Origin of the sequence: Desulfitobacterium sp. PCE1 (assembly GCF_000384015.1) — a bacterium.
GTDB classification, from domain to species: domain Bacteria; phylum Bacillota; class Desulfitobacteriia; order Desulfitobacteriales; family Desulfitobacteriaceae; genus Desulfitobacterium; species Desulfitobacterium dehalogenans.
Genome location: NZ_KB913023.1, coordinates 4,007,952 through 4,065,622, shown reverse-complemented (window position 1 = coordinate 4,065,622; position 57,671 = coordinate 4,007,952). Strand labels below are relative to the sequence as shown.

Sequence of the window (57,671 nt, the reverse complement as noted above, 5' to 3'; positions counted from 1 at the left end):
GCAGGCTTCGCAAAAAATGGGACTTGAGCTGAGTACCTATACCCTAACCAACGCAGAGGGGATTCAAGATGTCTTTCGCAGAATCCAAGAGGCTGAGGAAGAGGGCATCGTTCTTTTGCCGGGGTTCTTCCTGGAAAGCTATACCGAGGAAATCGTCCAATACGCTATGGCTTTTAAGATTCCCGTCTTTGGGGTCTATCCTCAGGATACCATAGATGGCTGTCTGGCTTCTTACGGTACCTCCAATTGGAGTCAGGGTGCCCAATCCGCCAATATGGTCTATAAAGTTCTCCAAGGGCAAAATCCCCGGGTGATTCCGGTGGAGACACCGGACCGGATTGTTTTCTCCGTCAACCTCAAAACCGCCGATAAGCTGGGAATAACTCCTTCCCAGGCAGTATTGAGCCTTGCCGATGAGGTGGTTTATGATGAGTGAGAGAAGATCCCCTTGGTGGATGCGGATTAAAGTCCGGGTTTTGGTTTTTGGAGTGCTCATGTCGGCAGTGCCCTTGATCGTTTTCGGGTTGGCAAGCTTTATTGCGGCTCAGGCTTATCTGGAAAAAAGCATCCAGGAACAAAACTATGAACGGGCTACCCTTTTAGCCGGGCAGATCCAAGACTTTATTCAGAATAACGCCGATAGCCTAATCCTAGTGACCTCCACCAACGCCCCGGAATTGGCGGGGCCGGACCCACTGGCCAGAGAAACCGTGCTGGGGACCATGCTCCGTGAGACACCCTACCTGGAGAGTTTGCTGGTGGCAGACACTCAGGCTCAGGTTCTTGGGAAGGTTTCCCGGCGAGAAGTGGACTATCCGGTGCAGGAGGGGGAAACTTTCCCCCACCCGGGATTCTTTGCCCCGGAGAGCTATTCGATCAGCGAAGTATTCTTCTCAGTGGACGGCCGGCCTCAGGTGTATTTGACAGTGAATATCATTGATCCTCAGACCCGCAAGAATCTGGGCTATCTCCAGGCCAAGACGGATCTGAAGGCTCTCTTCAATAAATTTACCAGCACTCCAATCGGTCAGGGTGGGATCATTTATCTTACCGATGGGAAAGGAAAGCTGATTGGTCATCCGGATTTTAGTCGGGTACTAAGCCGGGAAGATGTGACCCAAAATCCCAGCGTCCGCAATTTCTTGACCGGGAAACGCCCTGACCTGGCCGGGAATGAGTATCGCAACGCCGACGGTGTTCCTGTCCTCGGGTTGTATGCTTCTGTAGGCAATCCCTCATGGGGGGTATTTATTGAGCAGCCGGTGCATGAAGCCTATGAACCGATTGCCCAGTTTGCCTTTCGGGTCATGGGGATCATGTTTGTCATTATCTTGGGTGTGACCCTGATCAGTATTTATTTTGGTTTGAAGCTGACGAAGCCCATTGAGAATTTGGAAGCGGGAGTACGGCGGATTATTTCTACGGAGGACCTGCAGGCCGAAGTGACTCAGGAAAGTGATGATGAAATTGGCCGGCTGGTTCAAGCCTTTAATAATCTTTTGCGCCGGCTCTCCGATAAGACGGCCAATCTGCAGGCGGAGCAGGAGCTTTTGGAAACGGTGGTCCATGGGATTGGGGCAGGGATGGCCCTTTTGGATCAGGAAAAACGACTTATCTGGTGGAATTCCATTTTCTCCGATTGGTTTGGTTTAGAAGATAGAAACCTTAAAGAACTGCCTTATGAAGCCCTTCTGCGAGGAGAGGGACCAGAATCTGTCTATGGAGAAAATGGCAAAGTGCTGGCTTTGGAAGTACAGGGGGACAAGCGTTATCTTCGCCATTCTTATTACCGGCTTAGCTCTGGAAATCCGGAAAATGCCGCTTATTTGCTCCTTCTGGAAGATGTGACCCAGCAGGTAGAGATGGAAGCCCGGGTCATTCAGACGGAGAAAATGGCGACGGTTGGACTGTTAGCCTCCGGAGTGGCTCATGAGATTAACAATCCCTTGGCCATTGTTTCCGCCCATAATGAGGATTTACTGGATCGGCTTCAAGAGGAAAGCGAGCTGCCCAGTAAGGCTGAGATTCAAGGAATACTGGGTATCATTGCCAAGCAGATTGACCGCTGCAAACAGGTGACCAGCAGGCTTCTGCGCTTTGCCCGACCAGGCAGGCATAATCTGGATGTGATGGATGCCAATAAGGCCATCGAGCAGACCGTGGATTTACTGGCATACCGCCTCAAACAAAAAAGAATGGTGTTTATCAAAGAAAGTGAACCCGGTCTCTGGGTGGATGGTGATGAAAACGAATGGCAGCAGGTGGTGCTCAATATCTTAACCAATGCCATCGATGCCTCCGGGGAGGGAAGCCAGATCCTGGTACGGGCTCAACGCGTCAAAGGCCACTCTGCCTCGGAAGGGGCATTGTTCATAAGCAGAGGTGATGAGATACAGGTTGAGGTAGTGGATCAAGGCCATGGGATTCCGCCTCAGTACCTTAAGAAGGTGTTTGATCCCTTCTTTACCACCAAACCCCCGGGTCAGGGTACGGGTCTGGGGCTTTTTGTCAGCTATGGTATAGTGCAAAAAATGAGGGGAAAGCTTTTCGTTGAGAGTACCGAAGGGAAAGGGACAACGGTTCGCATTAATCTTCCCTATCAGGAAATGGGGGATAGGCCATGAATAGTCATCAAAGCATCTTGATTTTAGATGATGAAGAGGATTTGCGTTCGATTCTCGCCCAGCGTTTAGGGCGGCGGGGATATGAGATTTCGGAGGCGGGAACGGCTCAGGAAGGCATGGCTTTGCTCCAAGAGAACATTTTTGAGGCAGTCCTTTTGGATATTCGCCTGCCCGATGGGGATGGGCTTCAGCTCTTACAGGAAATGAAAAAACGTCAGCCGGACCTTCAGGTGATTATGCTCACCGGCCATGGCACCCTGGAATCAGCCATTGAAGCCATGAAAGCGGGAGCCTATGATTACTTGACTAAGCCCTGCAATCTCTCAGAGCTGGAGATTACTCTGCAGAAGGCTTTAGAGCAGAGAAAGCTTATGCTAGAGAATACGGGACTGCGGCAGGTGGTTCACCGGCAAAATGCCGAACCCTTGATTGTTGGTGATAGTGAAATAATGCAATCCCTTAAGGAAATGACTCGGAAGATCGCTCAGACGGATACTCCTGTTCTTATACAAGGGGAGAGCGGGACGGGAAAGGAGTTGTTTGCGAGGGCTCTCCATGTCTGGGGCCCCCGCAGGGCTCAAGCCTATATTCCCTTGAACGCGGGAGCAGTCCATGAAACCTTGATGGAAAGTGAGCTTTTTGGTCATGAAAAGGGAGCCTTTACAGGAGCCAATGCGGTTAAGCTGGGGTTGGTGGAGATGGCTGACCAAGGCACCCTTTTCTTGGATGAGATCGGGGAGATGCCCTTGAATCTACAGGTTAAACTTCTGCGCTTTATGGAGACCGGGGAGTTTCGGCGGGTGGGGGATAACCGCTTAAGGCGGGTCAATGTCCGCATTGTCACCGCCACCAACCGCAATCTTCTGGAGGAGGTGGAGGCCGGGCGCTTTCGCAAGGACCTCTACTACCGCTTAAGCGGCATGGTCTTGCATATTCCGCCGTTAAGAGAGCGGAAAGGGGACATCCTCCAGTTGGCAGAACATTTCCTCAGGGTAAGGCTTAAGGGACAACTTCATTTGGCCCTGGGGACACAGGAAGCTTTGTTGGCCTATGATTTTCCAGGCAATGTTCGGGAATTGGCTCATCTCATTGAGCGGGGGATGATTTTGGCTGAAGGTGATGTCATCCACCCCGGAGATCTTTGGCCGGACCATGGGGAAGGAGGAGGCAGTGTTCAGGCAGCCATTCCGGTGCCGGATGAAGGAACAGTAATGGACGAAAAAGACCTCAAAACAAGAAATGAGGAGAATCAAAGTGAGAGCTTAGAAGGATACGCCACTCTCGCAGAGATAGAGAAGAACTATATCCTTGCCACTCTGAAAAAGGTGGATGGGAATAAAGTACGGGCAGCCAGACTTCTCAGCATCAGTGTCCGGAATCTCTATCGGAAGCTGGAGAAGTATAGCTGATCAGGATATAAAATGAGACAGGGAATAGTTCCCTTGTCTCATTTTTTTAATTATCCATAGGTCTTTATAGTAAATTCTACAAAAAGGTGAGAACAACCCCTTTTTCTCTTAACGGTGTGATTTGACTCACGCTGAGCAAGAGGGATTTTCAGTACGATTGCCTTATGTTGCATTACCTGCACTTTATTCGCTCCATTCAATGCTTCACTATGAAAGGAGGGAATTGAGTTGGATCTTATGGATAGTGCCCAAATCCTTGAAAATGGTCAAAAGAAAAGTAAACTCATTAACTATCTGGTTAAATTTAAAGGGCATAAAAGAATCACGCCTCTTGTCTCCCCTGCTCCCTTAGACATTCTCATTACCTTATTTGGCACTATGTTAGGCATCTCATTCTTAAGCATCTTACTGTTTATCTACGACATGCCGATGTTAGCTGCTTCCCTGGGAGCTTCAGCGGTATTAGTCTATGGAGTTCCTGATGCCCCGCTGTCTCAACCACGTAATGTCATTTTAGGGCATACATTTTCGGCAAGTATAGGCGTATTAATCTATCAAATTTTTGGAATGACATGGTGGTCGGTTGCCTTAGGTACCACTCTTGCTTTACTGGTCATGTTGTTAACGAAAACGACTCATCCGCCGGGTGGAGCAACGGCAATGCTTGCCGTCCTTAATGGTGCTGGCCCGACGTTTATTGTCGCCCCAATGATCTCGGGTAGTATAGTATTGGTTTTGATTGCAGTAGTAGTAAATAATTTATCACCTAATCGAAATTACCCGCGCTATTGGTACTAAGTTAGAGGTGGGGTGTTATTGTGTTTACAAAGATTCTTGTCCCAACGGATGGATCGGAATATTCCCGTAGGGCATTGTTAGTAGCCTTAGAGATAGGCAAAAAGTTTAATGCGGAGGTTATACTGCTCAATGTGCTGATGACCCCTGAGGCACTCGGGTATCTCCTCACCGAGGATGCAACCGTAGTGCAACAGCAATATAATCCTAATGGCGAGGCCACATTAGCTGCTACAACTAAAGATGTGGATCTTGAAGGAGTAAGGCTGACTTGCAGACTAAAACCTGGCTATCCTGCCTTAGTGATATTAGAGGAGATTGTAAGTGAAGATATCGATCTGGTTGTAATGGGTTATCGTGGGTATACTTCGCTGGCCGGAACATTCATGGGGAGCGTAAGCCAAAAGGTTCTAGCCAAAACATCACGGCCAGTGCTGCTTATTAAGTAAGGTTTCGTCTACAATGAGAGAAAATAGAGAACTATTTTATATTTGGTCTAAATTCTTTCGCTCCGGGTAAGTATATCCTTAGAGGTGAACGTTATGAGGAGATGGAAGGGTTTAACTGCAATTTTTATTATTGGGATAACTTTCTTCGGGATCAGGGCCTTAATGCTCAATGCTCAAGAAGAGAGTAAAAATACCTATGCCCAAGAAGAATTAAGCAGTAAGACCATTGAAGATTTCCCCAGTCCTATTAAGGGGAAACCCTTGCGTGTAGCTGGGGAATATTATTCTGAAGAATTAGGGACCACCCTTTTTCATTCGGGAACAGATTATGCTCAAGCTGAGGGAGCTGTTATTCGGGTTAAGCATGCCGGGAGAGTAACTTATGCTGGACCTGATCCATTCCTTGGTCATAAAGTTGAAGTGGATTGCGGTGAGGATTGGGGTGTCATCTATGGCGGGTTAAAAAATCTGCGTGTTAAAGAAGGGGATTGGGTGGAGGTCGATCAGGCTATCGGGCAGATTGGCTATTATCCGGATATCTTCGGGGATATAGAGCAGACTCATCTTCACTACGAGGTCTGGCATGGGGATCTGGTGCAGGTTCCCTAAAAACACAGATACAGGACAACCGGACTTAGCGGCGAATGCGTTTAATTTAAAAAAAAGGGGGACAGTTGCTGGTTCCAAATGGAGCCGCGACTGTCCCCCTTTTTTTTATGATAGGGAGTTGGTATCCACCCAATCTTTAGCCTCGGATACGGAATCTTCTGTGGGAATGGCTACCTTGGATTCGGACTTCAACTCTTTGATATCAGCCCGCCAGGCGGCAGTATCATGCCGTTCAACAGGATTAGCCATGAACTTCTCTTTGGATTTATTTTCAGTCATTAGTAAAGCCTCCTTGATTTAGTACTGCATTTCAGCCATGCGCTTAAGGGTCTGATATTTATCCTGAGCATGTTCTTCCGCCACTTTGAACATTTCGTCGGCAATTTCGGGAAAGACGGTTTTAAGTGATGAGTAGCGGATTTCTCCGTTAATGAACTCCTGGAAGGAGCCTTTGGGTTCTTTGGAATCCAGAATAAAGGGGTTCTTTCCTTGCTCCTTGAGACGGGGGTCATGACGCCACAAGTGCCAGTAACCGGCATCTACGGCTTTCTTCATTTGTGCCATACTGGTACCCATACCTGTCTTAATTCCGTGGTTGATACAGGAAGCGTAGGCAATGATGATGGAAGGTCCTTTATAACTTTCAGCCTCGGCAATGGCTTTCAAGGTGTGATTCATATTGGCGCCCATGGCGATTTGCGCTACATAGATATAGCCATAGGTGGTGGAGATCAGGCCCAGGTCCTTTTTGCGAACTTTCTTTCCGCCAGCGGCGAACTTGGCAATGGCCGCAGTTTGGGTTGCCTTGGAGGACTGACCTCCTGTATTGGAGTAGACCTCTGTATCAAAGACGAAGATATTAATGTCATCGCCGCTGGCCAGGACATGATCCACCCCATTGTAACCGATATCATAGGCAAAACCGTCGCCGCCGAAGATCCATACGGAGGGTTTAACCAGATAATCTTTTCTGGAAATAATTTCCTGCAGTAGTGGATTGCCCGAAATATCCTCTTTTTTGAGGACTTCCAGAACCCGTGCGCTGGCCTTCTTGGACCCTTCACCCTCATTGAAGTTATCCAGCCAGTCCTGGAAAGCCTCCTTCATTTCTCCACCGATCCCGTTTTCGATTAACTGGTTCATCAGCTGAGCCAGTTTCTCCCGTATTTGTTTGGAGCCGAGATAAATACCATAACCGAATTGAGCATTGTCCTCGAAGAGAGGATTCATCCAAGCCGGTCCTTTGCCATCTGCATTGACGGTATAAGGTACCGACGGGGCACTGCCACCCCAGATAGAGGAACAACCGGTGGCATTGGCTATAATCATGCGGTCCCCATAAAGTTGGGTAATGAGGCGGGCATAAGGCGTTTCACCGCAGCCGGGGCATGCACCGTTGAATTCCAGAAGAGGTCTTGCCAACTGGCTGCCAAAGAGAGTCTTTACATCCAGAAGATCCCGCTTTTCGGTGACGGTCATAGCAAATTCCCAATTTTCGGCTTCCATTTCGATTTCATGATCCGCGGGTTCCATCACCAGTGCTTTACCCGGTGCAGGGCAGATATCGGCGCAGTTGCCGCAGCCGGTACAATCCAGTGGAGAGACTTGAATCCGGTAATGATAGCCTTCCAGTTTTTTGCTATTAGGTTTCTTTGTTTTAAAGGTATCCGGTGCTTTGGCTGATTCCTGGTCGTCCAGCAGGAAGGCACGTATGGTGGCATGGGGGCAGACATAGGCACATTGATTACATTGGATACATTTATCAATCTGCCACTCAGGCACATAAACCGCAATTCCCCGCTTTTCATATTTGGTGGTTCCTAAGGGGAAGGTGCCGTCTTCCATGCCCACAAAAGCGCTGGTGGGCAGCTCGTCACCTTCATGGCGAGCCATACGGCGTTGAATATTTTTAACGAAATCCGGCTCCTCTTTGATAGGCATAGTCTCATCGGGAACATCGGCCCAGGCTGAGGGGACATTAACCTTAATAAGGGATTCAATTCCCTTGTCCACGGCTTTTTCGTTCATGTCTACAATCTTGGCGCCTTTTTTGCCGTAGACCTTATGGATGGAGTCTTTTAAGTAGCGAATGGCATCGTCAATGGGGATGACATTAGCCAGTTTAAAGAAGGCAGCCTGCATGACCATGTTGATTCGTCCGCCCAGGCCAATTTCACCGGCGATGGATATAGCGTCAATGAGGTAGAATTTAATATCGTTTTTAGCAATAAAGCGTTTTAGATAAGCAGGCAGGTGATCTTCCACTTCCTCGGGGGTCCAGGGGCAGTTCAAGACAAAGGTGCCGCCTTTTTTCAGACCTTTAAGGATGTCGTAGTTATAAATGAAGGATTTATTGTGACAAGCAACATAGTCAGCATCAAAAACCAGGTAAGAGGATTTTATAGGCTGCTTACCGAAGCGCAAGTGAGAAATGGTGGTGCCGCCGGATTTTTTGCTGTCATATTCAAAGTAACCTTGCACATTCAGATCCGTATTGTCTCCAATAATTTTAATGGCGCTCTTATTAGCTCCGACCGTCCCATCGGAGCCCAATCCCCAGAACTTGCAGCGGATGGTTCCTTCTGGAGAAGCATCAATTATTTCTTCTTCAGGTAAAGAGGTGTTGCTTACATCATCGATGATTCCGATGGTAAAGCGGTCTTTGGGTTGGGCTTGATTGAGGTTTTTAAAGACGGCTAAGATCTGGGAGGGAGTCGTGTCCTTGGAACCTAAGCCATAGCGGCCGCCAACGATAACGGGGCGAGTCGCTTCATGGTTAAACATTTGAATAATATCCAGATAGAGAGGCTCGCCGGTAGAGCCGGGTTCCTTGGTACGGTCCAGGACAGCAATTTTTTTCACGGATTTGGGCAGGACATTGAAGAAGTACTTGGAGCAGAAGGGGCGGTAGAGATGGACTTTAATCAGTCCCAATTTTTCTCCTCTTTGGGTCAGGAAGTCGATGGTCTCTTCGATGGTATTGCATACGGAGCCCATAGCCACGATAATGTTTTCCGCATTAGGATCACCATAATATTGGAAAGGATGGTATTCCCGTCCGGTAATTTTCTTGAATTCTTTAAAATAGTCTTCAATGATATCGGGAACTGCTGCATAGAACGGATTGGATACTTCCCGTCCTTGGAAATAAATATCCGGGTTTTGTGCTGTACCTCTCAAGACCGGATGATTAGGATTAAGAGCATTATCCCGGAATTGCTGAATCTTTTCGTAATCCACCAATTGTGCAATTTCTTCATAGGGAGTCACTTCGATCTTTTGCACTTCGTGGGAGGTTCTAAATCCATCAAAGAAGTGAAGATGAGGAATCCGTGATTTGATCGCTGAGAGATGAGCTATGTAAGCCATATCCATGGCTTCTTGTACATCATTGGAACAAAGCAGAGCAAAGCCTGTTTGGCGGCAGGCATTAATATCGGAGTGGTCGCCAAAGATAGACAGAGCATGGGTGGCTAACCCCCGGGCACTGACATGAAAGACAGCGGGCACCAGGTTTCCGGCCATTTTATACATTTCGGGGATCATCAGGAGCAGGCCCTGAGAAGCTGTATAGGTTGTGGTTAGGGCTCCTGCTTGAAGAGAACCATGCACCGCTGCTGCGGCTCCCGCCTCGGATTCCATCTCAACCACTTTGACAGGCTGATCAAAGATATTTTTGTTATTGTGGGCAGACCATTCATCCACCGCTTCAGCCATGGGAGAGGAAGGTGTAATGGGGAAGATGGTCGCCACCTCAGTCAAAGCATAGGACGCTTCGGCTGCAGCTTGATTTGCATCCATCGTTTTCATTTTCTTTGCCACGTGAGAACCTCCTTTAAAACAATGAGCATTTGGATATAGGTTTAGTATTCGTTATTGGGAGACTCTCATACATTCTTTCTGCAATTTTGCTTGAATTGATCAATACCGAGTTTCCAGACCATAAAAAACAAAACCGTTTCAAGCCTGACGGCATAGAAACGGTTTTGGTCTACAGCCCGGATTAAATTGAACATCATTTAGGAGTCCGAAATTCGGGAGGTTACTCTATAAATAGTCTTAGCAAGAGGGCTGAATTTTTTAACGCACGAACAGACGATTAGAAAGGCCGAAGCCCTCGTTACCGAAACCGAAGGCACCAGTATTAACGAAACCACGATCAACAACAACGTTACGTGTTATCGGCTGAACAAAATGTTGAGGAACATCAATAATATTCTGGCGATTGATAGTTACGACCGGATGAATAACAGGGACTGCTCTAGGGGTACAAAAATCCCTTACGCAGAATTGTGGTGGGCAACAAATTGGTTTAACGCAGCCATGCATTGCGAAACACCTCCTTTTTATATTACAGTGTATGATATGAAAACGAATTTGGTAATGTTTTACAGTATTTTTGAAAAAAATCTTATTTTGACTTATACAGCATTTACCAATCGAAAGACATCTCTCGAGGATGTCTTTTTTGATTTTAAGTGCATATAAATGTATAAAATTTCGGTGCAAAAAGGAGGGGCTCAGAGTGCAAGAATATATCCGCAAACGGGTACTCGATATCGGGAATTATATAATGGAATCGAGCGCCACGGTGAGACAGACAGCTGATATCTTCGGAGTGAGTAAATCCACTGTCCATAAGGATGTCACGGAGAGGCTACCCCTGATCAATGAGAAGCTGGCCATGGAGGTTAAGCAAATACTTGAAAGCAATAAAGCTGAACGGCATATTCGAGGGGGCGAAGCCACTCGGAAAAAATATCAGGAGAACTAAAGGGTTAGGTTTATTTGTATAAATGTTCGGGAACGATAAAGGAAGAATTTTTTTCTAGATAAACAGGGGAAATAATAAAGGAATTAGTATAGTTTCATCGAATAAAAGAACGTGGTATATTATGTATAATCTCCCGCAGGGGAGATTGTACTTTTCGTTTTGAGGATATATTAGGAAGGATATTCAAATTAAGCATGGAATAGAAAGCTAGTGCAGTGAATGATGAACGAAATGGACAAGCCAGAAGTGTAAGAAAGGGGTACCACTACGAATGTTTGGTATTGACTTAGGTATTGACTTAGGAACGGCCAGTGTTTTGGTCTTCGCAAAAGGAAAAGGAATTGTTCTTCATGAGCCTTCGGTTCTTGCAATCGATAAGAATACCAACAAAAAAATCGCCGTTGGGGAAGAGGCAAGGATGATGCTGGGAAGAACACCAGGAAATATTGTAGCTGTTCGGCCTATGCGGGATGGTGTCATCGCCGATTATCAAACGACAGAAATCATGCTCAAATACTTTTTGGAAAAAGCAGGGGCCCGGCGTTGGCCTTTATTTAAGACCCGGGTGGTGGTCTGTATCCCTTCTGGGGTTACCGATGTTGAAGAGCGGGCAGTAAAGCAAGCCGCCTACCAAGCCGGAGCTAAACAGGTCAAGGTCATTGAAGAACCCTATGCTGCAGCCTTGGGAGCAGGATTGGACATTTCCGGACCCACGGGTAATATGATCGTGGATATCGGTGGAGGAACATCAGATGTGGCAGTTCTTTCTCTTGAAGGGATCGTCACCAAGCGTAGCTTACGAGTAGGTGGGGATAAATTTGATGAAGCCATTATCCGCCATATTCGGCGTGAATATAACCTAATGATTGGGGAGCGGACGGCGGAAGAGGTTAAGATTGCTGTGGGTGCAGCTATTCCTGAAGGTCGCCCCGATCATGCTGAAATCGATGTGCGGGGGAGAGATTTGGTCACAGGTCTTCCTAAAACCATTAATGTCAATTCCAAAGAGTGCTACCTCGCTCTTGAAGAAAATGTGGAAGCCATTGTGGGAGCAGTGAAGGAAGTATTAGAACGGACTCCTCCCGAGCTTTCTGCTGATATCTTAAGCAAAGGGATCGTTATGACAGGAGGAGGGGCTCTGGTCTATGGGTTTGATACCCGGATTTCAAGGGAGACCGGTCTACCGGTAACTTTGGCCGATGATCCTATCTCATGTGTTGCTTTAGGAACGGGTAAGGTCTTGGATCAAAGCTTCTAGGTCGCTGACATCATTGTAGTGTAGTGAATACATAGAATTCGATTGTAGACAAGCTTTAAAGCCGAGGAAAGGGGCTATATCCGGTGCAGACCGGAAGAAGCTATTTCTCGGTTTTTTCTATAGAAATGTGAATGTTTTAGTATTCGGAGGGTTTACTTTGAGAACAGATATACTTGGAGTAAAAGTTGATCGGGACTCTATGGAGGACACCGTCCAGAAAATCCAAAAAGCAGTAGAGGCCCAGAAGACCATTCAAGTGGTTACGGCTAATCCGGAGCTGATCTATGCCACGGGAAGAGATGTTCGCCTTAAGCAACTGATTAATGGGGCTGAGATTGTTACCCCAGATGGAGTCGGTGTGGTCTGGGCGGCCAAGCGCCTGGGTCATCCGGTGGTTGAGCGGGTAACAGGGATTGACTTAGTTGAAGCCCTCTTCCCCATAGCAGCCGAGCAAGCCTGGCGGGTCTTTTTTCTGGGCAGTCGGCCCGGTGTGGCTGAAAAAGCGGCTCAAAGAGTAGCGGAAAAACATCCCGGCTTCCAGTGGCAAGCTGCTCACGGCTATTTTAGCAGTGAAGAAGAGCCGGCCCTATTGATGCAAATTCGTGAATTTAAACCGGATATTCTTCTTATCGGTTTAGGAGCACCTCGTCAGGAATTTTGGATGTTTTCCCATCTCGATTTAAGCACGGTCAGCATCGGCGTAGGCGGCAGCTTTGACGCCCTGGCTGGAATCAATAAAAGAGCTCCACGATGGATTCGAAATATCCATCTGGAATGGCTCTATCGCCTGATTAAGCAGCCCACCCGCCTGAAACGTCAACTGGTTCTCCCTCGCTTTGTTTGGAAGGTATTGCGCTCCGGTAAAGAGCAGAGGAGAACCAGAAAAGTAAGGTAGTATTCCAGAGTTTTTATTTTCCCTCACCGACTAAAAAATTGCTCCATCAGACGTACTATTGAATGGGAGGTTGAAAAATGCCTGAATGGGAATTCAAATGGTCCTGGGAGAAGATAACACTCGATCCACAGGCCAGAGAGGACTTTTTACAGGAATCTCAGCCTTTTATTCGTCATGTTTCTATTCAGACGTGTCACCGCACCTTAGAATGGGGTAGAGATGAAGAATTATCCGAGGCTTTAATCGCTTTTAATGAAGCCATAGATCATTATGAAGAAGAACGAGGCGTGCCTTTTTTAGCCTATGCTCGACTCCTGGTCAAACGTCGGCTTATTGATTATTATCGAAAGCAGCGTTTACGTGAAGCCTTGCCTATGGATCAAGATGATGTAGGGCAGGCTGTCGAAATCCATGTGGGGATTCAGGAGTTTCGTAAGCACCAACAAGATCAAGAGAGGGCGGCTGAGATTCAAGAATTTTCTTTAGCCCTGAAAAAATATGGGCTATCCTTTCAAGTCCTGGCTGAAGTGTGTCCCAAACATCGGGATAGTCGAAAAACCCTCCTCGGGGTAGCTCGAACCCTTGCACTGTCCCCGGAATTATGGCACCAAGTGGAGAGAACAGGAAAGCTCCCTATGCAAGCCCTAACGTTAAAGACACAAGTTCACCCCAAAGTGTTGGAGCGGGGGAGAAAGTATATCTTGGCAGTAGCCTTATTAATTGCTAATCAACATGACTATATCTACTTAAGGGAATATGTACTCCCGGATGAAAGGAGGGCTGAAGGATGAGTAAAAATAGGGCCGTTATACTGGAGAAAAACAAAAATTCCATTACCGTATTAACGGGAGATGGGGTTTTTCAAACCATGAAGTACAAAGGGGCTGTGGAGATCGGGCAGGAGATTCAGCTGCCGGTTCCAAGCAGAGCCCCCCTCTGGCGAATAGGTGCAAGTATTGCTGCGGTATTTCTGCTGACATTTATGGGGATTTTCGGGTGGAATGCTTTTCAGCCAAGGACTGCAGTGGCCATGATTTCTCTGGATATTAACCCTAGCCTTCAGCTCACCGTGGATCAGAAGGGAGAGGTTCTGGATCTGGAATCCCTGAATTCCGACGCAGAACAGATGATCGCCGGACTGTCCCTTAAGGGCAAGACATGGGGAGAAGCATTGAATGAAATCATTAAAAGATCGGTGGATTTGAATTATTTGAACGAAGAGGAAAGCTGGGTTGTGGTGGGATACTCATCCGTTACACCGAACAAAAAAGAGCTTTCTGCTAAACCTATTAATACTGAAGCAATAAGCAAACAGGTTCAAGAGGCCGTTCATGAGCATGGTCTTAAGCCTAGTGTAGCAGTCTATGAATTGACTTCGGAGCAAAAAAAACAAGCTCAAGAGACGGGGCTTTCCTTAGGAGAGTACGCCTTAGCGGATACTGCTCAGAAGGCTGGTATAGAGGTAGAGCCTAAGGCTTTAAAAGAAAAGGAAGAACGCACCCGTTTATTGGAAATACCGGAAATTCAAGAGCAGATGCGTAAGGATAAGCGGATTATTGAAACCATGAGCTTCTTCCTTGGTCAAGATGCCTCCCAAGGTAATATGAAGAACAGTAAGAATAAAAAGGATAAGGGGGAGGACAAGGATCGGACCGGAAAAACCAGTAAAAGTAATGGGAACAACCAGGATAGAGAGAATAACAAAAAAGAACAGTCCGGAAATGGCATAGGCAATCAAAATAGGGATAATAATTCTGGTTCCAGCTCTAAGTGGAATGGAGCGGGCAAGGCAAATGACCAAGGAGAGGACAAAGACAACAAGTTCAATAAAACCAACAGCCGAGGGACCAATGACCGGGAAAATAACAAGGATACCGACAAAGGAAAGAGTGGGGAGAAGGAAAGGGAACGCAGCTCTAATAAGAGCGAAAGCAACAGGCAGTATAAACCGGCAGATAAAGCCAATGAGAGCAATAATCAAGACATCAAGAAAAACATCAACCACAAAATGGACCAGAACTCTAAAAATAATTCCCCAAATTACTGGGGTTTTCAGAATATCTTAAGAATGACCTATGGCCAACGTACTTAAATATTAAGCTCCCTTAAGGTAGAGTTCATAAGAACTTTCCTTGGGGAGCTTTTTGCACTGTCAGGCTTCTGTGGTGTTTAAATGGTATCACTGCAGAATGGAATTTTATTGTCTGAGGTCAACCGGCTGCTTTACGTCTAACACTTCCATATAATAGTCTTGAGTTTGTCTAAGCATTTCCTGGACGCTGAAGTCCTGCCAACGCTTCGTGCCGGAGTCTATACAAGACTGGGTGAGATCAGGATTCTGGAGAAGCGAACAGCAGGACTTAGCAAGTTCTTCCGGCTGTCCCGGAGGAACCAAAAGGCCATCCTGAGAATGGCGAATCACTTCCGGTATTCCTCCTACAGCAGTGGCAATAAGGGGAAGATGAGCTTGCATGGCCTCAAGAAGAACAAGGCCCATACCTTCGTTCACAGAAGGAAGAATGAAAATATCCATGGCGGGAAGGGCCCTATAGGCCTCTGGAAGATAACCTGTAAAAGTGTGGGGCAGTTCCAACGCTTCAGCCTTCTCAATAAGTGCCCCGCGAAGAGGCCCATCCCCAATGATCAAAGTATGGATATGAGGAAACTGAGGGCGTAGAATTTGAGCAGCATCCAGAAGAGTATGAAGGCCCTTGGTTGGGTGCAGTCGGGCAATGCTGCCAAGAACCAGAGCATCCTGGGGTATTTCCCATATCCGACGAAAGTTTTCTCGCAGTTCTGCCCGTTGCTCATCGGAAGCTAATTGAGGAAGGGGAGGGATACCATTATAAATAGTGCGAATCCTTTGCGCTCCGCGACGGGCAACTTCTTCAGCCAGGGCTTCAGAAACGGTAATAACCCCGGAGGTAAAAGGAAGAGTCAGCCGATCCAAAGCTAAGGCTAAGAAAGCCGCCCTAGGCGAAAGGTAATCTTGCTTTAGGGAGCTATGGACTGTGCTTACCACAGGTATGTTCAACCGCCTTCCGGCCAGTCTTCCCAAAAGATTGGCTCGGGAACCGTGAGTGTGGATAAGAGAAAACCCTCCCCGACGTATTTGGGCTATAAGTCTTGGTAAAGGTGAGAAATCCAGGGCATGCTTCATGGGAAAACGCAAGGTTGGAATGTTTTTCTCTTCGGTGTATTGGGCGAAGGGGCCATCGATTAAGCAGCCTGAGGTTAAAGAAAAGGTACTCCTATCCATCCCTTGCAGTAAGGTCAAGACATGCTGCTCGGCGCCACCGATTTCTCCACCACCGATTAACTGTAAAATTTTATAGGTTGGCACGGGGATTCTTCCCTTCTTTTAAAAACTCGGTTATACTAATGTAAGAGCAAATTGTGACTAGGTAATAAAATAACTTTGGCAAAAAACGAAAAAGTATAAAGCAACGGCTGAGGATCTTTCCGGTTAAATTTCGTTATTGGAAAAAGTTAAAAATCAGGAGGTCGTTTTAATGCTAGATAGTCAAGAAATTCAAAAGATTATTCCGCATCGTTATCCCTTTTTGCTGGTGGATAGGATCCTGGAGTTGGAAGATGGCAAACGGGGGGTGGGTTTAAAGAATGTTTCCGGTAACGAGCCTTTCTTCCAAGGCCATTTTCCCGGTTATCCGGTGATGCCCGGAGTGCTGATTATGGAAGCTTTAGCTCAAGTGGGTGCTGTGATCCTTTTGAAGATGCCGGAATACGCAGGGCATATTGCCCTTTTTGCTGCGCTGGAAGATGTACGGTTCCGCCGGCAAGTTATCCCTGGAGACCAACTTCGTCTGGAAGTTGAGTTATTAAAGCTCAAGCGGGGGATTGGTGTAGCTCAAGGAAAAGCCTATGTAGGAGAAGACTTAGCGGCTGAAGGCACATTAAAATTTGCTGTCGGTCCTAAATTAGAGGGATAAAGGATTTCAACTAATTGTAGTATAACATAAACATAAAATGATAGAGTCAGCGGATTAATGACGGTGGATAGCCAGGGCAGTTTCCCTGGCTTACTTATTTGGGCAGATCATCATTTTAGAAAAGACAAATTACCCTTCCTGAGCTCTTGCATAGTTTAGGATAGGGGGGAGTTTGATGGGTGCACAGCTTACCGGCTTAGGAGCCCTTGTGGCTTTGTTATGGATTCTGACGGATTATTGGGAGTGGACGGTTCCGGAGGGGATCGGCCATAAAATCACCGATTGGAAGAAAAAATGTTATAAGACCCAAATCACAGTAAAATTTACTAATCAAGAATCCATTTATAGACAGGAGCAATTTGCCTTTTCCTTAAAGCGCTTTCTGCGGGATATGGAGCAGGAAATGGGGATGCCCGTCCATTGTGAGATTGAGCTGTGGGGGGAGAAGGATGAGTTTTCTGAGGAAGAGCTTCTTTACATTAAATGTTTAAATCAATCTTTCACCGGCTTTACTTGGTCCATACAAGAAACAATCCCCCAACCAAAGTTGGGGGATCAGGGTTCCAGTTAAAAAGTGTCATCTAGGCAAAGTAAGGCGTATGCTCGATGAAGATTTTGCGTCGGGTGTTTCTTTTGAATCGCCTTTGGGTTTCTTATCGCAATCTTTATGATGCTTCTTCCCAAAATCAACCTTTCCGTTGGCTAGGTCCTCTTCTACTTTCTTTTGCCGCTCTTTAATCGCTTCTTTGATTTTTTCAGCCTTTTCTTTTTCCAGGATTCCGGCTTCCACTTTCTTATCGATCATTTGCACCTTAAGCTCAACCATTTGTTGATGGAGAGCTTTGATTTCTGCTAACTTGGCAGGATCCGGCGCAGTGGTGGTTGCCCCAAAGGCTGTACCGGCACCAAAGGTGAGGAAGGCGAGGGTCAATAAACTTACCGCGAGCTTCTTCAACAATTTACACTCCTCCTTTGTATGGATAGGTCAAGTGACATGCTTTTAACTGGAACATTTCATAGAATACCCAGAAAAAGAAAGAAACATAGTGGTAATCCTTGGATGGAATTATTTTGAAAAACAGGAAGGACAAAGACCTCTCGGGAGGGAATAGTACCTAAGATGATAGGGATAGATTATACCTTTCTTAACGGGATGCAAGGAGAATGTTATGATGTTCTACCTTTTTGTTGCAGATTCGGGGGAACTGACACTTTCCCCTCTGTTAGATGATAGACATTTCACAGAGGAGTTTGAGGTGTTGCGGCCTGGATTTCCCTTAAGCTTTGCCCAATTTCTTCTCGAAGAAATCCACTTTAAGAGGATGGGATCCATAAAAGCTAAGGTGCTTTCTCTATGGGAAGTTTATGCAAAGGAAAAAGGGCGGGATAAAAATAGGGATGGGGCATGGGTTAAAAGAGAGATTCTCAAGATCTTGCGGAAGCAGCCCGGGTTAAAGGGCTGCAATTGGCGTTGGGAGAAAAAGACAGGTTTGCCTGAGAGCCTGTTGAGGAGCAATCTAAAGAACATAACAGAGAAAGAAAGAGTTCAGGATTTCTTGGATAGAACTACGGGCAGATTATTAGCTAAGGCCGACCTCCAGCGGCTGGGGCAGGAATGTCGCCTATCCTATACTGAAATCCTGACCCTTTGCCATGAGCAGGTTATGAAAGGGTATGCCCAATGGATTCCGGCAGTAAAAAGGGAAGGGAAGGGCTGGAGATGCGAACGCTGCGGGGATGCTTTGGTTGAAGAATGGACAAGCATCTATGGAGTGGCCGCTACTTGTCCTGCCTGCACTTCCTTAGGGGCAGTAAGCTCACTTCATGAACTCTACCGGAGTATGGCTCCCTCCCCAATGAGTTCCCTCTCCTCTACGGAGACTGTTCATTCGGCTTCCTCCCCTTTTCCCGGCCGTAGTAACATTTCTTGGGTATTTTCCCCTCGTTGGGAACTTAGCCAGGCCCAAAAGCTTGCGGCCCAACAGGTTTTAGATTTTGTAAAAGAGGGCGCTATAGACTATAACATGATTCAAGGAGAAGACTTCAGGAAGGAAATGCTGCTCTGGGCGGCGTGTGGAGCTGGGAAGACCGAAGTCTGCTTTCCTGCTGCGGCATGGGCACTTGAACAAGGGAAAAAGGTATTATTTGCTGCACCTCGTCAAGATGTGGTTCTGGATGTAGCCCCTCGTCTCCAACAGGATTTTCCCGGCTTAAAGCTGAGTATTCTCACGGGAACAAGTCAGGAACGTTTTACACCGGCTCCCTTTGTCCTGGCCACTACCCATCAAATCCTGCGTTTTTCACAGGCTTTTAACCTAATCTTTCTTGATGAGATGGATGCCTTTCCCTACTATGGCAATACAGCCTTAACTTGGGGAATGGAGCGGGCATTGGGTCCGAGAGGAAAGATAGTCTATCTGACAGCTACTCCCTCGCCGGAAAGCTTGGAGAAGGTTAAAGCAGGAAGAGTGGGGCTCATCCGCCTTCCTGCCCGTCATCATGGCAAGGCGGTTCCCGTCCCTCAGTGGCAAAAGGTTTCGGGGAGCCTGGATCCTGAGTGTTTATACCATAAGGGACAGGGACAAAAGGTCTTTGATTGGCTTAAGGAGTTGGCTCTATTGGGTCCTGTTCTTCTCTTTGTTCCGAAAATATCCTGGGTCAACCCTTGGGTCGAAATCCTAAGAAAGGAGTTTCCTCAATGGGCAATCTCTGGAAGCTATAGTGCCGATCCCCATCGCGGTGAAAAAATCGAAGCTCTGCGGAACAAAATGTTTCGAGTCTTTGTCTGCACTTCGGTTCTAGAACGGGGGGTCACCATACCTAATGTTCAAATCATCGTCCTTGAAGCGGATCACGGAATTTTTGACGAGAGAGCCTTGGTCCAAATGGCCGGGCGAGTGGGTAGGACTCAAGAGAATCCCACTGGAAATGCACTTTTCCTATCCTCCAAAAGAACGCCTTCTATAGAAAAGGCGATTTATTGGATTAAAGAACAAAATGAGATAGCGTTTGCACAGGGTTTGATTGATAATTAAGAAGTCGAAGTCTTAGTGCGGTTAGTCATGGATAATCAGCTTAAGAGAGGGGATATAAATAAGGGGGTTCCTTATGTCCGGCTATACCTTATCTCTATGGCAAGATATGAAAGATCTTGCCCGGGCTCTGTTCTATGAAAAAAGTTCAACCTGCCTCCTCTGTGAAACCTACGTGTCAGGGGGTCAGGTTTTTTGTGATGATTGTAAGCAAGCTTATTTTTACCCGGATTTGAATCGGTGTACCCATTGCGGCAAGCTTCTTGAATCCCCTCATAAAAAATGTGAGGACTGCACTGAGGGCAGAGGGCCTAAAGGTATGGATCAAGTTGTGGCCTGGGGACATTATACGGGGGCTTGGCGGGAGTTCATTCAGGATGTAAAGTTTAAGTTTCAGCCTTATCTGCTGAAACGGCTTGGTCAACCTCTAGGAGAATTTGCTCTCTGCCATCTGCCGCCACCTAATATTCTTGTTCCTGTCCCCATGCACGATGAGCGATTAGGGGAAAGGGGCTTTAATCAGGCAGCGGTCATCGCCTCTCTTCTCCATTGGGAGCTGGGGATCCCTTTATGGGAGGGTCTGGCTCGGGTCCAGCCCACCACTCCGCAAGTAGGATTAAGTAGGAAAGAAAGGCTTCATAATCTGGAGTCGGCTTTTCAAATGCCTTCTTCAGCGCAAAGTCAAATCCATGGAGCTAAGGTTTGGCTTATTGATGATGTGACCACCACAGGTGCGACCTTGGAGCACTGTTCCAAGGTCCTCAAAAGAGGTGGGGCAGCTCATGTATATGGACTCGTTTTAGCGGCAGGTTTGGAGAAAAGGAGATAAAAGGGACTATTCAGTCTCAGAATTCGGTGTTATAATAGGGGCGGATAGGCGTGAGTCTGTTACTATTTTTTAAGGTAAGGGGATTTTCTTCATGGCGTTTCAAGACAAAGAACTAGTCTGCAAAGACTGCGGAACCACTTTCATTTTCACTGTGGGTGAACAAGAATTCTATGCAGAAAAAGGCTTCGAAAACGAGCCACAACGTTGCAGAGACTGCCGCAACGCACGTAAAACCAACCGCAACAGCGGTGAAACTCGTCAACGCGAAATGCACACTGTAGTTTGTGCTGAGTGTGGCGTTGAAACACAAGTTCCATTCCAACCTACTTCTGATCGTCCCGTTTACTGCCGTGATTGCTACCAAAATCATCGCGTAAGTCGCTAATCAGAGTAAACGAGAATATATGAGAGCATTGGAGTTTATCCAATGCTTTTTTTAAATGGTTCTTTTTATTCATTTTAAGGAAAAGCTGTTGAATAAATTTGCATCCTTATGTATAATAATCAATATCCATAAGACGAATATAAAACTTTATCAAAAAAGTAGCATGTTTTGCCCGTTGGATAAGTAAAGTAAAAAGGAAGAGTAAAAGGAGAGGGATAAAAATGAAAAAGAATGTACGTCATGGGATCATTGCGGTGGTCATGATGGGCTTGCTCGCTCTTACAGGCTGCGGCGGTAACCAAAGCCAGCCTCCTGCTAACAATGGAGCGAATAATGGAGCGAATGCGGGAGAAGAAAAAGTACTGAAGATCGGTTCCGCTATTGAGTATGCACCTTTTGAATTTATGGACAAAAAACAAAATCCCACAGGCTTTGATATCGATTTAATGAACGAGATCGGTAAGGACATGGGATACACTGTTAAATTTGAGTCATCTTCCTTTGATGGCTTAGTCACAGCCGTCGGTCAAGGGAAATATGATGCAGCTATTTCTGCTATGACGATCACCGACGAACGCGCTAAGTCGGTGCTTTTCAGTGATCCCTATTTTGAATCCGCTCAAATTATCGCTGTAAAGAAAGGTTCCGCTATTAAATCTGAGCAGGATTTAATAGGTAAAAAGGTGGGTGTTCAGCAAGGAACTACGGGTCAGGATGTAGTTATTGAATTTGGAATTGATCCTAAGAAGTTCGAAACCATCGGTGATGCCATCAACGATATGATGATCGGTGGTTCGGATGCTGTAGTGGCTGATTTTCCAATCTTCCAATATTTCATTGAACAGAATCCGAACATGGATATTGAAGTGTTACCCAGTAACTTCCCCAAAGAGTATTTTGGCATCGCCTTTAAGCTTGATAACAAAGAATTAGCCGATCAGGTAAATGCTTCTTTAAAGAAACTCATGGACAGTGGAAGATACAACGAGATCTATAAGAGCTGGTTTAATGAGGATGCTCCTAAGTTCTAAGCCCGGCTCAGAATGATGACTCAAAACGCCTAGCAATGCTGGGCGTTTTGTTTGACTATGATGCTCATTTTACAGGATGCCGGACAGACCGTTGGAGAAAAATGCCTGAACAATAATTCTTGAATAAACTTGCGATGAAATGTATAATTACCAAAGAATCAAAGAAGGACTTAAAAATGTGCACTATATAAGGAGGATGAGGGTGTGGAACTCCGTTGGGAATTGATGATTGATAGCCTTAGGCCTTTACTGAAAGGGACAGTGATTACCCTAGAGCTTACGGCTGGGGCTGTAGCTATGGGGATTGTCATCGGCCTGTTTATGGCTTTAATGCGCTTGTCCAATAGCCGGATTTTACGTGGCTTTGCTATAGCCTATATTGATTTTTTTAGAGGGACACCCCTTTTAGTACAAATCCTCATGGTGTACTTTGCGGTTCCTCAACTCCTAAATTTTCAGATCCCCAATAATTACCAGTTTATCGCGGGCATATTGGCTATGGGCCTTAACTCGGGAGCCTATATTGCGGAGATTTTCCGGGCCGGGATTCAGTCCATTGATAAGGGGCAAGGGGAAGCGGCAAGGTCTTTGGGAATGAGTCATGGTCAAGCCATGAGGTATGTCATTCTGCCGCAGGCATTTAAACGGGTTATCCCTCCTTTGGGCAATGAATTTATTGCCTTGCTTAAGGACTCGTCCTTGGTGTCCATCATTGCGCTTCAGGATCTTATGTATACCGGAAAACTCATTGTAAGTCGGACCTATCAACCCTTTGTTATTTATTTAGAAGTGGCCTTATTCTATCTGGTCATGACCCTGATCCTTTCTCGGTTCGTGAATTATACAGAGAGGAGGCTCGGTAAAAGTGATAACCGTTAAGAATCTGCATAAGCATTTTGGCAAACTTGAAGTCTTGCGCGGAATTGATTGTCATATTAAAGAGAAAGAAGTTGTGGTGGTTATCGGCCCCAGCGGCTCGGGGAAAAGTACTTTCTTGCGTTGCCTCAACAAGCTGGAGGAGGCCACTGCCGGAGAAATTGTCGTGGATGGTATTCCTTTGAATTCGGAAACCAATGTGAATGCTATACGGCGGGAAGTGGGGATGGTTTTTCAAAGGTTTAATCTGTTTCCCCATAAGACGGCTTTGGAGAACATTACCTTAGCTCCGGAAACTGTTCGCAAGACCAACAAGCAGGAAACAGAATGGCTCGCCATGGAGCTATTGAAAAAAGTGGGCTTGGTAGATAAGGCCCATGAGTATCCGGATCGACTCTCCGGGGGACAGCAGCAGCGGGTCGCTATTGCAAGGGCTCTCGCCATGCGTCCTAAAGTCATGCTCTTTGATGAACCCACTTCGGCCCTTGATCCCGAGATGGTGGGAGAAGTTTTGGCCGTCATGAAGGATCTGGCTCGGGAAGGCATGACCATGGTTGTGGTCACTCATGAAATGGGCTTTGCCCGAGAAGTGGGAGATCGAGTGATCTTCATGGATGAGGGGAAAATCATGGAGGAAGGATCCCCTGAAGACCTCTTTGGTAACCCTCAGAATCCTCGCACTCAATCCTTCTTGAGTAAGATCCTTTAGATTATAAATAGTGCAGATTTTGTTTGCAATATCTCTTCAGAAAAGCTGATGCTGTGGTCCATAGAGTCCTGCATCAGCTTTTGTGTTACGAAAAGATCTCTTATAAAGCAAAGGGAGCATGAAAAAATTTGCCAAAAAAAGGTTTAGATTAGCGTCCTCCTGGGCATCCTTCATAAGAGACTAGCTTTTGGCAGATGGCCGGAGCTGTCAAGGAATCAAGGAGGTTTTTTTCTGTGCTGGGTAAAGTAAAGTGGTTTAGCAAACAAAAAGGGTATGGATTTATCGAAGGAGATCATGGACAGGATATTTTCGTTCATTTCTCTTCTATCATGGGTGACGGCTTCCGTACTTTAGAAGAAGGTCAAGGTGTGGAATTCGACATTATCCAAGGTCCGAGGGGAGAACAGGCTTCTAATGTGCAAGCGAGATAAGTGATAGCGAAAAGGAAGAGCTGCTTCATTGAGTTTTGAGAAAGTTACTATCACATGAATAAAAAGAAGGATTGTTGGAATAATTTACAACGATTCTTCTTTTTTATAATGGAAATTTAGTTAAAAGAGAAGAAAGTTTTGGAAGGATTTTTTGCGGGAAGAGGGAATAATATAGTAAGCAGATATTAAGGGGGGTTTTACTATGAACATCAGCGTTCGCGGCAAACAAATGGAAGTTACCGATGCCCTGAAAGAGTACGTTTTGAAAAGGGTAGGCAAATTGGAAAAATACTCTGACGAGTTTATGGATGTTAAAGTAACCCTGCTAGTAGAGGAAGGCCGGCATCGTGTTGAGGTCACTGCACCCCTTCATGGCATGATTCTTCGAGGTGAGGAAGAAAGCGGAGATATGTATGCCTCCATCGACCTGGTAGTGGAAAAACTGGAGCGTCAAATTGATAAGTACCGCACTCGGATTAACAAACGGATGCGCACTAAAGTTCTCAAAGATCATGAAATTGAGCATCCTGCTCTCCATGAGGACGAAACTGAAGAAGTTGTCCGTCATAAAAAGTTTGGTACCAAACCTATGTCCGTGGAAGAAGCCATTATGCAGATGAATTTGGTAGGACATAATTTCTACGCCTTTACTAACATGGATACGAATGCCATCAATGTGGTTTATCGCCGGAGATTAGGCGATTATGGTCTCTTAGAGCCCGAAGATTGATTTTAATCGGCGAGCTGCAGAAATTGGGAGCCTAGGATAAAGTTAAATAAGCGTATTCAAAACGAATGGTCTACAAGCGTAGACCATTCTTGCGTGCATATGGTTGTTTTAGGACATTCCTACAGAATTTAGCAAGAGATTTAAGCCGGGCTATGATGCTATTAGCTTGCACCCTGTAGATGAGAATGATAAAATGAGTTGATACCCTTGGACAGATGGAAAGGTGGTCAATAATGGGTTTCTTAAATAAACTTTTTGATGACAATGCTCGTGAGATTAAAAAGTATCAGAAAAAGGTTGCTGCGATTAATGACTTAGAGCCGGAAATCAAGGCGCTGTCGGATGAACAGCTACGTGCCAAGACCGATGAATTTAAACAACGGCTGGAGAATGGAGAGAGTCTTGACAGCCTTTTGCCTGAGGCATTTGCAGTGGTTCGAGAGGCTTCCTGGCGTGTCAATGGACAACGGCACTACGATGTGCAGCTGATCGGCGGCATGGTCCTTCATGATGGCCGGATTGCAGAGATGCGTACTGGGGAAGGAAAAACCTTGGTTGCAACCCTTCCATCCTATTTGAATGCATTGACTGGTCGTGGCGTGCATATTGTTACCGTCAACGACTATCTTGCCCGTCGTGACAGCGAAATGATGGGCCGCATTCACCAGTTCTTAGGGCTATCTGTGGGTCTCATTGTCCATGGATTAAATTATGTTCAGCGGCGGGAAAGCTATGCTGCAGATATAACCTATGGTACCAATAATGAATTTGGCTTTGATTACTTACGTGATAATATGGTGACCCGACCCGATGGATTGGTTCAGCGGGAACTTCATTATGCCATTGTGGACGAAGTGGACTCCATTTTGATTGACGAAGCTCGTACCCCTTTGATTATTTCCGGGGAGGCGGACAAGCCTACAGAGCTCTATGACCGAATCGCGATGATTATCCCTCGCTTAAAGCCGGAAGAAGACTATAATGTTAACGAAAAAGACCGGGTTGTTACCCTGACTGAACAAGGAGTTAGCAGGGTTGAAACTATGCTCTCAGTGGAGAATCTCTTTGATGATCTGCACACAGAGTTGGCTCATCATGTGAACCAGGGATTAAAAGCCCATGCCCTCTTTAAAAGGGACCGGGATTACGTGGTTAAGGATGGACAGGTCATCATTGTTGATGAATTTACCGGACGTCTTATGTTTGGGCGCCGTTATTCCGAAGGCTTACACCAGGCGATTGAAGCTAAGGAAAAAGTAAAGATCGAAAAAGAATCCCAAACCTTGGCGACCATTACCTTCCAGAACTATTTCCGGATGTTTGAAAAGCTTGCCGGTATGACCGGTACCGCTATGACGGAAGAGCCGGAATTCAAGAAGATTTATAAATTAGATGTAGTTGAGATCCCCACCAATAAGCCCATGATTCGCGCGGATATATCCGATGTGGTCTATCGGACTGAGGACGGTAAGTTCAAAGCGGTGGTTGAGGAGATCATCGAACGCCACAAAAAAGGACAACCGGTTCTTGTGGGAACCGTATCGGTGGAAAAGTCCGAGCGCTTAAGCAGCATGTTGGAGCGCCGCGGTATACCTCATCAGGTCTTGAATGCAAAGTTTCATGAGAAAGAAGCCGAGATTATTGCCGGAGCCGGCTTGAAGGGCATGGTCACCATCGCCACCAACATGGCAGGTCGTGGTACGGATATTATCCTTGGGGAAGAAGTAGCCGAATTGGGTGGTCTGCATATCATAGGTACAGAGCGCCACGAATCCCGCCGGATTGATAATCAGCTCCGTGGTCGTGCCGGGCGTCAAGGAGACCCGGGCTCTTCCCAATTTTTCCTTTCCTTGGAAGACGATTTGATGCGCCTCTTTGGTGCGGATAATATCACGGGTATGATGGATAAATTAGGAATGGATGACTCCATCCCCATTACGTCCAAGATGATCAGCCGTTCCGTAGAGACAGCTCAACGCCGAGTGGAAAATAGAAACTTTGAAATCCGGAAGCATGTTCTTGATTATGATGATGTGATGAATCTTCAGCGGGAAGTCATCTACGCCCAACGCCGTCAAGTTCTTATGGGTGGCAACATTCAGGAGAGCATTGCGGATATGCTGGAAAAAGTGGTTCGGGAAACGGTGGATATGTTTGGGGCACAGAGTCCCTATCCAGAAGAATGGGATCTCAACAGCTTCCTGGAGTATGTAGAAAACCTCTTCTTGCCCAATCACGATATCACCGCGGAACAAGTCGGGAGCATGGAAAAAGAAGAAATCGTGGAAATGCTTCTGGAAAGCGCTCAAGCTCATTACAAAACCCGTGAAACAGCCTTTGGTGAAGAGCTCATGAGGGAAATCGAGCGGGCCGTTATGCTGCAAGTAGTGGATAAGAAGTGGATGGATCACTTGGATGCCATGGATATGCTCAGAGAAGGTATTGGTCTGAGAGCTTATGGCCAAAAGAATCCCTTGGTGGAATATCGTCGTGAAGCTTACGATATGTTCCAGGGCATGATCAGTTCAATTCAAGAAGACACGATCCGCTATATTATGAGGGTGACACCTCAAGTGACGGAGCAAACGCCGGAAGAGCCTCAGCATGTCCGCACCAACCGGGATGAGGAACAGCCGGCACGCCCGGTCCATAATGAGGGGCCTCAAATAGGCCGCAACGATCCCTGTCCCTGCGGCAGCGGCAAGAAATACAAAAAATGCTGCGGATCAGAAAATTAGAGCACTTTTTATAAAGGAAAACTCGTAAGGCATAATGAGGCCCTGGGCTGCAATATGCCTTACTTTTCGAAAACGATAAGGTGGTGAACGTTAAGTGATATTTGAATGGAAAAAAGAGCTGGAAAGTTTAGAAATGCGCTTAGCTGATTTGAGGGTTTCACTTTGACGTCCCTCAGCGTGAGGATAAAATCAGTATCTTAGAGATCGAACTACAAAGGCCGGACTTTTGGGATAACCCCGAAGCGGCTCAAAAAGTCATGCAGGAACTTTCTTATCAGCAGGAGAAAGTCAAAACCTATTACACCTTAAAGCAGCAATTGGATGATATGCTAACCCTCTATCAAATGGCAGTGGAAGAAAAGGATGAATCCCTTGAGCCTGAACTTGAGGAAGGAATTTTAGCCCTTCAACAAAGCCTGGACGGGTTAGAACTGGAGATCCTTTTGAGCGGCCCTTATGATCGCAATAACGCCATTCTGACTCTTCATGCGGGAGCCGGTGGTACGGAAGCTCAGGATTGGGTATCCATGCTGTATCGAATGTATATCCGCTATGGAGAACGCCATGGTTATAAAGTAGAAATCATGGATTTTCTGCCCGGCGATGAAGCAGGAGTAAAGAGTGCAACCCTATCCTTTGCAGGAGAAAATGCCTATGGCTATTTGAAAGCAGAGAAAGGAGTTCACCGCTTGGTGCGGATATCTCCTTTTGACGCTTCAGGACGACGTCATACCTCCTTTGCATCTGTGGATGTTATACCTGAGGTGATGGAGGATAATGCAGAGATTCAAATTCCGACCGAGGATCTCAAAGTGGATACCTACCGTGCCAGCGGTGCGGGTGGACAGCATGTGAATAAGACAAGCTCCGCAGTTCGGATCACTCACTTACCCACGGGGATTGTGGTTCAGTCCCAAAGCGAGCGTTCTCAGATTCAAAACAGAGCCTATTGCTTGCGTATCCTGCAAGCCAAGCTCTTGGAGCTGAAACGCAAGCAGCAGGAAGATGAGATTTCCGAGATTCGTGGAGAACAACAAGATATTGCTTGGGGAAGCCAGATTCGTTCCTATGTGTTCCATCCTTATAATATGGTCAAGGATCACCGGACCAACGAGGAAACAGCGAATACCGGAGCTGTTATGGACGGAGAGATTGACCAGTTTATCGCTGCTTACCTGCAAAAGACAAAAGCCGCTCAGTAAGCTGAGATCAGATGTAGTATGCAAAGTAAAATATAAGCTGAAGCAAGATGTGTAAAGATGAGGCTTGGCCATGAGCCAAGCCTTTTAAACTCATAGAATATAAATGTTGGCGATTTTTTAGATATTCTATGAGTTTTCGACTTTAAAATGAGATACTATAGAAAACTGGTTTTAATAGGATGCTTTGTCAACCACATAAATGGAGGGATTATGGTGAGTGTGATTGAACTCAAACGAATGGCCAATCAAATACGCCAGGATATTATTACCATGCTTGTGCCGGCCAAATCAGGTCATCCTGGAGGCAGCCTATCTGCTGCGGACATACTAGCGGTTCTGTATTTTCATGAGATGAACGTTAATCCGGAGGATCCCCATTGGGTTGATCGGGATCGCTTTGTATTAGCTAAGGGACATGCTGCACCGGTGCTTTATGCAGCCCTTGTTGAAAAGGGCTTCTTTCCCAAAGAGGAAATCCTGGGACTGCGCCAAACCGGTCGGATTCTGCAAGGTCATCCGGATATGAAGAAAGTCCCCGGTGTGGATATGTCCACGGGCTCTTTGGGCCAAGGGCTTTCTGCAGCCAATGGGATGGCTCTTGCCGGAAAATTGGACAAGAAGGATTTCCGGGTCTATGTCGTCTTAGGAGACGGTGAAATGGCGGAAGGCCAAGTGTGGGAGGCAGCTATGGCTGCAGCTCACTATAAGCTGGATAATGTCATTGCCGTTCTCGACTACAACGGTCTGCAAATTGACGGAACAACGGACAAAATTATGTCCTCCGATCCTTTGAACGACAAATGGAAGGCTTTTGGCTGGCATGTCATCGAGGTGGATGGACATGATATAGAAGATCTACTGGCTGCCTTTGCCGAAGCTAAAAGTATAAAAGGAAAACCCACCATTCTTATTGCCCGGACCGTCAAGGGTAAAGGGGTGTCCTTTATGGAAAACCAAGTGGGCTGGCATGGGAACGCACCTAATGCCGAACAAGCAGAGCAAGCCTTGAAGGAATTAGGAGAGGAGGCGGCACGCCTTGGCTAAACAAGCAACACGGGATGCCTATGGTAAGGCCTTAGTGACCTTAGGGGCAGAAAATAAAGATATCGTTGTTTTGGATGCGGACCTGTCTAAATCCACGAAGACTGCTGATTTTGCAAAGCATTATCCGGAACGGTTTTTTAATATGGGAATCGCGGAAGCCAACCTTATGGGCACAGCGGCAGGTTTGGCAGCGGCGGGGAAGATTCCCTTTGCCAGCACGTTTGCCATTTTTGCCACAGGACGGGCCTTTGAGCAGATTCGCAACTCTATCGCCTATCCGAAATTAAATGTTAAAATCGCCGCCACCCATGCCGGTGTTACTGTTGGTGAGGACGGAGGATCTCACCAGGCGGTGGAGGATGTGGCCATTATGAGGGCTGTACCCAATATGACCGTATTAGTGCCTGCAGATGGGGAAGAAACCCGGCAAGTCATCCGCGCAGCTGCAGACTATGAAGGCCCTGTCTATATCCGTATGGGCCGGCTAGATGTTCCTCTGCTCTTTGATGATAACTATAAGTTTGAGATCGGCAAAGCCAATGTCCTTCGGGAAGGCTCGGACTGTGTCGTTTTTGCTAACGGAGTCATGGTGGCAGCAGCTTTGGAAGCTGCTCAGGACCTTGAAGAAGAAGGACTTGATGTTGCGGTGGTTAATGTGGCTTCCGTAAAGCCTCTCGATGTGGAGACCATCGTCGCTTGTGCCGAAAAGACCGGTGCGGCAGTCACTGCCGAAGAGCATAATATTATTGGCGGTTTGGGAAGCGCAGTGGCCGAAGTCTTAAGTGAATATAGACCTACTCCTTTAGTACGGGTTGGGATGAAGGATACTTTTGGTGAATCTGGCCGTCCTTTGGAGTTGTTGGAGAAATACGGCTTGACCAAAAAGGAAGTTGTGGAAGCAGTGAAAGCGGTTATTGCCAGGAAATAGAGATTCCCAAAAGGTAGGAGCGGGGAGGGATAGGTTTTGAGTAATCCCTGTGGTATGACTAAAGCTAATATTCTTCGACAAACCGAAGTGAATGGGATTCTTATTTATTTGGGTACGGGTGTCAATCCCGTGAATTCTCCAACACAATTTTTTGTGGCATGGGGCAATACAATAAAAAATGGCCTGATTCACACCTTCAATCGCGAAGAGCCTAATGATGGTTGCCTTTGGTTCATTGATGAGGATGAAGCGGAGACAAAATTTTCAGCATTGGAGAAAGCTTTAAAAGAGAATCTGTAACCCATAGTGTTATAAACCCGATTTTTCGAATCGGGTTTTTTCTTTTACCCCCAACTTCTTCTTTGAAATAAGTTTTTGGCATTTTGATAACAGGAAATCCATACCTCATGTCGAATTACCTTATAGGTTTGGATAAAATGGGAGCTCAAGGAGAATTCAAGGAGGCCTAGGAAAAAATGATCCAAATGACGAATGTATCGAAGATCTATCCGAACGGCGCCAAGGCCCTTGTCGATATTAGTCTAAAAATAGACAAAGGGGAGTTTATTTTTCTGGTGGGACCCAGTGGTGCGGGGAAATCCACCCTGATCCGCTTGCTCTACCGTGAGGAATTGCCCACCCGCGGTCAAGTGACCATGAATGGTAAAAGTATGATTCGTATGCGGGAACGGGAGGTTCCCCATCTGCGTAGAAATATTGGCGTTATATTCCAGGACTTTCGTCTTTTACCCAATAAAACGGCCTTTGAAAATGTGGCCTTTGCCTTGGAGGTTATCGGTGTTGGCAATCGGGAGGTCAAGAGCCGGACGAAGAAAGTTCTGGAGCTTGTGGGCTTAGCCAATAAAGAGAAAGCCTTTCCTCATGAGTTATCCGGAGGGGAGCAGCAGAGGGTTTCGGTAGCCAGAGCTATTGTCAACAATCCCTCCCTTTTAGTGGCGGATGAACCTACGGGTAATCTGGACCCGGAGACTGCCTGGGAGATTATGGAGCTGCTCTATAATATTAATCGCAGAGGAACGACCATTGTGATGGCCACTCATGCCCGGGATATCGTCGATCAAATGCAGAAGCGTGTCATAGCGATTGAAGATGGAAAAGTTGCACGTGATCAGAAGCAGGGGGCTTATGGATATGGCGTTTAATTCTCTCGAGTACATATTTCGCGAAGTAACTCACTCTATTCGCAGAAATTTATGGTTAAGTATTGCTTCAGTGCTGACGGTGATGATCTCTATGGTCATTTTAGGAGCATCGGTGTTCTTCTTGCTCAATGCCTCGAATCTGGCTTCGGACTTTGAATCCGAACTGCAGATTGCCGTGTTTGCTCAGGATGATTTGAATTCTCAAGAGGTCGGGGCTTTGGGTGAGAAGCTCAAAGGCTTGGCGGGGGTGGACACTATTGAGTTTGTTCCGAAAGAGCAGGCTTTGAAGAATTTTTCCGGTTCGATGAGTTCCACGACCATTGTCTCGGATTTAGGGGGCACGAACCCTTTCCCGGATAAATATACCGTCCATGTAGTGGACCCGCAGCAAGTTGAAAGTGTGGCCGACCGGATTACTAAGCTGACCGGTGTGGATAATGTAGTCTATGGGAAAAACCTGGTAGAGCCCTTGCTGAAGTTTACCAAGTGGCTCCGCTGGGCGGGAACAACGGTGGTAGGGCTGTTTGCCATCGCCTCCCTGATTTTGATCTCTTTAAACATTAAGATGAATGTTTTTTCCCGTCGTAAGGAAATTGAGATTATGAAGCTGGTCGGGGCGAGCAATGCCTTTATTCGCTGGCCCTTTATCTTGGAGGGGATGTTTTTAGGATTGGCAGGGGGTTTGTTGGCTATCCTGCTGGTGGGGTTCGGCTATGATTGGCTGGCTAAGTACATACAAACCACGTTGGCCTTTATGCCCGTGGTTAACGAAGCAGGGCTCATCGGAAAGGTACTGGGTTCCATCGTCCTTTTAAGTATGGGAATAGGTGCGGCAGGAAGCGTGATTTCCTTAAGACGTTTCCTGAAGGTTTAATGATCAAGGAGGGAAAAAAATGACCAAGAAAAGAGGAGCAATAGCCTTTTTACTTACAACAGTATTGCTTGCAGGTTCCGTCATTCCACTTCAAGCCGGGGAATTAGAGGACGCCATAAAAGAACAAAGGGAGCTGCAGAAGAAGGGAGAACAGGCCCGCAGCCAGCTGAACAATCTTACCCATACTGCCGATAAACTTCAAAATCAGATTAAGAGTTTAGCAACTCAGATTACCGTAGCGACGAATAGCTTGAATGAAAAACAGGTTGCTTATAACCAGGCTGTGGAGGCAGTGAACCAATCCGAGCAGGAGTTAAAGCAGCGAGAGGAAGAACTGGCCAATCGCCAAGAGGTGCTGCGGAAACGGGTCAAAGAAATCTATCAGGTAGGTCAAGTCAGCTATCTGGAAATTCTTTTTGAAGCAGAGGACCTCAGTGATTTTATCACCCGGGTGGAGTATTTTAACCGTTTGATTGACAATGACCAGAAGATTCTAACCGATATTGGCTTGGAAAAGGCAAGAATCGAAGAAGAGACGAAAGTATTGCAAGCCCACCGGGATGAAGCCGCCAAGCTTAAGGCTGAAGCAGAGAAAGCCAAAGCAGAACTGGATGCCAAGAAGAAGGAGCACCAAGTAGCCCTGGATACCAATAAAAAGGCTCAAAGTGATATTTTTGAACAAATCGAGCAAATGGAAGCGGACTCTAACGCAATTGCCGAAAAGATCCGCAAATTAACCGCCAATTCAGGTGTGGTTCATGGAACCATCAGCACCTATCCCTTACCCGGATACTATGAAATCAGCGACGCCTATGGCTGGCGGATTCACCCTATAACGAAAAAGAAGAGCCTGCATACCGGGACGGACCTCCCCGCTCCCACTGGGACGAAAGTCTTGGCAGCAGGGAATGGGGAAGTCATTATGGCCGATTGGTATGGAGCCTACGGAAATGCTGTTATCGTCGATCATGGAGGGGGATACACCACTCTTTATGGACACAATTCCAAGCTGGCCGTTAAAGTAGGAGATATGGTGAAGGCCGGCGATGTGGTGGCGTATGCTGGCTCAACAGGCTGGAGCACGGGGTCTCATCTTCACTTTGAAGTGCGTATAAAAGGGGAGTCTACGGATCCTATGCAATTTTTTCGCTAAACAGAAAGAATGAGTCTGCGGAAGCACAAGGGCAACCAAAGGCTCCGCATTCTTATGCCTTCTATGAAGCGACAAATGCGAAGCCTGGTTTACTTTGCACTCTCAGGAGTATAAGTGCAACTAAGGCTTCTGCCCGCGCCTATACAGGCTTGGCACAAGCCAAGGTTTCTTTAAAATAAGTATGTCCTGAAGTGGATAGGCATATAATATAAAAAATAATAAAAGCCCGCCACTTATCTCCTACCAAAGATCAAGAGATGAGTCACGGTAAAAAACGTCCCAAGAAAGGAACATAAGATGATTGGGATCGGATCAGTGTAGGAAGGGGATATGGATTTGCAGGAGAGTCGATGGAAAGAGTATTTGAAAAACTTGGGATGGGTTCTTGTCATAGGGAGTTTGATTTTTACGGTGGCTGTCGGAGGGTTCATTGTAACTCATCTGGATCATGTAGGACGCTTAGCAAAAGTGGTCCAGCTTGTTAAAAGTGACTATCTGGAGGAAGTGCCTGTAGACACCCTGATTGATGGTGCCACTAAAGGAATTGTGGATTCCTTGGGCGATCCCTATTCAAGTTATATGAATGCTCAAGAGAATGAAGAGCTCATGCAACAGATTGAAGGGAAATTTGGCGGGGTGGGGATTATTTTAAGTCTGAAGGATCCTCAAAAGCTTGTGGTGCTGAGACCCATCAAAAATACCCCGGCGGCTAAAGCCGGACTACAGCCCGGGGATGTTATTATTAAGATCGATGATGTGGACGCTACCACCATCGATCAGGAAAAAGCGGTATCCCTAATGCGTGGGGATCCGGGGACCAAAGTTACTCTGGTGGTCTATCGAGAAAGCATTAAGCGAAATGTTACCGTCCCTTTAACCCGGGAAAATATAGCAGTACCCACGGTGGAAGGACTGGCGTTGCCAGGGAACTCGGATATAGCTTATATCGGAATTTCACAGTTTTCCTCTAATACAGCTCTTGAACTTAATGAAGTTCTGCGAAATATGGATATCAGCCGTTACAAAGGGATGATCTTGGATTTACGCTATAACCATGGCGGAGAATTGGAATCCGCTGTGGGAGTAACCAGTTACTTTGTTCAACCTGGCCCCATCGTCTATATTGTAGATAAAGGAGGCAACACCGTAACCAAGGCTTCAGAAGGTAATTATTTAGGCATTCCTTTTGTGGTTTTAGTTAACGAAGAAAGTGCCTCTGCTGCTGAAATTGTTTCAGGGGCGATTAGAGATCGTGGAACAGGCACCCTTGTAGGCGTCAAGACCTTTGGTAAAGGGATTGTGCAGACGATTTACCAACTGGATAGCGGGACCAGCGTGAAGCTGACCACCGCGAAGTATTTGACTCCTAATAAGATAGATATCCATAAAAAGGGCATCGAGCCCGATGTACAAGTGAAGCTAAAGGATGGAGAAGAAGCGACTCTTTCTCCTACCACAAAAGCCTTCGATACCCAGCTTACGGAAGCACTGAAGGCGCTTCGTCAAAAAATGGAATAGCTGCAGTGGGACAGATTTCTGTCCCGCTTTTTGTTTTCCCCAAAATCCTGTGACCCCTGACCTCCCTTATGCATACACTACACCGCAAGCAAAATTTCAAGGGGGAAAGGACATGGGGAATAAACCCAATGGACGACATTACTTTGCAGAGGGGATTACCAATCGCGGATACATATCGCTTCTACCCAATATGATGTCAGAATGGGAACGTACTTATGTCCTGATTGGAGGGCCGGGAACAGGCAAATCCACCATGATTAAGATGATTGGACTGGACCTTCTTGATCGCGGGTATGAGGTTGATTTTCTTCGCTCCGCCTGGGATCCGGATTCTATGGCGGGAGTGCTTATTCGCCGTTTCAACTGGGCAATCCTTGATCAATATGAGATCGCACCTCTACATTGGCGCGCACCTGGGGTGATTGAGCGTTTTATTGATTTTTCCAGATATTGCAATCAAGGAAAGCTTGAGCAACAAAGATTGGGAATCCTTGAGCTTGAGGAAAAGATCAAACATGGGCAACAGAAAATAGGCGAAATTTTAGCCGAGGAATTCGGAGAAAGAATCCGAGAAAGGTTTTATTTAAAGGCCGAAGGTGGTAGACCTTGGTTGCCGAAGCTTTATGCTTCAAATTTATTTAAAGAGGCAAAAGGCCCCTGGAGCAAGGCTCAGGATGCCTTGAAAAAAATCCAGAAGAGTGCCGTTCAATCCTTCTTTCTTCATGGAATTAGTACGGAGGGCTGGCTGAACTTAGCCCCTTATTTCTTGACAGACTATGACCAGATTCGTTTCGATGGGGAAGAGGCACATGAAGCTATGGAATGGGTTTTGAAAGAAGCGGAACAGCTGGGGCAGGTTATTGATATTGTCTTACATCCTCTTTACCCTGATGAGATTCTGGGCATCGTTTTTCCAGAAAGAAAGCTAACCATCTGGCAAGGGGATCCGGAGCATCTAGGGGATCAAGGACTTGGGCGTCCTTTTAGCAATGATCTCAGAGAAGCCCTTCTGGGCACCCAGAAGTTGAGAGATAAACTTAAATCCATGTATACGAAAACGGTTGACTTCGATCAAGTGGATAGTATGAAAACGGATTTATTAAGTTCTGCTTTAAGAGATATGGACCCCAAAAACCTATAAAAAAAGAATGACCTTCAGAGTCATACCATTGATTGACAGCAGTTGCCTTTCATATTTCATACAATCAAGGGAAGACTAGAAATACTCATGATAAGCACCAACAAAACGGTGCTTTTTTGATATTGCGAAACAGAAGGTTTTCTATAGAGTGGATCGACCCTGGAAAGGAGCGTGTTCCATGAAAAAAGTGCCCTCCATGATCATCGTGTTACTCCTAAGTATGGCCTTAACCGGCTGTAACATGCAAAATATTTTTGGCGGCTTAATGGGGAGCAAGGAGAAAACATCGAGTAGATCCTCCCAACAGGAAGAGAAAAAAATAATAGCAGTAGCTTTAAACCAGGAGGATCCTAACAAAGACATGTTTCTTCTCGGTATCCAGGAGATGGCCGAAAAAGAAGAAATGGAAGTTAAGGTTTTGAACAGAGAAGACCAAGGGAATTCCCAAGCCCTTAAGGATGCTAAGGTTCTCATTCTTCAAGAAGGGGAGCAATCCTTTTTAAAGGAGGCGCAAAAAGGAGATATACCGATTCTAGCCTTAAATGGCCTGCCTTCCGGGGTGAAAGCCAAGGGGGTCATCCTACCGGATCCGGATCAGGTGGGAAGGCTCATGGCTCAGCAAGTCCAAGGAAAAGTCACTGAAGGGCAGGTTGTCTATCTACAAGGGGAAGCAGAAGATCCTATCGCTCAAATGAATGTAGCGGCCTTCAAGCAAGAGTTGGGTAAAAATTCCAAATTGACGTTACATAGCATTACAAATCCTCCCGAATCGGAAACAATAGCCATACAAAGCCTTATGGAACATTTGCAGAAAAACTCCGGTCAAGTTAAGGCTATCTGTGCCAAGAATGAGAAACTCATTTCGCTGGCCTATGAGTTGCTTAAAACCATGGGACTTACCGATAAAATTTATCTTATGGGTGGAGAAGCTAATCCTAAATCATTGCATAGGATTGCCTCTGGCAGTCAGATCGCTGACATTGATACAGCGCCCTATGTTCAAGGTGCTAATGCCTTTCAATGGGCTCAGAAATTAATGGATAAGCAATCCGTAGACATAACCCAATCCATTACCGGTGATCAAGGTGAAGTGGCGGCTAAGATTATTCCAGTTAAAACCGTGACAACGGAAAATCTCGCCCTCATTCAGAAAAGCTATACAAAAGCAGCAGAAGCTCAGAAAGAGCTAGAAAAGAAAAAGGAAGAGTCTCAGGCGAAGGGTTCTGGAGGCCAAGGGAATCAAAAAGGCGGGGAAAAAAGCAGTAATGGTAGTGGTAGTGGCAATAGTGAAGAAAAAGGTGCAGAATCCAGCAGTCAAGGCCAGGAAAGCTCCTCTTCGGGACAGAGCGGGGGACAGGGAGTTATGCCTGAAGGAGTAAAGAAAGTGACTGAAAAAGTCCATACGGAAATTATCCGCGAATACCTTGATGAAAAAGGCAATGTTCTGGGAACAGAAAAAAGTGCCAATGATCAAGTTCGGACCGTCCCACCGGAAATGCTCCTGAAAGAACAGCAGCAACAGAAACAGCAAGGGGGGCAGAAAGAGCAGGAGCAAGGTAAGCAGGGCAATCAGGGTAAGCAAGGTGAAGGCGCTTCAAATGAAATGAAACAGGGTGCAGGAGGTTCCTAATATTTCCAGCGAAAATTAACAAAAAAGCCGAACATATTTTCGGCTTTTTTGTTTTGTTTCCTATGGAGAAGTGATATAATCTTGCTTAGAATGATTTAAAGACCAGAACAAATAGTAGAACTTATAAGTTTTATAAGAAAGGAGATTGGAGTAACTCATGGAGTTCCGTTTACAAGCCCCCTATAAGCCCTCCGGGGATCAGCCCCAGGCAATCGATGCTCTGGTCGAAAGTATACATTCCGGCAGACGTCATCAAACCTTGCTGGGGGTAACAGGTTCAGGAAAAACCTTTACTATGGCCAACATTATTGAAAAAGTTCAACGGCCTACTCTGATTCTCGCTCATAATAAGACTTTAGCGGCTCAGCTTTACACTGAGTTCAAGGAGTTCTTTCCGGAAAATGCTGTGGAGTATTTTGTCAGTTACTATGATTACTATCAGCCGGAAGCCTATGTCCCTTCCAGCGATACCTATATAGAAAAGGATTCCTCTATCAATGATGAGATTGATAAAATGCGCCACTCCGCTACGGCAGCCTTATTCGAACGTCGTGATGTGATTGTGGTGGCCAGTGTATCTTGTATTTATGGTTTGGGTTCTCCCGAGGAATACCGTGATCTGATGGTTTCCTTACGACAGGGGCAGGAAATTGACCGCAATGAAATTTTAAAAAAACTCATATCCATTCAGTATGATCGCAATGATATGGCTTTTGAACGAGGAACCTTCCGCGTCCGTGGAGATGTAGTTGAAGTCCATCCCGCCGGGTCCGGTGAACACGCTATTCGTATCGAAATGTTTGGGGATGAAATCGAACATATCTACGAGATCAATGTTCTAACAGGTGAAATACTAGGAGAACGCCGACATGTTTCCATTTTCCCGAACTCTCACTATGTCACGGCACGAGATAAAGTATTAGTAGCTGCCGAGAATATTGAAAAAGAATTAGAAGAGCAGCTCAAACGATTTAAGGATGAAAATAAACTTTTGGAGGCTCAGCGTTTAGAACAAAGAACTCGTTATGATCTGGAGATGCTGAGGGAGATGGGGTTTTGCAATGGTGTTGAAAACTACTCCCGCCATTTAACCTTCAGAGAAGCAGGAGAAACCCCCTATACCCTTCTGCACTTTTTCCCTGAGGATTACCTTATGATGATTGACGAATCCCATGTCACTTTACCTCAAGTTCGCGGTATGTATGAAGGGGACCGTTCCCGTAAAACCACCCTGGTAGACTACGGATTCCGGCTTCCCTCCGCTTTAGATAACCGCCCCTTGAAATTCGCTGAATTTGAAGAACAGGTCCCCCAACGGGTCTACATCAGTGCCACTCCCGGCCCCTATGAGCTGGAACATTGTCCCCAGATTGTGGAGCAAATTATTCGACCCACCGGGCTTTTGGACCCGGAGATTTCTGTCCGGCCGACGAAAGGTCAGATCGATGATCTTATCGGGGAAATCAACCAAAGGATTGAACGGGATGAACGTGTTCTCGTCACCACCCTGACCAAAAAGATGGCAGAGGATTTAACGGATTATCTGAAAAACCTCAATATGTCCGTCAAATACCTCCACTCCGATATTACGACCTTGGAGCGGGTGGAGATCCTTCGGGAATTGCGTTTGGGAGATATCGATGTCATCGTGGGAATCAACCTGCTCCGGGAGGGCCTGGATCTTCCGGAAGTTTCCCTGGTTGCTATTCTCGACGCGGACAAAGAGGGCTTTCTCCGCGCTGAACGCTCCCTGATTCAGACCATTGGCCGCGCCGCTCGGAATGCCCAAGGGAAAGTCATTATGTATGCGGACCAAATAACCCGCTCCATGAGAGTGGCTATCGACGAAACCAATCGCCGCCGGGCTATTCAGGAAGCCTATAATGAAAAGCACGGGATTATCCCCCAGACCATTCGCAAAAAAATCCACGAGGCTCCGGAAGCCACCAAGGTTGCAGAAAAGAAAGCAGCCTATGGCTCGAAAATGCCTGCTGAAGAACTGGCAGAACTGCTTAAGAGCCTGGAACAAGAAATGCGTTTAGCGGCCAAAGATATGGACTTCGAACGAGCAGCCGAGATCCGCGATGCTATTATCGAGCTTAAAGGGGAAGAGAACAAATATAAACGCCCTACTCAAGGCCGTGCTCGCAAAAGGGAGTCGCCGGCTCCGGCAGGTCGCAAGAGTGCGCCCAGGAAGAGGAGTAAGTAGAGTAAGTTGCTTTGGTCGATGAAAGTCGATGAAAGATGATCTCCAGGATTTTGCGTTACATCGTTCGCTCAGAAAGCTGCGCGGTGCCAAACTAACGCTCAAGCTCTCCGCTCCGAAAGGTTCCCCGCTAAATCGCCTCCTGGCTCATAGCGGGTTGGAAACGTCCTGTTTCCAACCTTTCTCCGCTGCTAGCTTTTCGCGAAGTTTGGCATCCTGCTTGCTTTGAAGGCGCTCACTCTTGTAACGCAAAATCCTTGGGTTGAATCTTAAGGCGTTTAAAGTATTCTTTAATGCATCAGTGTTATGGTCATTCTTAAAAGTAGTAATCCTACCTAAGTTCTTATATCGTTTCATTCTCGAACCACGGAGACGGTTTGCCGTTCCTTGACTTGAATGGACCAATGGGTAAACACCTATTATGTGAACTCTCATGACGAAGCCCCTAGGGCTAGCTGTTAACCTTTTCCTCAGAGCTATTCCTGAGAAATCCTCAGAACCATACCCAAGGATTTTGCTTTACAGCAGAGAACGGATTTAAGCGAGCAGGTAAGCAATCTTCGTGAAAAGTCTGCAGCGGAGTCGGGTTGGAAACAGGACGTTTCCAACCGGCTATGAGGCAGGAGCCGATTTAGCCGGGCACCCGACGTAGCGGAGGACTTGAGCGATTAGATTGCTCCGCGCAGCTTATGGAGTGAACGCCGAAAGCAAAATCCTGGAGACACTATATCTATAGAAAACTACCCAAAACAAGCTCATACAACAATCTAATCTTTACCGAGGAGGCCCCCTATGACCCAGAACTTTATCAAAGTCCGCGGCGCCCGCGCCCATAACTTGAAAAATATTAATGTGGATATTCCCAGAGACCAGCTGGTGGTTGTCACCGGCTTATCCGGCTCCGGAAAATCTTCGTTGGCTTTTGACACCATTTACGCTGAAGGCCAACGCCGCTATGTTGAATCTCTGTCTGCCTATGCCCGTATGTTTCTCGGGCAAATGGACAAGCCGGATGTGGATTATATCGAAGGCCTGTCTCCGGCTATCTCCATTGACCAAAAAACAACCAACCGTAACCCCCGTTCTACAGTGGGAACGGTGACGGAGGTCTATGATTATCTTCGTCTCCTTTATGCCCGGGTCGGCCATCCCCATTGTCCACAATGCGGCAGAGAAATCAGCCAACAAACGATACAACAAATGGTGGACCAGATCATGGTCTATCCGGAACGCACCAAACTGCAAATTCTAGCTCCCTTAGTCAAAGGGAAAAAAGGTGAGCATGTCAAAGTGTTGGAGGATGCCCGCAAGGCGGGATATGTACGGGTAAGGGTGGATGGTGAAAATCGGGATTTAAGCGAAGAGATTAAATTAGAAAAAAATAAGAAACACTCCATCGAAGTTGTGGTGGACCGTATCGCTTTAAAGCCTGATAGTGCGGTCCGTCTGGCGGATTCCCTGGAAACGGCCTTGAAGCTGGGGGAAGGAAATGTCCTTGTGGACATTATTGAAAATACGGAAATCCTTTTCAGTGAAAATTTTGCCTGCCCGGACTGCGGTATAGCCCTTGAAGAGATTTCTCCCCGTCTTTTTTCCTTTAACAGCCCTTATGGAGCCTGCTCTGATTGTACAGGCTTAGGGGCGAATCTGGAAGTGGATATAGACTTGATCATTCCCAATAAGAAGCTGAGTCTCGGCGAAGGAGCCATCGTGCCCTGGGCCAAATCCCAATCCAGCTACTATCCGGCCATGATGGCTGCGGTCAGTGAAGCCCTCGGTTTTACCATGGATACTCCCTTGGAAGAACTCTCTGAGGAGCAATGGAAGGGCCTGCTTTACGGAATTGAAAAGCCCATAAAATACACTTTTATGAGTTTCTTTGACGATAAGCCCAAAGCCCATACAGGACCTTTTGAGGGGCTTATTCCCTTTTTTGAGCGGCGCTACAAGGAGTCCACTTCCGATTATGTCAGAACTGAAATCGAAAACTTTATGAGCGAGCATGACTGCCCTTCCTGCAAAGGAAAGCGCCTCAAGCCGGAGGCTTTAGCGGTGACTGTAGGAGAACTATCCATCGATGATTATACCCGCTTGCCGATTACGGAAGCTTTGGAGTTTATCAGGCAATTGCGGCTTAGTGAAAAAGAACAGACCATCGCCCGGCAAATTCTCAAAGAGGTTCGGGAACGCCTGGGATTCTTAGTCAATGTAGGACTGGATTATCTTACCTTGCATCGGGCGGCGGGAACACTCTCCGGCGGAGAAGCCCAGCGGATTCGGCTGGCTACTCAGATTGGTTCCAGTTTGACCGGAGTTCTCTATGTTCTGGATGAGCCCAGCATCGGCTTGCACCAGAGGGATAATGAAAAGCTCCTGGCGGCCTTAAAGCATCTGAGAGATTTGGGCAATACTTTGCTGGTGGTTGAGCATGATGAGGATACCATGCTGACTGCGGATCATATCATCGATATCGGCCCGGGAGCAGGAGCCCATGGAGGGCGGATTATTGCCGAAGGAAAGATCGAGGAGATCAAAGCCAATGCTGAGTCCATCACCGGGCAATATTTGAACGGCACCCGGAGAATTCCTGTTCCTGCGGAAAGGAGAAAGCTCAACGGTAAGTGGCTGGAGGTTAAGGGAGCCCGGGAAAATAATCTGAAGAACATCAGCGTCCGCATTCCCCTTGGCGTTTTCAATGTGGTCACAGGCGTATCGGGTTCGGGAAAAAGCACCTTGGTCAATGAGATCGTTTATAAGACCTTGGCCACCAAGCTTAACAAAGCAACCAAGCTGCGTGCCGGACTCCATAAGGTCGTTGAAGGTTTAGAGCACTTGGATAAGGTCATAGATATTGACCAATCCCCTATTGGCAGATCTCCCCGTTCCAATCCTGCCACTTATACTGGGGTATTTGATTATATTCGTGAACTTTTCTCCCATACTCCCGAGGCCAAAATGCGTGGTTATGCTACTGGGCGCTTTAGTTTCAATGTCAAAGGCGGTCGCTGTGAAGCCTGTAAAGGGGATGGCATCATCAAGATTGAGATGCACTTCCTCCCGGATGTCTATGTTCCTTGTGAAGTCTGTCGGGGAGCCCGTTATAATCGCGAGACCTTGGAAGTAAAATATAAAGGGAAGAGCATTGCTGAAATCCTCGACATGACGGTGGATGAGGCGGTGGAATTTTTCCAGGCTGTTCCCCGAATTTTACGGAAGATGCAAACGCTGCAGGATGTGGGGCTCGGCTATATCCGGCTCGGTCAGCCGGCGACTACCCTGTCCGGTGGTGAGGCTCAGCGGATTAAGCTGGCCACTGAACTTAGTCGGCGCAGTACGGGTAAGACTATCTATATTTTGGATGAGCCTACCACAGGGTTGCATATGGCCGATGTGGATCGTTTGCTGGAAGTGCTTCATCGCCTTGTGGATGGGGGCGATACCGTCCTTGTCATTGAGCATAACCTTGATGTGATCAAGACTGCGGATTATCTCATTGACCTTGGTCCGGAAGGAGGCAGTGGCGGAGGCCAGGTGGTCATCACGGGAACCCCGGAAGAAGTTGCCGCTTGCCCAACATCCTACACCGGTAGATTCCTCAAGAAATATCTGAGCTGATCAATAACTATGAGTATGACTGTTAAAAATTGGCGGACGATTCCTCCAAATAAGTCTTAAGATATATTGAACTGCACTCCGATTGCTGGCAAATAACAATAGGAAGTGCAGTTCGGTTTTTTTGTCTTCTTTATGGTCCTATAGTAAGGTTGTAATTATGGCTTGAACGTCAGGGGTTATGCTTTAATAGGGACACGCTTAGTAAGATCACGAATGCAGCAGAGGATAAAACCGATAACTATAACGGAACCGAGGAAGGAGGCTGCCGTAGGGAGAGTGAGAGAGAGGAGCAGCGTTCCAAAGGGTAAGAAGACGCCTACAGGCATTCCCCAAAAAGAACTGTAAACCATACCGAGAAGGATACTAAGCAGGATTGTCCCCAGCCCAACCAATCCATTATAGCGGTAATAGGCTGAGCCGATCATCCACCCGACCACATAGTAAAAGTATTTTCCTAATGTGGCGAGGATAATTCCTATTAGGGAAAAACCGCTGGCCTCCAGAGGAGAAGGAACAATGAGTGTCTGGATGAGGTTAGCGATGAATACCTCTTCAACCTCCAGCTCAATGGCGGAAGAAGATTCCAGGACAAGGGACAGGTTCAAACCGTTAACAATCAAATGCTCTAAACCGGCCAACAGCAAAGTGACCAGAGTGATAGCTATAGCCAAGGCAAAAGAGCCTAAGGCTGCACCTTTAAAATAATCTTTGCGGGTTACACCATTCTGAACATAATGAGGGAGAAAAGAATAAGCAGCGATAATTCCTATAACCAGCATGTAGATTCGTGAAGAAACATGGGAAGCTACGAAAAAGCTGGTGCTGGTGATGTTGTCATCCCCTACATTGAGGGCGATGATATGCTGGATAATTTGAACAAGCACAATAATGCCGAGAAAGAAGAGAGTCCAGAGTCCCTGGGCCATAAATAAATCTGCTGCTACTTTAGGATAAACGGCTTTTTTGGTGTTCATATTATTCCTCCTCCTTGGTCAAATGTATGAACAGATCCTGAAGAGAAACGGGCCCGATCTGCAATCCTTTAGCCAGAGCGGATTGTTGCTGTCTCTCACTAAGGACCCCGTAGATCATGACTGATTTGGTATTGCCAAGTCTTTGTTCATTGAGCTTTTGCATCCCATGAATAAATTCATCCACCACTTCAGCTGGACCGGTAATAGAAGAGGCCCGGGAGATAAATTCTTCATAATTTTCTTGGAGGATGAGACTTCCCCGATCCAAGATCAGCACCTCATCAAAAAGGTAATCCATCTCCGAGACCAAGTGGGTGGAGAGGATAAAGGTACGAGGATAGTTCCCTTGATCCGCCAGCAGCTCCTGGTAAAAAACTTCCCTGGTGGGAGCGTCCATTCCCAGATAAGCTTCATCCAGAATGGTAATGGGACAGCGGCTGGCCAAGCCTATAACCACGTTAAAGACGGATTGCATTCCCCGGGAGAGACTTTTCAGAGATTTATTCATAGGCAGTTTGAAACGTCGAGTAAGATAATTGGCATAGTCCTTATCATAATGGGGGCGATAGCGCTCCACTGCTTCCAGTAATGCAGGAACCTTTTCTGATTCATCCTTATAGTCTTTCTCGTAGATAAAGCAGACTTGCTCCATCACCGATGCATTTTCGAAGGGCTCTTCCCCATTGATGAGAATTTTTCCTGAGGAAGGCTCCCGGAAGGAGGCGAGCAAGGAAAGCAAAGAAGTCTTTCCTGCACCATTGCGACCAATGAGGCCATAGATTTTACCCTCTCCTAATGTAAAAGAGATATTTTTTAAAGCAGGAAAATTTTTATACTGAAGAGATACATTTTGAACCACAACTTGAGTGCCCATAGAATCCCGTCCTTTCATCGTAGTAATCAACAGCTCTTCATCCTTCGGATAAGTTCAATTATTTCTTCTGTGGATATCCCCAGTTTACCAGCCTCTTGGAGTAAGCCTACGAGATACTCATTAATAAAGGCATCCTTACGCTTTTCCAGGAGCCGATCCCGGGCTCCCTCTGTCACAAACATGCCTAAGCCTCTTTTCTTAAACAAAATACCCTCGTCAATCAATTGATTAACCCCCTTGGATACCGTTACATGGTTGATCTTATAGAAATTGACCAGTTGATTGGTGGAAGGAGCTTGCTCGCCCTCCTTAAGCTGATTGTTAACAATTTGATCTTCAATCAATTCCCGGATTTGAATATAGATAGGTTTGTTATTATCGAATGGTTGACTCAAGGAACGACACCCCCCTTCATAGAGTAAAATAAGTGTTCAGCGCTGGATAAAACACAGACTATTATGGTTATATACTTATGTATATAACCATAATAGAAAAAACGTCCCGCGTCAAGAGGAATTGGGGAGAATTTTCAATATCTGGAGGTAATAAGAACCTGAGGTTAATAGCTTTGGAAAGGATTCCTTCTTCGGCTTGTCGAATTAACAATCGAGGAGTTGAAGTCATTTGAATATCAAACTGGTGGCCACGGATTTGGATGATACCTTATTAAGAGATGATTTAACCCTATCGGAGCGGGTCATTGAAGCTATCCGGCAAGCAAGGGAGCAAGGCGTTTATGTGACCTTTGCCACAGGAAGGATGCCCGCTTCGGCCAGACTCTATGCTGAGCAATTGGGGTTGGACGTTCCTATCATTACGTATAATGGAGCCATGATTCAGGAGGCTATAAGCCGGAAAATTCTTTACCGAAAAGTAATTCCTGTGGCCCTAGCCCGGGAAGTGATTGGCTTTTTATTGAGGGAAAAGGTGCACTTTCATATGTATCGGGAGGACAGGGTTTTTGTTCAGGAAATGAACGAATGGTCCCAGGCCTATGGGCAAAAAATCAGGGTCACTGTAGAAGAGGCTGACCTTATGACAATCCTTGAAGAAGAAAAAGAGGGCGTGGAGAAGATCATAGCCTTTGGATCCCCTGAAGAGCTGGCTGAATTGCGTCAAAAGTTATGCCGAGAATTACCAGATAGGCTTCATCTGACCTCTTCCAAACCCTATTTTTTGGAGATGAATCACCAGGAAGTCAATAAAGGAAACACCCTGCTGACTTTTGCCGAAGGGCTGGGCATCAAGCGGGAGGAGGTCATGGCGATTGGAGACAGTCTCAACGATATGGAGATGATCCGGTGTGCAGGCCTCGGAGTAGCTATGGCTAATGCTCTGCAAGAGGTAAAGGATGCAGCTGATGTAGTAACCGCTTCCAACGAAGAGGATGGCGTCGCCAAGGCTATTGAGGAGTATGTGCTATCCTAGAAAGCTTCTAATACAACCCGGTTCCATCATGCTAAAAAGCTAGGTCAAGATTAAAGTCGAAAAGAATATTAAATTTTTGTTAACTCGCCTTTTCGCGGAACAAAAGGAATGCGTTATACGTCTATTAATGTGAAGGATTCTTGCTTATTGAGAAATCTTTGACGTACAAGGGAGACAGGCAGAAGAAAAGAGGCGTATAATCATGAAAAAAGACAGCAGAGTATGGAGAAGATTCGGGCTAACATTACTTATTATAGGGGCCCTCGCTTTAGTGGGGTGCAGTTCGCTCTCCTTAGAATCCTTCAAAACGTTCAAAGGATTTCATATGGCTCAAGAGAATAAGCAAGGTACAGGAGGACAAGATAAATCTCCGGAAGAAAGCTCTCAGGGCGATGGCAACACTGCAGAAAACCCCATTTATGAAGAAAAGGATGACCTCATAAAAGAGGGTAACGAAAATTCCAACACCAATGAAGAAGGGACCGATGATCCCGTTTTTATAGAAATTCCTCCTGCGCAAAATTCTCAAGAGAGTCCGGCGAATATGTCTCCGGAACCGGCTCCTCCAGGGACCCCGGTTCGTACATTTTATGAATTATCCGGCACACCTCCCACTGCTCCGGGCTTAGCTATGAAGCATCGTGTATTTAAAGAAGAACCTTCGAAAATTGTTTATTTAACCATCGACGACGGACCCTCGGAAAATACAGCCCCTATCTTGGAAGTACTCAAGAGGGAAGGGGTTAACGCTACCTTCTTTGTTATCGGGAGCCAGGTCGAAAGATACCCTGAGTTGCTCAAAAAGGCCTATGAACAAGGCAATGCTATTGGCAATCATACTTATTCTCATAATTACAGTGAAATCTACAAAAGTCCAGAGGCATTTGTAGCTAACCTGAAAAAGAACGAAGATTTAATTTACCAACTTATTGGTGTTCGCCCCAAGGTGATCCGTACTCCGGGGGGAACCCACGGAAATTTTCATATCAGTTACTATAACGCAGTGGATGCGCTGGATTATTTAGTTTATGACTGGAATGTAAGTACAGGGGATGCATCGGCACCTCTGGTGTCTGCGGAGACTATTATTAGGAATGTCAAAGAACAAGTCCCTGGTAGAGACCGAATTATTCTTTTGATGCACGACGCTCCGGGCAAATGGACGACAGTGGATGCCTTGCCGAAGATTATTCGTTTTCTCAAGGAGCAAGGCTATGAGTTCGGAGTACTATCCCCTGAGGTTGCCCCCATTCTCTTCCCAGGAGGGTTTCACGATTAGAGTTCAGGATCAACTCAGGAAAGGGCTGTGTTAAAACTTGCTAATGGTTTTATCACAGCCCTGCGTTTGTCTGTATCATCATTAAAAAAGGCGGCCTTATCCACTTTCAGAGTAGGATAAGGTCGTTTAATTTTTATATGCTTTACATCAGCCGGTCCCGAATCACGGTGTAAATCTGAGGATCATCTCCACCGGGATACCAGATGGATATTCCTCGAATATTATACTGATTGACGATATCCACGAAGGTAGCAAAGTAAATTGCATTGATAAACCAGACTTCGTGGACTATTTCATCAGCATCAATATAGCTGAAGTGAGGACCCCCTTGGGGATCCTGAATAATCTGAGCCCCGTATTGCTGGGCTAGACGGATTGCTGCGTCATAGGTAACACCTCTCCTGGTGGTTCCCCAATCATAACCGTAAGTAGGCAAACCGGCTTCCAGTTTTGAGCTAGGGATAACGGTCACTGCATAGTCAAGGACTTCCTGAATCCAGCCGACTGGGGCAATAGAGCCGGGAGTATCCCAGCTATAATCATAGAGCATGAGGCGAACAACATCTACAATACTCCCAATCCCCAAATAATCATGGCCGGCGCTGACCGGCTCGTCGGCATAGGTCTTCGCTTGAATGGCTACGTATAGCTTTTTGTTATAGGGTACCAGAGCTGTTTTGAGCTCTCTTAGGAAAAGGACAAAGAGATCTCGATCAGTGACTGCAATATTTTCGTAATCGATCTCGATTCCGGCATAATTCATGGAAAGAACTTTATTAACGATTTGGGTAACATGGCGTTGACGGATGGTGGGGTTGTTCAATACAGTGGAGATCAGTTGTTGATCATAATTATTGGCGATTAAAGGTATAAGCTCGATCCCTCGAGAGAGTGTGAATTCAATCAATGCAGAGTCTTCGCCATTAGGATAAAGGAGCAAATCTCCTGTTGGGGTGAGTTCATACCAGAAGGGAGAAAGAGTTGTGAAAAGTTCAGCATGCTGGCGTACTACAGCCATGGCCTCCTGTTGTACCCAATAAGGAATCCAAGCTGAAAAAGTATGTCGTCTTCCGGGTCTTTTGGGTATTACGATTTGTTGGCCGATGCGCAATTGGTAGGGGTCGACACCAGGGTTGGCGGCAAAGAGCTCATCTACCGATACACCATAGATCAGTGAAAGCTTGTAAAGAGTATCGCCGGCTTTAATGGTATAAGGGACGTAGTCTGGTTGTGGAACAGGCTGGAAGAGAACATTGTAAGTAAGGGGGCCTACGATCCCATCAGGGGTCAATCCCCTGTCCCTCTGAAAGCGGATTACAGCTGCCTCTGTCTTAGCGCCAAAGGTTCCATCGATGGGTCCGGGTATGTATCCCAGCTCACTTAAACGGACCTGGACTTCGGCAACATCGTTTCCTCTGGACCCTCTACGTAAAATTCTCATCATATCACCTCTGAATACAGCGCTATACTATAAACAGTATATTCATAGTCTTAATAGAAAGGTTACAGTACATAAGATTTTCTTTAAATCTACTTTTTCAAATTTTATTTAATTGTTAAAAATTTTTATATAGAGATAGAATTGGCATAAGAATTGCAATAAAGCCGGGATAAAGCTATACTAGAGAGGGAAGGAGTCGATCCTTTTTGCGAATTTTGTTGGTCGCATTGAATGCGAAATATGTGCATACCAATTTAGCTATACGGTACTTACGTGAAAGTATTCGAGGAGAATTTCCGGATGTCGATCTTCGGGAATTTACCATTAATGAGCCGATCGAGCGGATTGAAGCCGAGATATATGAAGTCAAGGCAGATGTTATTGGTTTTTCATGTTATATCTGGAACTTAAAGGAGACCTTAGCGGTCATCCGTCAGTTAAGACCGACTTCTCCCCATACCCGAATCCTGGTAGGGGGACCGGAGGTTTCTTTCGAAGCAGAAGCCTTTTTAAGAGAAAATCCTGAAATTGATGGAGCGGTTCTAGGGGAAGGGGAGATTACCTTCCTGGAACTTATGCGGGCTTGGGAATCGGGTTCCGAACCCTCCCAAGTACAGGGGCTGGCCTGGCGATCTTCCCCACAAGAGATCGTTCTAAATCCGCCTCGTCAGCAGATAGCCATGGCTGAGCTTCCTAATCCATATAATCATAAGGAAGAGCTTCAAGGGCGTCTTGCCTATGTAGAGACGACTCGTGGCTGCCCTTTTAATTGTCAATACTGTCTTTCTTCCACCTTTCAAGGGGTTAGGTATCTCCCCGCGGAACGTTTTCGCGAGATCTTACGTCAAACCTTGCAATGCGGAGCACGGACCATTAAGTTAGTGGATCGCACTTTTAATGTGGATAAGGAGCATTCCTTTAAAATTTTGGATATTGCCCGGGAAGAAGCAGCCCATTATCCCTCGGAGGCAGGGATTCGGATCCATTGCGAGATTGCGGGGGAGTTGCTGGATGAGGATTGGCTTCATTATTTGCAAGACTATCCTAAGGATCTGGTTCAATTTGAGATCGGGGTGCAGTCCACAAATCCGGAGACCCTAGCCATCATTTGTCGCCCTCAGCATTTTGAACGCTGGGCAAAGTACGTCCGAGAGATTCGCAGTATGAGTAAAGCTCATCTGCATCTGGATCTCATTGCCGGGTTGCCTAAAGAAGGCTGGGATAGCTTCCGAGGATCCTTTAATGAAGTGTATGCCGTTCAACCAGATATGCTCCAGTTAGGCTTTTTGAAGGTGCTTAAGGGGTCGGGGCTGCGGAAGAAGAGCAAGGAATATGGGCTCGTCTTTTCCCCGGATCCTCCCTATACCGTTTTGCAGACGGATGATTTAAGCCATGATGAGCTACTCAAGCTTCACCGTCTGGAAGATATTCTTGATCGGTATTATAACTCGGGTCGCTTTGGTCATACTTTGGACTGGGCCATCGGAAGGTATTCCACGCCCTTTGATTTTTATCATGAATTTGCTGAATATTGGCATCAGCAGGGGTGGTTCAGACAGAGTTGGTCAGCTAAGGCCCTTTTTGAAAAGTTATGGGCTTTTTTCGCATATCAATCCTTTCGTTCAGACATATGCGCACCCCTAAGAGAACGGTTGAGATTGGATTATTATTTGTGGGAACGCCCCAATAGTGTTCCAGCATATCTGCTCCTTCCTGACGAGAACCTTCCGCCAAACTATCCGGAGATAAAGTACTCCTTTCAGCAGGATCCAAGATGGGCTCATATCATACCGGAGTTTCGCGGGATGGACCGCCGGCAATGGACTCGGGCAACAGCAGTGGAATATTTCCAAGAGCCACAGCCCCAATGGGTACTGTTTTTTTATCAAAACGGACGGACACAAACCTATCCCATCCGTACAGATTAATGAAGCGTTATGAAGAGAAGGATAAAGGAGAATGTCATGGTTAAGGGTTTAGTTAAACAGCTCCGATATAGAATTCCAATAATTGGGTTTTTGGTATGTGCCCTTCTCCTCACGGGCTGTGGGGAAGACCCTCAGCAAGGATTGCCGGGGGGAGCTGCTCCGGCAGTGATTGAGGTCTGGCATTCTTTGGCAGGAGCTGAGGCGGAGGCCTTGGGTAAGGAAGTCCAAAAAATTATGGACGGTCACCCCGAAGTGATTGTTCATCTAGAATATATAGAAGAAGGAGAGATAGCACATCTCGCTTATCTTGCCCAGGCCGGTGGAGAAGGGCCGGAGATATTTTTAACTACTTCTCAAGCCTTAACTGAACTCTTCCAACAAGGAGCCTTAGCCCCTGTCATAGGAAATGCGGATTCCTTTATCGGCTTAACCTCTCAGTTTAAATATGGGGAAAAGCTTTACGCTCATCCTTTAGCTACGGATGTTCCTGTTTTTTACTATCGAACGGATTTAGCCCAACTGCCCCCTACTTTAGCTGATTTTTATACAACCAAGGGAGTGCTGGCTTTAACCGCTCTTGATGCTAAGAATTTGGCTCCCTGGTGGTTAGCTCAAGGAGGAAAATTAGCCGGCAATGGGCAGCCTGTCCTTCAAGAACCGGCCAATTTGATTTTTCTCCAACAGCTTTTGGCTTGGAAAGAAGAGAAATTATTGGTGGTTGACCCTAATGCCTGGGACCTATTCCTCAATGCTCAGGCTGCTTATACTATCGCTAATGCAAGCCGAGCTCAAGGATTGACCGAGGCTATACCCTGGGGAAGTGTGCCTTTACATCAGCTGACAGCCGGACAAGGGGAACTGTTAGCGGTAAGAACCCTCGGTATCGCTAACTCATCGATCAAATCTTCGGAGAGTTTAAGCCCTTTAATCCGTTTAGTAGAAGAAGAGTTGCTATCTTCAGATTCACAATGGGCTATTGCCAAGGCGGGTAAACGTTTTCCGGCCAGCAGTTCGTTCTATAGTCGCGAAGAAGCTCAGTCGGGAATTCTCCGCCAAGTGGGGTTGAGCTTGGCTCAAGTCTGGTCCTTGCCGGGAAATGCCTTGGAAGGGAAGCTTATTCCTATTCAAGACAAGGCATGGCAAAAGGCTTGGACTGGAGTTAATCCGGAGGAGGCTTTGGCAGAAGCTCAAGCGGAGGCTAGAAAGGCACTTGAGGCAAAATAGAGAAGGGGGAGTGGCTATGCCGTCAAAGCATGTTCGATTGCTTGTCATTACAGGGCTTTCGGGAGCGGGTAAAACCCAAGCGCTTCAAAGTCTTGAGGATCAGGGGTATTTTTGTGTGGATAATCTGCCCCCATCCTTGATTTTGAAATTTGCCGAGCTTTGTACTCAGTCCCAAGGGAAAGTGACTCGTGCGGCTATCGTCTGCGACTTGCGCGGCGGTGAGTTTTTCTCCTCATTGGCGGAAGCCTTAGGGGATTTGCATGCCGAAGGATTTCAATACGAGATCCTTTTCTTAGAAGCCTCGGATGAAGTTCTGGTAGGACGATATAAGGAATCCCGGCGTAGACATCCACTGTCTCCCGGCGGAGGAATTTTGGAAGGAATTCAAATGGAGCGGCAAATGTTGACCGATCTCCGCGGGGTAGCTCACAAGATTATCGATACCTCCAATCTGTCTTCCCAGCAGCTGCGCCATCAGGTAGCTGAGATTTTTGGAAGTGAGCAAACTTCAGGGCATTTAGCAGTCTCCGTAGTTTCCTTTGGTTTTAAGTATGGCATTCCCTTGGATGTAGATTTACTGATTGATGTGCGCTTTTTACCCAACCCCTTCTATGTCAGTGAACTGCGGCCTCTTACCGGGGAGCATCCTCAAGTAAAAGATTATATTTTCAGCAACCCTGTTGCCCAAGAGTTTGTGGATAAATATCTGGGTCTCTTAGAGTTTATCCTTCCCTATTATGTAAAGGAAGGCAAGCGGCACCTGGTCATTGGGGTAGGCTGTACAGGGGGACAGCACCGATCGGTTGCTATTGCGGAACGAATTGGTGTTTTTCTTCAGGAACGTCATTATACGATGAGTGTTAAACACCGGGATGCTGCCCGAAATCGGAAGGGTGATAAATTAAAATGAAGTTTAAACTGGTCAAATCACTCCCCAGATCCCTCAAATGGCTTTATCCCAACTTAGGTGTTAAACGCTGGTTTTTGCTGGCGGTTCTCGGAGTATTCCTCTTTGCGGCGGGTTTTTCCGTCATGAATGATGGCATCGCCTTGGGTTACTTGGAATTGCAATTCCGGGAAGGAATTTATCGTATGACGGGAAGTGCGCCCCGTACGGCTGTTCCTATGGGGGTGTTCATCAGCGCTTTAGGAGCGGGGGCTATGGCTGTGGGTTTTAAACGGATGCTTCGTTCCATTATATCCGTGTTATTGCCTGATGAAGAAGCCCGGATTGTGGATGTCATGTATTCACGGCAGCATTTACGACGTGGCCCGAAAATCGTCGTCATTGGCGGAGGAACAGGTTTATCGACATTGCTTCGAGGGCTGAAGAATTATACTCGCAATCTGACGGCCATTGTTACTGTGGCAGATGATGGAGGGAGTTCAGGAAAGCTTCGCAGTGAAATGGGTATTCTCCCACCGGGGGATATCCGTAATTGCCTGGTTGCCTTATCGGATACAGAGAATATTATGGAGAAATTATTTTCCTATCGCTTTGATACGGGAACCTTGAAAGGACATAGTTTAGGGAATCTGTTTTTAGCGGGGATGGCGGATACTTTTGGGGATTTCAAAAAAGGCATCGAGCATGTCGGTGAGATTTTTGCACTGCGGGGCAGTGTTTACCCGTCGACCATGGAGCAAGTGGTTTTAGGAGCGGAGTTAGCTGATGGGACCTCTGTCAAGGGGGAGACTCAGGTCAGAGATACTCAAGGCCGTATCCAACGAGTCTATCTGGAACCGGAGGATTGTGAACCCATTCCGGAAGCTTTAAGAGCTCTGGAAGAAGCGGATCTGATTGTTTTAGGACCGGGCAGTCTTTATACCAGTGTTCTCCCCAATCTCCTGGTGAAAGGACTCAAAGAAAAGATTCAGGAAGTGGATGTTCCCTGCATCTATGTCTGCAATATTATGACTGAGCCGGGGGAGACGGATCAATTCCAGGTCTCGGACCATCTCCAATCCCTTATTGATCACTGCGGAGCAGGGTTTGTGGATGTGGTGGTGGCCAATAAACAAGAAATACCCCAGGATCTGCTGGAACGCTATGCGGAAGAGGGCTCCTATCCGGTACGAGGGAATGCGGAAAGTGTGGAGTGGTTGGGAGCAAAGTACGTGGAAGCGGACCTTTTACAAGAAGGTGATACCGTACGCCACCACCCGGACCGCTTAGCGCGGATCCTTATTCGGTTGCTTTTTAGCTTAAAACCTATGGGAGAGCGTATTGCTTTAGTGGATTCCTATTTGTTGAATCACAAGCTAAGAGAAGAGTCCTAAAGTACTGGTAAAGGAAGTGGGAGAATGTCCTTTAGTGCCGAAACCAAGGATGAGTTGGCTCGGATCGAGGAAAGGAAAAAATGCTGCAATCTTGCAGAATTAGCTGCCTTAGTGCGGATGGATGGGACGTTGCAGATTTCCAATAACTCTTATGCCTTGAATGTTATCACTGAAAGTGCTCCGGTGGCGCGTAAAGTGTATCGCTTGGCCAAAACTTTATTGGAATTACCCGTGGACATCATGGTACGGAGGAAACTGCGCCTGAAAAAGAATAACTCCTACATGGTAAAAATCTATCCCCGGGCTTTAGCTGATTTTCAACAGTTGGGACTTATGGATGAAGAGGGAGAAATATTACCGGGTATCCCTAATTTTTTAATAAAAAAGAAATGCGATAAAATAGCATACTTGCGAGGGGCATTTTTGGCGGGAGGATCCATCAATAATCCCGAAGGAACTTATCATCTGGAGATTATCACCAATGATCCTCTTCATGCTGACGCATTAAGCAAGCTTCTTAATAAATTTAATTTGGGAGCCAAGGTAAGTATGCGTAAGAATTGGCATGTGGTCTATATTAAAGAGAGTGAACATATTGTTGAATTTCTTGGCTTTATCGGCGCCCACCGGGCCCTTTTGGAATTCGAGAATGTTCGTGTTCTCAAGGACGTGCGCAATCAAGTCAATCGCTTGGTAAACTGTGAAACAGCTAACCTCAATAAGACCGTGGACGCGGCTGTACGGCAAGTAGAGAATATCCAAAAAGTAGCCAATACTATCGGTTTACAAGCCTTGCCGGAACCGTTACGAGAAATTGCCGGGCTGCGGCTGGAATATCCCGATGCCAGCTTGAAGGAGTTAGGCGAGATGTTGGTTCCTAAGGTCGGTAAATCGGGGGTCAATCACCGGATGCGTAAGATCGACGAGCTTGCAGAAAAGTTGGATGAACAAAGCAGACAGGTCAAGAAAGGAGGATGAATGTGCGCATAGGATATGGCTTGAACCTGGAACAAACGCAGAAACTAATCATGACACCAGAGTTGCGCCAAGCGATTGCAGTCCTGCAGTTATCAGCAATAGAACTCTCCGGTTATGTAGAGCAGCAGATGCTGGAAAACCCTCTGCTCGATGTGATTGAAGATTCAGCAGATAAAAGCATGGACAATACCCAGGAAAGTCCTTCAACTCAGGAGAAAGACGAGAGTGCTGATGAGAGTACTTGGGATATGAACTGGGAAGAGTATTTTCAGCATCAGGAAGAACGAATTAGCAGGGAGTATGACCCCGATGCTGGACAGAGCAACCGATTTGAGCCTTTTTTAGCGGCAGCTCCTTCTCTTCAAGAGCATTTGCTTGAACAGATTCATATACAAAAGGTTCCCGTGTCCCCGGATTTACTTGAATACATTATTGGAAACTTAGATGATAATGGCTATTTACCTCTTTCTTTAGAGGAGATAGCTGGACAGCTGCGGCTTCCTCTTGAGGAAGTAGAAAAAGGTTTGGCAGTTATCCAAAGTCTGGACCCTTTGGGAGTTGGGGCAAGGAGTTTGGAAGAATGCCTGCGCTTGCAGCTCCCCATGCTGGAAGAATACCCTCCGGAGATGCCTGAGTTTCTTAAGTACCTGGAGGATTTAGCCGCCGGTCGTTTACAAAGGATTGCTAACCAACTTAAGATTACCCCAAGTCAAGTTCAAGACATGGCGGATTTAATTCGTACCCTGGATCCTAAACCCGGTCGGCGTTTTGCGGGTTCTGGTGAAGTTCGGTATATCCTTCCCGATGTCGTGATTGAAGAGGTTGAGGGTGAATATATTATCCTGGTCAATGATGTGACTGTGCCCCGTCTGGGAATTAATCAGGCCTATCGTAAAGCATTAAGTCAGAATAATGAATCGGAGATTCGCAAATTTGTCGAGCAAAAACTCAATGCGGCAGCATGGTTGATTCGCAGTATCGAGCAAAGGCGACTCACTCTATATAAGGTTGCGGACGCTATTGTAAGACGTCAAGAAGAGTTTTTGAGGCGAGGAATTCGCTATTTAAAGCCTCTCAATCTCAAAGACATTGCGGAAGAGATCGGGGTCCACGAGTCAACGGTCAGTCGGGCTACATCCAATAAATACGTACAGACCCCTCGGGGAATCTTCGAATTTAAGTTCTTTTTTGCCACAGGTTTAGGTAGCGAACAAGGGATTACCACGGAAGGAATTAAACAAACCTTGAAAGGTATCATCGCTGCTGA

51 protein-coding genes (2 of these 51 cut by a window edge) are annotated in these 57,671 nt (G+C 46.5%); 42 read left to right on the top strand and 9 right to left on the bottom strand.

The features are described 5' to 3' along the window. The 6 genes from DESPCE1_RS0120025 to DESPCE1_RS0120000 all read left to right on the top strand — a co-directional run. A protein-coding gene (locus DESPCE1_RS0120025; protein WP_019851496.1) for an ABC transporter substrate-binding protein crosses the window boundary here: on the top strand, positions 1–436 show its final stretch. 569 nt of this gene lie to the left of the window's left edge; the window shows 436 of its 1,005 coding nt (coding positions 570–1,005); its start codon lies off the left edge, out of view; it ends in the stop codon at positions 434–436. Further along, complete coding sequence (locus DESPCE1_RS0120020; protein ID WP_019851495.1) at positions 429–2,624, top strand: PAS domain-containing sensor histidine kinase; 2,196 nt, start codon at positions 429–431, stop codon at positions 2,622–2,624. The genes DESPCE1_RS0120025 and DESPCE1_RS0120020 overlap by 8 nt, the downstream gene beginning before the upstream one ends. Continuing rightward, on the top strand, positions 2,621–4,033 hold the full coding sequence (locus DESPCE1_RS0120015; protein WP_019851494.1) for a sigma-54 dependent transcriptional regulator: 1,413 nt from the start codon (positions 2,621–2,623) through the stop codon (positions 4,031–4,033). Before DESPCE1_RS0120020 ends, DESPCE1_RS0120015 begins: the two co-directional genes overlap by 4 nt. A 237-nt stretch (positions 4,034–4,270) precedes the next feature. Continuing rightward, positions 4,271–4,831 carry an HPP family protein gene (locus DESPCE1_RS0120010; protein ID WP_242835444.1) on the top strand — a complete coding sequence of 187 codons (561 nt, stop codon included), beginning with the start codon at positions 4,271–4,273 and terminating at the stop codon, positions 4,829–4,831. Positions 4,832–4,851: 20 nt separating this feature from the next. Further along, on the top strand, positions 4,852–5,277 hold the full coding sequence (locus tag DESPCE1_RS0120005) for a universal stress protein (RefSeq protein WP_019851492.1): 426 nt from the start codon (positions 4,852–4,854) through the stop codon (positions 5,275–5,277). Between the two features lie 93 nt (positions 5,278–5,370). Further along, positions 5,371–5,886: a murein hydrolase activator EnvC gene (locus DESPCE1_RS0120000; protein ID WP_019851491.1), complete on the top strand. Its 516-nt coding sequence runs from the start codon at positions 5,371–5,373 to the stop codon at positions 5,884–5,886. Between the two features lie 105 nt (positions 5,887–5,991). Here DESPCE1_RS0120000 and DESPCE1_RS22820 read toward each other — a convergent pair whose 3' ends face one another. The 3 genes from DESPCE1_RS22820 to DESPCE1_RS23535 form a co-directional block, all read right to left on the bottom strand. Continuing rightward, positions 5,992–6,165: a DUF3787 domain-containing protein gene (locus DESPCE1_RS22820; RefSeq protein ID WP_019851490.1), complete on the bottom strand. Its 174-nt coding sequence runs from the start codon at positions 6,163–6,165 to the stop codon at positions 5,992–5,994. Positions 6,166–6,183: 18 nt separating this feature from the next. Continuing rightward, the gene (gene nifJ / locus DESPCE1_RS0119990) at positions 6,184–9,708 is read right to left on the bottom strand and encodes a pyruvate:ferredoxin (flavodoxin) oxidoreductase (protein WP_019851489.1); all 3,525 of its coding nucleotides are present in this window, start codon (positions 9,706–9,708) and stop codon (positions 6,184–6,186) included. 258 nt (positions 9,709–9,966) lie between these two features. Then, positions 9,967–10,215 carry a hypothetical protein gene (locus tag DESPCE1_RS23535; protein WP_014795809.1) on the bottom strand — a complete coding sequence of 83 codons (249 nt, stop codon included), beginning with the start codon at positions 10,213–10,215 and terminating at the stop codon, positions 9,967–9,969. Positions 10,216–10,411: 196 nt separating this feature from the next. Here DESPCE1_RS23535 and spoIIID point away from each other — a divergent pair, with 196 nt between their 5' ends. The 5 genes from spoIIID (at position 10,412) to DESPCE1_RS0119955 (ending at position 14,905) form a co-directional block, all read left to right on the top strand. Further along, positions 10,412–10,660 carry a sporulation transcriptional regulator SpoIIID gene (gene spoIIID / locus DESPCE1_RS0119975; protein WP_015263764.1) on the top strand — a complete coding sequence of 83 codons (249 nt, stop codon included), beginning with the start codon at positions 10,412–10,414 and terminating at the stop codon, positions 10,658–10,660. 271 nt (positions 10,661–10,931) lie between these two features. Then, positions 10,932–11,918: a rod shape-determining protein gene (locus tag DESPCE1_RS0119970; protein ID WP_014795807.1), complete on the top strand. Its 987-nt coding sequence runs from the start codon at positions 10,932–10,934 to the stop codon at positions 11,916–11,918. 157 nt (positions 11,919–12,075) lie between these two features. Further along, positions 12,076–12,813, top strand: a complete 738-nt coding sequence (locus DESPCE1_RS0119965; protein WP_019851487.1) for a WecB/TagA/CpsF family glycosyltransferase — start codon at positions 12,076–12,078, stop codon at positions 12,811–12,813. Between the two features lie 77 nt (positions 12,814–12,890). Further along, positions 12,891–13,604, top strand: coding sequence for an RNA polymerase sigma factor SigI (sigI, locus tag DESPCE1_RS0119960; protein ID WP_014795805.1), 714 nt, complete (start codon positions 12,891–12,893; stop codon positions 13,602–13,604). Then, positions 13,601–14,905 carry an anti-sigma factor domain-containing protein gene (locus DESPCE1_RS0119955; protein WP_019851486.1) on the top strand — a complete coding sequence of 435 codons (1,305 nt, stop codon included), beginning with the start codon at positions 13,601–13,603 and terminating at the stop codon, positions 14,903–14,905. The genes sigI and DESPCE1_RS0119955 overlap by 4 nt, the downstream gene beginning before the upstream one ends. A gap of 105 nt (positions 14,906–15,010) precedes the next feature. Here the strand turns inward: DESPCE1_RS0119955 and DESPCE1_RS0119950 are convergent, their stop codons facing one another. Next, on the bottom strand, positions 15,011–16,156 hold the full coding sequence (locus tag DESPCE1_RS0119950; protein ID WP_019851485.1) for a glycosyltransferase: 1,146 nt from the start codon (positions 16,154–16,156) through the stop codon (positions 15,011–15,013). A 169-nt stretch (positions 16,157–16,325) separates the two neighbouring features. On the opposite strand from DESPCE1_RS0119950, the gene fabZ reads away from it, so the two are divergent. Together fabZ and DESPCE1_RS0119940 are read left to right on the top strand one after the other, a co-directional pair. Next, the gene (gene fabZ / locus DESPCE1_RS0119945; RefSeq protein WP_014795802.1) at positions 16,326–16,763 is read left to right on the top strand and encodes a 3-hydroxyacyl-ACP dehydratase FabZ; all 438 of its coding nucleotides are present in this window, start codon (positions 16,326–16,328) and stop codon (positions 16,761–16,763) included. A 172-nt stretch (positions 16,764–16,935) separates the two neighbouring features. Then, positions 16,936–17,334 (top strand): hypothetical protein, encoded by a 399-nt coding sequence (locus tag DESPCE1_RS0119940; protein ID WP_172637640.1) that lies wholly within the window; start codon positions 16,936–16,938, stop codon positions 17,332–17,334. Between the two features lie 6 nt (positions 17,335–17,340). Here the strand turns inward: DESPCE1_RS0119940 and DESPCE1_RS0119935 are convergent, their stop codons facing one another. Next, positions 17,341–17,721 (bottom strand): DUF2680 domain-containing protein, encoded by a 381-nt coding sequence (locus tag DESPCE1_RS0119935; RefSeq protein WP_014795800.1) that lies wholly within the window; start codon positions 17,719–17,721, stop codon positions 17,341–17,343. A 214-nt stretch (positions 17,722–17,935) separates the two neighbouring features. Here DESPCE1_RS0119935 and DESPCE1_RS0119930 point away from each other — a divergent pair, with 214 nt between their 5' ends. From DESPCE1_RS0119930 to uvrA, 21 genes are all read left to right on the top strand, one after another. Further along, positions 17,936–19,798: a helicase-related protein gene (locus DESPCE1_RS0119930; RefSeq protein WP_019851484.1), complete on the top strand. Its 1,863-nt coding sequence runs from the start codon at positions 17,936–17,938 to the stop codon at positions 19,796–19,798. Positions 19,799–19,871: 73 nt separating this feature from the next. Beyond that, positions 19,872–20,624, top strand: a complete 753-nt coding sequence (locus DESPCE1_RS0119925; RefSeq protein ID WP_019851483.1) for a ComF family protein — start codon at positions 19,872–19,874, stop codon at positions 20,622–20,624. Between the two features lie 91 nt (positions 20,625–20,715). Continuing rightward, complete coding sequence (locus DESPCE1_RS22815; protein WP_014795797.1) at positions 20,716–21,009, top strand: zinc-ribbon domain containing protein; 294 nt, start codon at positions 20,716–20,718, stop codon at positions 21,007–21,009. A gap of 221 nt (positions 21,010–21,230) precedes the next feature. Then, positions 21,231–22,040, top strand: coding sequence for a basic amino acid ABC transporter substrate-binding protein (locus DESPCE1_RS0119920; RefSeq protein ID WP_019851482.1), 810 nt, complete (start codon positions 21,231–21,233; stop codon positions 22,038–22,040). A 204-nt stretch (positions 22,041–22,244) separates the two neighbouring features. Beyond that, positions 22,245–22,919, top strand: coding sequence for an amino acid ABC transporter permease (locus tag DESPCE1_RS0119915; protein WP_019851481.1), 675 nt, complete (start codon positions 22,245–22,247; stop codon positions 22,917–22,919). Then, on the top strand, positions 22,906–23,625 hold the full coding sequence (locus tag DESPCE1_RS0119910; RefSeq protein WP_019851480.1) for an amino acid ABC transporter ATP-binding protein: 720 nt from the start codon (positions 22,906–22,908) through the stop codon (positions 23,623–23,625). The genes DESPCE1_RS0119915 and DESPCE1_RS0119910 overlap by 14 nt, the downstream gene beginning before the upstream one ends. A 233-nt stretch (positions 23,626–23,858) precedes the next feature. After that, on the top strand, positions 23,859–24,056 hold the full coding sequence (locus DESPCE1_RS0119905; RefSeq protein WP_014795793.1) for a cold shock domain-containing protein: 198 nt from the start codon (positions 23,859–23,861) through the stop codon (positions 24,054–24,056). A 202-nt stretch (positions 24,057–24,258) separates the two neighbouring features. Then, entirely contained in the window at positions 24,259–24,786 is a 528-nt protein-coding gene (gene hpf / locus DESPCE1_RS0119900; protein WP_014795792.1) for a ribosome hibernation-promoting factor, HPF/YfiA family, read from the top strand. A gap of 233 nt (positions 24,787–25,019) precedes the next feature. Further along, positions 25,020–27,524: a preprotein translocase subunit SecA gene (secA, locus tag DESPCE1_RS0119895; protein ID WP_014795791.1), complete on the top strand. Its 2,505-nt coding sequence runs from the start codon at positions 25,020–25,022 to the stop codon at positions 27,522–27,524. Positions 27,525–27,618: 94 nt separating this feature from the next. Beyond that, positions 27,619–28,726 (top strand): peptide chain release factor 2 gene (prfB, locus tag DESPCE1_RS0119890; RefSeq protein WP_172637638.1). Its coding sequence is split into 2 segments (ribosomal slippage): positions 27,619–27,687 and positions 27,689–28,726, totalling 1,107 coding nucleotides; the frame shifts between segments, so codons are not numbered across the junction. 210 nt (positions 28,727–28,936) lie between these two features. Then, the gene (locus DESPCE1_RS0119885) at positions 28,937–29,770 is read left to right on the top strand and encodes a transketolase (protein ID WP_019851478.1); all 834 of its coding nucleotides are present in this window, start codon (positions 28,937–28,939) and stop codon (positions 29,768–29,770) included. Next, the gene (locus DESPCE1_RS0119880) at positions 29,763–30,698 is read left to right on the top strand and encodes a transketolase family protein (protein WP_019851477.1); all 936 of its coding nucleotides are present in this window, start codon (positions 29,763–29,765) and stop codon (positions 30,696–30,698) included. Before DESPCE1_RS0119885 ends, DESPCE1_RS0119880 begins: the two co-directional genes overlap by 8 nt. A gap of 36 nt (positions 30,699–30,734) precedes the next feature. Continuing rightward, positions 30,735–30,998, top strand: a complete 264-nt coding sequence (locus DESPCE1_RS0119875) for a hypothetical protein (protein WP_019851476.1) — start codon at positions 30,735–30,737, stop codon at positions 30,996–30,998. 176 nt (positions 30,999–31,174) lie between these two features. Then, entirely contained in the window at positions 31,175–31,861 is a 687-nt protein-coding gene (ftsE, locus tag DESPCE1_RS0119870) for a cell division ATP-binding protein FtsE (RefSeq protein WP_014795787.1), read from the top strand. Then, entirely contained in the window at positions 31,851–32,735 is an 885-nt protein-coding gene (gene ftsX, locus DESPCE1_RS0119865; RefSeq protein ID WP_019851475.1) for a permease-like cell division protein FtsX, read from the top strand. The genes ftsE and ftsX overlap by 11 nt, the downstream gene beginning before the upstream one ends. Positions 32,736–32,754: 19 nt before the next feature. After that, positions 32,755–33,888, top strand: coding sequence for a murein hydrolase activator EnvC (locus tag DESPCE1_RS0119860; RefSeq protein WP_019851474.1), 1,134 nt, complete (start codon positions 32,755–32,757; stop codon positions 33,886–33,888). Between the two features lie 330 nt (positions 33,889–34,218). Then, positions 34,219–35,406: a S41 family peptidase gene (locus DESPCE1_RS0119855; protein ID WP_014795784.1), complete on the top strand. Its 1,188-nt coding sequence runs from the start codon at positions 34,219–34,221 to the stop codon at positions 35,404–35,406. A 112-nt stretch (positions 35,407–35,518) separates the two neighbouring features. Next, a complete protein-coding gene (locus DESPCE1_RS0119850) occupies positions 35,519–36,547 on the top strand; it encodes a hypothetical protein (RefSeq protein ID WP_014795783.1) in 1,029 nt (342 codons plus the stop codon). Positions 36,548–36,725: 178 nt separating this feature from the next. After that, positions 36,726–38,177, top strand: a complete 1,452-nt coding sequence (locus DESPCE1_RS0119845) for a substrate-binding domain-containing protein (RefSeq protein WP_019851473.1) — start codon at positions 36,726–36,728, stop codon at positions 38,175–38,177. 157 nt (positions 38,178–38,334) lie between these two features. Then, a complete protein-coding gene (gene uvrB, locus DESPCE1_RS0119840; RefSeq protein ID WP_019851472.1) occupies positions 38,335–40,386 on the top strand; it encodes an excinuclease ABC subunit UvrB in 2,052 nt (683 codons plus the stop codon). Between the two features lie 789 nt (positions 40,387–41,175). Continuing rightward, positions 41,176–43,998 carry an excinuclease ABC subunit UvrA gene (gene uvrA, locus DESPCE1_RS0119830; protein WP_019851470.1) on the top strand — a complete coding sequence of 941 codons (2,823 nt, stop codon included), beginning with the start codon at positions 41,176–41,178 and terminating at the stop codon, positions 43,996–43,998. A 176-nt stretch (positions 43,999–44,174) separates the two neighbouring features. Here the strand turns inward: uvrA and DESPCE1_RS0119825 are convergent, their stop codons facing one another. Genes DESPCE1_RS0119825 through DESPCE1_RS0119815 form a run of 3 tightly spaced genes read right to left on the bottom strand, consistent with a single transcriptional unit; the run spans position 44,175 to position 46,241 of the window. After that, positions 44,175–44,972, bottom strand: coding sequence for a hypothetical protein (locus DESPCE1_RS0119825; protein ID WP_014795779.1), 798 nt, complete (start codon positions 44,970–44,972; stop codon positions 44,175–44,177). A 1-nt stretch (position 44,973) separates the two neighbouring features. After that, positions 44,974–45,846, bottom strand: coding sequence for an ABC transporter ATP-binding protein (locus DESPCE1_RS0119820; protein ID WP_028305644.1), 873 nt, complete (start codon positions 45,844–45,846; stop codon positions 44,974–44,976). Positions 45,847–45,872: 26 nt separating this feature from the next. Further along, positions 45,873–46,241 carry a GntR family transcriptional regulator gene (locus tag DESPCE1_RS0119815; RefSeq protein ID WP_014795777.1) on the bottom strand — a complete coding sequence of 123 codons (369 nt, stop codon included), beginning with the start codon at positions 46,239–46,241 and terminating at the stop codon, positions 45,873–45,875. 229 nt (positions 46,242–46,470) lie between these two features. On the opposite strand from DESPCE1_RS0119815, the gene DESPCE1_RS0119810 reads away from it, so the two are divergent. Together DESPCE1_RS0119810 and DESPCE1_RS0119805 are read left to right on the top strand one after the other, a co-directional pair. Further along, positions 46,471–47,274, top strand: coding sequence for a Cof-type HAD-IIB family hydrolase (locus tag DESPCE1_RS0119810; RefSeq protein ID WP_019851468.1), 804 nt, complete (start codon positions 46,471–46,473; stop codon positions 47,272–47,274). A 202-nt stretch (positions 47,275–47,476) separates the two neighbouring features. Next, a complete protein-coding gene (locus DESPCE1_RS0119805) occupies positions 47,477–48,553 on the top strand; it encodes a polysaccharide deacetylase family protein (RefSeq protein ID WP_014795774.1) in 1,077 nt (358 codons plus the stop codon). A 142-nt stretch (positions 48,554–48,695) separates the two neighbouring features. Here the strand turns inward: DESPCE1_RS0119805 and DESPCE1_RS0119800 are convergent, their stop codons facing one another. Further along, positions 48,696–49,994: a glycosyl hydrolase family 18 protein gene (locus DESPCE1_RS0119800; RefSeq protein WP_014795773.1), complete on the bottom strand. Its 1,299-nt coding sequence runs from the start codon at positions 49,992–49,994 to the stop codon at positions 48,696–48,698. Positions 49,995–50,200: 206 nt separating this feature from the next. Here DESPCE1_RS0119800 and DESPCE1_RS0119795 point away from each other — a divergent pair, with 206 nt between their 5' ends. The 6 genes in view from DESPCE1_RS0119795 to rpoN are tightly spaced (at most 36 nt apart) and all read left to right on the top strand, a layout consistent with a single transcriptional unit that may run on beyond the window. Beyond that, positions 50,201–51,922, top strand: coding sequence for a B12-binding domain-containing radical SAM protein (locus DESPCE1_RS0119795; RefSeq protein WP_019851467.1), 1,722 nt, complete (start codon positions 50,201–50,203; stop codon positions 51,920–51,922). A gap of 36 nt (positions 51,923–51,958) precedes the next feature. After that, positions 51,959–53,146: an extracellular solute-binding protein gene (locus DESPCE1_RS0119790; RefSeq protein ID WP_019851466.1), complete on the top strand. Its 1,188-nt coding sequence runs from the start codon at positions 51,959–51,961 to the stop codon at positions 53,144–53,146. A gap of 16 nt (positions 53,147–53,162) precedes the next feature. Next, positions 53,163–54,056 (top strand): RNase adapter RapZ, encoded by an 894-nt coding sequence (gene rapZ / locus DESPCE1_RS0119785; RefSeq protein ID WP_014795770.1) that lies wholly within the window; start codon positions 53,163–53,165, stop codon positions 54,054–54,056. Further along, on the top strand, positions 54,053–55,426 hold the full coding sequence (yvcK, locus tag DESPCE1_RS0119780; protein WP_019851465.1) for a gluconeogenesis factor YvcK family protein: 1,374 nt from the start codon (positions 54,053–54,055) through the stop codon (positions 55,424–55,426). The genes rapZ and yvcK overlap by 4 nt, the downstream gene beginning before the upstream one ends. Positions 55,427–55,450: 24 nt before the next feature. Next, positions 55,451–56,404: a DNA-binding protein WhiA gene (whiA, locus tag DESPCE1_RS0119775; RefSeq protein ID WP_019851464.1), complete on the top strand. Its 954-nt coding sequence runs from the start codon at positions 55,451–55,453 to the stop codon at positions 56,402–56,404. Between the two features lie 2 nt (positions 56,405–56,406). After that, positions 56,407–57,671, top strand: partial view of an RNA polymerase factor sigma-54 gene (gene rpoN, locus DESPCE1_RS0119770; protein ID WP_014795767.1) — the 5' portion only. 139 nt of this gene lie beyond the right edge of the window; the window shows 1,265 of its 1,404 coding nt (coding positions 1–1,265); the start codon lies at positions 56,407–56,409; its stop codon lies off the right edge, out of view.

Coding starts and splice junctions, on each gene's coding strand:
- DESPCE1_RS0120020 (WP_019851495.1), top strand. CDS start 429: ATGAGTGAGAGAAGATCCCCTTGGTGGATGCGGATTAAAGTCCGGGTT.
- DESPCE1_RS0120015 (WP_019851494.1), top strand. CDS start 2,621: ATGAATAGTCATCAAAGCATCTTGATTTTAGATGATGAAGAGGATTTG.
- DESPCE1_RS0120010 (WP_242835444.1), top strand. CDS start 4,271: ATGGATAGTGCCCAAATCCTTGAAAATGGTCAAAAGAAAAGTAAACTC.
- DESPCE1_RS0120000 (WP_019851491.1), top strand. CDS start 5,371: ATGAGGAGATGGAAGGGTTTAACTGCAATTTTTATTATTGGGATAACT.
- DESPCE1_RS22820 (WP_019851490.1), bottom strand. CDS start 6,165: ATGACTGAAAATAAATCCAAAGAGAAGTTCATGGCTAATCCTGTTGAA.
- DESPCE1_RS23535 (WP_014795809.1), bottom strand. CDS start 10,215: ATGCATGGCTGCGTTAAACCAATTTGTTGCCCACCACAATTCTGCGTA.
- DESPCE1_RS0119970 (WP_014795807.1), top strand. CDS start 10,932: ATGTTTGGTATTGACTTAGGTATTGACTTAGGAACGGCCAGTGTTTTG.
- sigI (WP_014795805.1), top strand. CDS start 12,891: ATGCCTGAATGGGAATTCAAATGGTCCTGGGAGAAGATAACACTCGAT.
- DESPCE1_RS0119955 (WP_019851486.1), top strand. CDS start 13,601: ATGAGTAAAAATAGGGCCGTTATACTGGAGAAAAACAAAAATTCCATT.
- fabZ (WP_014795802.1), top strand. CDS start 16,326: ATGCTAGATAGTCAAGAAATTCAAAAGATTATTCCGCATCGTTATCCC.
- DESPCE1_RS0119930 (WP_019851484.1), top strand. CDS start 17,936: ATGTTCTACCTTTTTGTTGCAGATTCGGGGGAACTGACACTTTCCCCT.
- DESPCE1_RS0119925 (WP_019851483.1), top strand. CDS start 19,872: ATGTCCGGCTATACCTTATCTCTATGGCAAGATATGAAAGATCTTGCC.
- DESPCE1_RS22815 (WP_014795797.1), top strand. CDS start 20,716: ATGGCGTTTCAAGACAAAGAACTAGTCTGCAAAGACTGCGGAACCACT.
- DESPCE1_RS0119920 (WP_019851482.1), top strand. CDS start 21,231: ATGAAAAAGAATGTACGTCATGGGATCATTGCGGTGGTCATGATGGGC.
- hpf (WP_014795792.1), top strand. CDS start 24,259: ATGAACATCAGCGTTCGCGGCAAACAAATGGAAGTTACCGATGCCCTG.
- secA (WP_014795791.1), top strand. CDS start 25,020: ATGGGTTTCTTAAATAAACTTTTTGATGACAATGCTCGTGAGATTAAA.
- DESPCE1_RS0119885 (WP_019851478.1), top strand. CDS start 28,937: ATGGTGAGTGTGATTGAACTCAAACGAATGGCCAATCAAATACGCCAG.
- ftsE (WP_014795787.1), top strand. CDS start 31,175: ATGATCCAAATGACGAATGTATCGAAGATCTATCCGAACGGCGCCAAG.
- ftsX (WP_019851475.1), top strand. CDS start 31,851: ATGGCGTTTAATTCTCTCGAGTACATATTTCGCGAAGTAACTCACTCT.
- DESPCE1_RS0119860 (WP_019851474.1), top strand. CDS start 32,755: ATGACCAAGAAAAGAGGAGCAATAGCCTTTTTACTTACAACAGTATTG.
- DESPCE1_RS0119855 (WP_014795784.1), top strand. CDS start 34,219: ATGGATTTGCAGGAGAGTCGATGGAAAGAGTATTTGAAAAACTTGGGA.
- DESPCE1_RS0119850 (WP_014795783.1), top strand. CDS start 35,519: ATGGGGAATAAACCCAATGGACGACATTACTTTGCAGAGGGGATTACC.
- DESPCE1_RS0119845 (WP_019851473.1), top strand. CDS start 36,726: ATGAAAAAAGTGCCCTCCATGATCATCGTGTTACTCCTAAGTATGGCC.
- uvrB (WP_019851472.1), top strand. CDS start 38,335: ATGGAGTTCCGTTTACAAGCCCCCTATAAGCCCTCCGGGGATCAGCCC.
- uvrA (WP_019851470.1), top strand. CDS start 41,176: ATGACCCAGAACTTTATCAAAGTCCGCGGCGCCCGCGCCCATAACTTG.
- DESPCE1_RS0119825 (WP_014795779.1), bottom strand. CDS start 44,972: ATGAACACCAAAAAAGCCGTTTATCCTAAAGTAGCAGCAGATTTATTT.
- DESPCE1_RS0119820 (WP_028305644.1), bottom strand. CDS start 45,846: ATGGGCACTCAAGTTGTGGTTCAAAATGTATCTCTTCAGTATAAAAAT.
- DESPCE1_RS0119805 (WP_014795774.1), top strand. CDS start 47,477: ATGAAAAAAGACAGCAGAGTATGGAGAAGATTCGGGCTAACATTACTT.
- DESPCE1_RS0119800 (WP_014795773.1), bottom strand. CDS start 49,994: ATGAGAATTTTACGTAGAGGGTCCAGAGGAAACGATGTTGCCGAAGTC.
- DESPCE1_RS0119790 (WP_019851466.1), top strand. CDS start 51,959: ATGGTTAAGGGTTTAGTTAAACAGCTCCGATATAGAATTCCAATAATT.
- rapZ (WP_014795770.1), top strand. CDS start 53,163: ATGCCGTCAAAGCATGTTCGATTGCTTGTCATTACAGGGCTTTCGGGA.
- yvcK (WP_019851465.1), top strand. CDS start 54,053: ATGAAGTTTAAACTGGTCAAATCACTCCCCAGATCCCTCAAATGGCTT.
- whiA (WP_019851464.1), top strand. CDS start 55,451: ATGTCCTTTAGTGCCGAAACCAAGGATGAGTTGGCTCGGATCGAGGAA.